Below are 57,192 nucleotides of genomic sequence, written 5' to 3'. Positions count from 1 at the left end.
CGGACGACGAGGCGGGCGTCGCCGCGCTGCTCGCCCGCGACCCGGAGTGCCTGATCGTCGCCACCCCGGCGGAGGACCCGGCGGTCATCCTCGGCACCGTGATCGCGGGCTGGGACGGCTGGCGCTGCCACCTCTACCGCCTCGCCGTCGACCCCGGGCACCGCCGCCGGGGCATCGGCGCCGCCCTGTTGGCCGCCGCCGAGGAGCGTTTCGCCGCGCTCGGCGGGCGCCGCGCCGACGCCATGGTGCTGGACGACAACGCGCTGGGCCACCGCACCTGGCAGTCCGCCGGGTACCACCCCGAACCGCAGTGGAGCCGCTGGGTCAAGCCGCTGCCCGCCTGAGCCCGCCCTCGTCGGGACGGGCCCCGTCTCGGCACGGACGCCGTGCCGGGACGGGCTCCGCCAGCCGCTGGCCGCGCAGGCCGGCCAGCCAGGCCTCGACCTCGTCGGAGCGGCGGGGGAGGGCGGCGGAGAGGTTCTCGTTGCCGTCCTCGGTGACCAGGATGTCGTCCTCGATCCGCACGCCGATGCCGCGGTACTCCTCCGGCACCGTCAGGTCGTTCTGCTGGAAGTAGATGCCCGGCTCGACGGTCAGCACCATGCCCGGCTTCAGCGGGCCGTCCACGTGGAGCTCGGTGAGGGAGTGGGCGCAGTCGTGGACGTCGATGCCCAGCATGTGGCCGGTGCCGGCCAGGGTGAAGCGGCGGTGCAGGCCCAGCTCGTACACCTTGTCGGCGGTCAGATCGCCGAACAGGCCCCAGGCGGTGAGGTGTTCGGCGAGCTCGCGCTGGGCGGCGTGGTGGAAGTCGCGGAAGTCGGCGCCCGGCCTGACCGCGGCGATGCCGGCCTCCTGGGCGGCGAACACGGCGTCGTAGACCTTGCGTTGCAGCTCGGTGAAGCGGCCGCTGACCGGGAGGGTGCGGGTGATGTCGGCGGTGTAGAGCTCGTTGGTCTCCACGCCCGCGTCGAGCAGCAGCAGGTCGCCGGGCTTGGCGTGGCCGTTGTTGCGCACCCAGTGCAGGGTGGTGGCATGCGGGCCGGCCGCGGCGATGGTGCCGTAGCCGACGTCGTTGCCCTCGATCCGGGCCCGGACGAAGAAGGTGCCCTCGATCAGCCGCTCCGGCGTCTCGGAGTCGGTGCCGAGCACGCGCACCACGTCCTCGAAGCCACGGGCGGTGGCGTCACAGGCGAAGCGCAGCTCGGCGATCTCGAACTCGTCCTTGACCAGGCGCAGCCCGGACAGGAAGACCTCGAACTCCGCGTCCCGCTCGGCGTCGGCCCGGCCGTCGAGGGACTGCTCCACGGCCGCGTCGTGGCGGCGCAGCACCCGTACCGGGCCGTCGGCCGCGCGCAGGTCGGCGTGGACGGTGCGGACGTCCCGGCAGGGCAGGCCGAGCAGCCGCTCGCTCTCGGTCAGGCTGTTGCGGCGGCCGTCCCACAGCTCGCCGTGGCCGTCCAGCCAGAACTCGCCGTTGTCGGTCCGGGAGCGGTTGCGCAGGTACAGCACGGCGGTGTGGCCGCTCGCGCCCGTGGGCTCCAGCACCAGGACGGCGTCCTGGGACTGGTCGCCGGTCAGGTAGACGTAGTCGGAGGACGGCCGGAACGGGTAGTCGGTGTCGTTGGCCCGCACCTTGGGGTTGCCGGCCGGGACGACCAGCAGCTCGCCGGGGAAGGCGGCGGACAGTTCGGCCCGGCGGCGGGCGGTGTGCGCGGCCTGCGGGACCGGCTCCAGGGCGGTGCGCTCGGTGTCGGCCCAGCCCTGCTTCATGTTCTCGGCGAGTTCGTCCGTCACGCCGCGGGTGAGGCCGTTCTTCCGGTACGTGATGGTGTCGGCGGGCTCGGTCACTACGGTCTCCTGGTGAGGGTGGTGGGTGCGAGGTGCTTCGCTACGCTGCCCCGTCCGTCGGCATGCGTCCCGTACGGTATATCGAACAGTGCCGGGAGAGAAGAGGTCGAGCGTGAACGACGCCGGGGAATCCGTCCGGGGCGTGGGGGCCGCCGGGGCGGAGGAGTCCGTCCGGGGCGTGCTCGCCGCCAACCTGAAACGGGTTCGGGCCGAGCACGGCCTCTCGCTGTCCGAGCTGTCCCGGCGGGCCGGGATCGGCAAGGCGACGCTCTCCCAGCTGGAGTCCGGCGCTGGCAACCCGACCCTGGAGACCGTGCTCGGCCTCTCCCGGGTGCTCGGCGTGCCGATCTCCGACCTGGTGGAGGGACGGCCCGCCGACGAGGTGACGGTGGTACGGGCGGCCGAGGCCGAGGTGCTGAGCGGCCGGGGCGTCGACCTGCGGCCACTGCGCCGGATCGAGTCCGGGGACACGGTGTTCGAGGTCTACGACCAGCAGGTGCGCACCGACGGCACCCAGATCTCCGCCGGCCACATCGGCACCGAGCACACCATCGTCCAGTCCGGCCGGCTGCGCGTGCGGGCGGGACGCCGCGAGGTCGAACTCGGCCCGGGCGACTACGTGGGCTTCGACGCCGCCCTGCCGCACTCCTACACCGCCCTGGGCGGCGAGACGGTCCGCTCGGTGCTCCTGCTGCAGTACCGGGCGGAGCAGCGGCTGCACCTCACGGGCCCGGCGCGCCCGGACGGCGCTCCGGGCGCCGGGCAGCTCGCGCTGGGGCACGAGCACTGACGCGGTTCGTTCGGTTTACCGAATGGTTGGTGCCGGCCCGGCCCGTCCTGGCCCGTGCGGCGCGTCCTGCCCGGCCGGTCCCTGCCCGTGCGGCGCGTCCCGGCCCGACTGGCGAGCTCCGGCCCCCACTCCCCTCGTGGTGGGGGCCGGAGCGGGCTTGTGTCGCGCCGACCTGAGCGAGCATGCCAAGCGCGGCGGCCGGACGGCCATGCATTAGCCTCTGGGCCTAATAGTCAAGAACGCGCCAGGTCAGGGCGGCTGCGGGGAGCCGGAGGAAGGTTCGTGATCGCACTGAGGTTCGGGGTCGCGGACCTCGCGAACACCCGGTTCGTCATCTCGCCGCTCGACCACCTGATGGCCGGCTCGGCCCGGATCGGCGTGCACCAAAGCGTCGGGTCGCGCAGCGAGCGCTGGTGGCGGGACGTCCGCCGTCACGTGCCCCACCGGGCCAGGCGCTTCCTCGACGTGGTCAACGCGAGCCCGATCGGCGTCCCCGACTTCATGGTGGCGGACCTCGACGCCGTCCGCCGGCAGCTGACCGACGAGCTCGACGCGCTCCTCGCCGTCCCGCAGCAGGCCGTCGAGGAGGACGTCGCGATGTTCGGCAGTGGGGCCGAACTCCCCACCGCCTTCGCCCGGTTGCGCGACGACGGCACCCGGGGCCTGCGCGAGGTCAGCGACGGTGCCTGGGCACTGTTCCGCTCCTGCCTCGCCCCGGACTGGCCCGACATCCGCCGCGCCCTGGAGGCCGACATCGCCGACCGGGCCCGCACCGTCGCCCGCTCCGGGATCGGCGCGATGCTCGACTCGATCCACCCGAAGGCGGTCTGGCGGGACGAGGGAGTGCTGGAGTGCACCCTCGGCGAGCTGGAGGGCTCCTTCGAGCTGGGCGGCCGGGGCCTGGAGCTGCGGCCCAACTACTTCGTCCAGCAGGGCATCAGCCTGCTGGCCGGACCGGACCGCCAGAGCCTGCTGCTGCACCCGCTCGCCGCCCCGGCCGCCGAGTCCCCGTCCCGACCGCCGACCGCCGACGGCCTCGCCGCCGTCCTCGGCCCCGCCCGGGCCCGCGCCCTGCGCGCCATCGCGGGCAGCCCCTGCTCCACCACCGAACTCGCCCGGCAGCTCGGTATCACCCCGCCCTCCGCCTCCGCCCACGCCGCCGCCCTGCGCGGAGCCGGCCTGGTCGTCACCCGGCGCCAGGGCAAGCAGGTCAGCCACGCCCTCACCGACGTCGGCCACGACCTCCTGCTGGACAACCCGGAGCCCCCGCCGACCGCCGCGTAGCGGCCGTGGGGTGCGAGCGGGCCGTCAATCTGGCTCCGCCGATCCCACCCCGTGCACGAACGGTACGGAAACGGGCCGTGAATTGTTCCTCCGCCGGTGTCACCGCCCGATCGGGCGCAGCGACGGCGAGCGTCATGACGGCCGAGTCATGGGAGACGCCGGGCGTCGGCGGGCCGGCACCGGGTTCCACCTGCGTACGGGCGATCCGTGGGCAGGTGTGGCCGACCGTCGGCGGCGGTGCGAACGGCAGGTCGATCGCCCCTCGGCGGATCGAAACCCACTCCGGCGGGTGATCGGGGTAACGCCGGTGACCGGCGCCGGTCCGGGAATCTCCGGGCATCATGGGCCCCGACGGGACGTCGCGGAACGGGCGGAACAGAGGGGTCGACCGATGAGGAGGCCGATGATGGAGTTCGGCTGCGCGAAGTGTTACGGCGAGGACGCGCAAGCGGTGTGGCGGGGGCAGCGGGAGCGGTTCGAGCACGAGACCGAGGTGGTGGACGGCTCGCACTTCTCCGTGGCCGTCCGCCGCTGCCGGGACTGCTCGCAGCGGTTCGTCTGGATCTTCACCGAGTTCATCGACTGGATGGGCGGCGACGACGCCCAGCACGTGACGGTCATGCCGCTCACCGCCGCCGAGGCCACCGGCCTGGTCGCCGGCACCCTGCGACCCCTGGACCTCGGTGCCCTCGGCCGCGACCGCCGCCGCCTGAACCACGACTGGCCCACCGGTGGGCCGGCCGCCCTGCACTGGAACTCCGGCGCGTTCAAGGTGGCAGAGGGCCCGCTGAGGGTCGCTGACGGCCGCTGACGGCCCTTGAGGGCCGTTGAGGGCCGTTGAGATCGGCCGAAGCCAGCAGGAGACCCGGTCTGGCCTGCGGAAATGCCCGTGGGAATAATGGGCCCCCTGAGGAAACCCACGGGGAGCAGGGGGACGGAATGAGCGAAGCGGAAGCGGCCACCGAGTTCGGCTGCGCGCAGTGCTACGGCGAGGACGCGCGGGAGGCGTGGGACCGTCAGGGCGACGGGTTCGAGCGCGAGGCGCGGGTGGTCGACGACTCGCACTTCTCCGTCACCGTGCGGCGTTGCCGGGCCTGCTCGCAGCGGTTCGTCTGGATCTTCACCGAGTTCATCGACTGGCGCGGCGGGGACGACCCCCAGTACGACACGATCATGCCGCTCACCGACACCGAGGCCGCCGAACTGGTCGCCGGCACCCTGAGCCCCCTCGACCTGGGCGCCCTCGGCCGCAACCGCCGCCACCTGGACCACGACTGGCCGAGCGGCGGGCCGGCCCGGCTGAACTGGAAGACCGGCACGTTCAGGGTGGTGGAAGGCGGCTGATACCTCGGCGGACCACGTCGCCGTGGAGGTCGTGGCCGTGGAGGCCGTCCGGGGGAGATCGGGCGGCCTCCACGGCGGGTTCACGAGACCCGCTGGATCACGGCGCCGAGGGGACCAGGTTGCCGTCGTTCTGCATGGTGTTCACACGTGGTTCCTTCCGTCGTCGGCGGTGTGGGTACCTGCTGGTCCGCGCTGAACCCCACGGTCGCCGAGTGCGGTAGACGATCCCTCAACAGGACGTTGAGCCTCCCCGCACGCTCACCGGCCCGACACCGCGAGCAGAGCGTTGATCGGCTGTCTACCGGCACCTGCGAGGGTGCGGGAGCTTGGTCACACGGGAACAAGGAGCGTCAGCAGTGTCTCGAACAGTTGGTGTCCGCGCGGTGGTTGCCGGTACGGCGGTCCTGGCGTCGGTGGTGGGTGCGTCCGCCCTGGGGGTGTTCGCCCTGGGGGCGGGAGATGCCGTACGGCACGGCGCGCCGTCCGAGCCGCCGGCCCGGGTCTGCGGCGGGTCGGACGACGTGCAGTGCCTGTCGGGGAAGATCGTCTGGAACGGGACCGGCCTCGTCGTCGTCAACCCTCACGGGGTGTGACGGCCCGGTCGGCGGCGTCCGGCGTGGTCGGCGCGTCCGGCGTGGTCGGCAGCAGCGTTGCGACGGCGGACTCCGGAGCGCTCAGCCGGCTGAGCAGGAGGTGCGCCTTCGCCTCGTGATCCTGTGCACCACGGTGGTCGCCCCGGGCGGTCATCGTGTTCGCCAACACCAGGTGGGCGAGGGCGCGTTCGCGCTGTCGCCCACCTTTCGTCGCGAGGGCCAGTGCCCACTCCGCCTGCCGCACGGCCTCGTCGACCCGCCCGAGCAGCCGCAGGACGTCGGCCAGGCGGCTCCGGGCGGCCGACTCGCGGTCCAGGTCCCCGGCCGGGCCCGCACAGCCGATGCAGGCCCGCAACTGCGCCGCCGCGTCGTCGAGCCGGCCCAGCACCTGGTAGGCGAGGCCGAGGACGTAGTGCACGTACGCGGTCATGCCGGCGTCGGCGGTTCCGTCGGCCGGTTCGGCGAGGAGCCGCCGACAGGTCTCCGCCGCCCCGGCGGCGTGACCGCTGCGGATCCGGGAGAGCGCCGCGTTCGCGGTGCTCGCCACCTCGCCCGAGTGGTGGCCGAGCCGCCGGGCGAGTGCCGCCGACTCGTCGAAGGCGGCGATCGCCTCTTCGTGCCGGCCCTCGGCCTGGGCGATCAGACCCAGGTCGTTCAGGGCCTGCCGGAGTACGGCCAGGTCACCCGCCTCCTGGCAGGCCTGGGCCGCCAGGCGGGCCTGGACGCCCGCCTCGTCGAGCCGGGCACGCGCCAGCAGGACCGTGCCCAGCAGGAACCGGGAACGGCCCTCCGCGGCACGGTCGTTGCGTGCGACCGCGGCGGCGATGAGGAGGCGGGCCGCCTCCTCCGCCCGGCCGCCGAAGGCGCCGAGGCCGAGCGGGCTGAGGGCGATCAGGAGGTCGATGGCGGAGCGTAGGTCGGTCGTCGGCCCGGCGGAGACGTCCGCTTCGGTTGCGATGGCGGCGGCGAGGGCGATCGCTGCAGGAGTCTCGGTTCTCGCCCACCGGCGGGCCTCGGCCAGGTCCGCGAAGACCGGGCGGGTGGGCAGAGCCCCGCCGAAGACGTCGGCCACCGGGTCGCCGGGGACGACGAGGGCGAAGGCCGTACGGGCCCGGGCGAGCAGGAGGGTCAGGAGCCGTCGGTGGGCGGTGGTTCGTTCGTCGGGGTCGAGCCGCTGTGACGTGCGGCGGGCGAAGGCGCGGACCAGGTCGTGGAAGCGGTAGCGCCCGGGGGCCGTCGACTCCAGGAGGGCCTGGTCCACCAGCGACTCGGCGAAGCGCTCCGCCTGGTCGTCGGGCAGGCCCAGGACTGCGGCCGCCGACGCCAGGCCGATGTCCGGCTCGATCCAGGCGAGCATGCGGAAGGCTGTTGCCAGGGGTGGTTCGAGCAACTGGTAACTGAGGCCGAAGACTTGCTCGATGGCGACGTTGCGGGTACGGAGTGCGGTGATGCCCTCGCGGTCGTCGGCGAGGCGCTGTACGAGGTCGGCGATCGGTTGGTGTGGAGCCGTGACGAGTCGGGCTGCGGCGATCCGTAGGGCGAGGGGGAGCCGGCCGCAGGCCTCGACCAACAGCTCGGCCTGGTCGGGCTGCGCGGACCGGCGTGCCGTGCCGATGACCGAGTCGAGGAGGCTGATCGCTTCGTCCTGGTTGAACACGTCCAAGGCGAGGTGCAGGACGGACGGCACGCTGGTGAGCATCGTGCGGCTGGTGACAAGTACCGCGCAGTCGGGGGAGCCGGGCAGCAGGGGCTGGATCTGGGCGTCATCGCGGGCGTTGTCGAGGAGGATGAGCAGCCGCTTGCCGGCGGTGGCGGTCCGGAACAGTGCGGACCTGCCGGGGAGGTCCTGGGGGACGGCTGTCGGCGGGATGCCCAGTGTGGTCAGGAAGTCCGCGAGGATGTCGGACGCGCTGGCGGGCACCAGGTCGGCGCCGCGCAGGTCCGCGTAGAGGCGGCCGTCCGGGAAGTGCGGGCGAAGGGAGTGGGCGGCCTGTAGGGCGAGAGCCGTCTTTCCGACTCCGGCCATGCCGGTGACGGTCACCAGGCGCAGGCCGGGGCCGGGTTGGCCGGTCAGGGCTTGGCTGATGCCGGCGACGTGGTCGCGTCGGCCGGTGAAGTGCGGGGATGCTGTGGGGAGTTGGTCGGAGTCGTCCAATTCGGCGCGCAGGGCGGCGAGTTCGGGGCCCGGATCGATGCCCAGGTGCTCGACGAGTCGGGAGTGGAGGGCGTCGTAGACCGTGCGGGCCTCGGGGGTGCGGCCCTGGCGGTGCAGGGCGCGGATGAGCAGGCCCTGGAGGCGCTCGCGGAAGGGGTGGTCGGCGGCCAGGGCCTCCAGCTCCGGCAGGTAGTCGGAGGGGGCAGCGAGGGTTACGTCGAGGGCGAGGCGCTCCTCCAGGAGCGTGAGGCGCAGCGTCGACAGACGTTCCCGCTCGCGCTGCATGAGGGGGCCGGGCAGGTCGAGGAGCGGTTCTCCGTGCCAGAGCGAGAGGGCTTCAGCCAGATGCGCGCGGGCTCGCTCCGGCTGCTCGGTCGAGCATCGTCCGGCCAGTTCGTGGAGCTGTTTGACGCGCCACAGGTCGATGTGGTCCGGTTCGACGGCCAGGCGGTACCCACCCGCCTGGGAGAGCAGGACGGTGGGGGTTTCGCGGGCCGGCTCCAGCAGCTTGCGCAGTTGGGAGACGTACGAGCGCAGGGTGACGACGGGCGAGCCGGGCGGTTGCTCGCCCCATAGGTCGGCGATCAGGTCGTCGACCGTCACGACCGCGTCCGGCCGGAGGAGAAGGGCGACCAGGACGGCCCGCTGCCGAGGCGCGCCCAGTTCGATGGCAGTGCCAGCGCGCTGCACCCGCAGCGCGCCGAGTAACGCGAAACAGAGTGGATCCGGACCACCGGCTAATCGCAAGGAGTTGCCTCCTGTTGGGCAGTAGGTGGATCAGATAGTGCCGAACTCACCGGCAGCGGTCGCGGAGACGAAGGCAGCGAAGGCTTCAGGAGAGACGGCGAGGTGGATTCCGGGGGTCTTGGTGTCGCCGATGAGGACGAGGCCGTGGGAGACGAGGAAGCTGGCGGCTACCTGCACGCAGTCGCCCTCGCCCTGAGGATCGCTGTAAGTCGACTTGAACCAGCGGGCGATGGAGGGGTCGGGGGCCGAAGTGTGCGGGCTCATTCTGGGTGATCCTCCGATGCTCTCTGCAGCCACGCCATCGAATCGTCGGGCGTAAGGGCCTCTGCTCGGAGCGTATCGTAGATCAGTGCCATATCGGTCACCTGGTGCGGAGCCTCGATGAGTTGACCAGACTGAACTCCTTCCAGGTAGGCGACCCGAGGGGCGTCGTCGAAGTGGAGGAGGGTGAGCGAGCCGCCCATCGCGCCGTGAGGACGATCAATCGGCAGGATCTGCACCGTGGCGTTCGCGCCCTGGGCGATGTTGATCACGTGCCTGATCTGTTCGCGGGTGATTTCTGGGCTGCCGACATCCCGGCGGACAGCTGCCTCGTCCAGGACGACCCACATGAACGGAGGCGCGGGGCTGTGCAGGATTTGTTGCCGAGCCTGACGTCGGTTCCAGCGTTCTCGGATTTCCTCCTCGGATGCGCGAGGCCGGCCTAGCCGCAGGAAGGCGCGGCCGTAGTTCTCGGTTTGCCACAAGCCTGGAATCGACAGCGAGAACTTCAGGTGCGTGTTCGCGAGGGGTTCGAGTGTCATATAGCGGCGCGACCAGTCCGGAAACGAGTCAGTGCTCACGAGTGGGTAGAACCGGGTGAAGAAGCCGTCGGCAGATGGAAGTGCGGTGTCGAGCAGGGGTGGGAGGTCCGGCGGCGGAGTCCGGTGTGCAGCCTCGATGTTGGCCAGATGGGACTTGCTGTAGCGAACCTGTTCGCCCAGATCGGCGATGGACATGCCCGCGCAGGTTCGATGGTGGCGGATCTCCGACCCGAAGAAGTGCCGGGGAGATCGGTCGGGGGTGAGGTCGCGAGGCTGCGCGGGCATCTGAGGCCTCCGGATGTCTTCAAGAGGGGTGGGGACATGCCGCTTCTTCACAATCCTAGCCCCGAGGCGTGACGCTGGATGCACAAACGGTGACGGCCGAATCCGGCGAACGCCTTAGTGGAGCAGGAAATATGACGAACAATCAATCTGGCGAAAGCCTCATCCTGCGGCGGAACTTCCCGCCCTGTCGGTGCCCGCAGTGCGGTGACGCCGTCCCCGAGGCTCGACTGAGCACCGACGCCATCGCCCCGGCGGCGCCGCCCGTGCGGCGGGTGGCGCCGCCATCCGAGTCCTACCGCCCTTCCGCCATCGGCGAGCGGGTCTTCGACGTCCGTTCCGGGTGCTGGGCCGCCTTCATGGGGTGGCAGCACGGGTTCGCCTTCCTCCGCCCGCTCACCGGCGGCGTGGAGTGGGAGACCGAAGCGCGCTGGATCACGAACACCGAACTGTGAGATGCCCCATGAGCAGCATGATCGACAAGATCACGGCCGAGGACCGTCGCATCGCAGCCGACATCCTCGACGACCTCCAGGCCGTCCTGAGCGCCGCCGACGTCAAACTCCCCTCCCTGGGCATCGACTGGCGCTCGGCGAAGGCCACCGGCGTCCTCCTGATCGACCTCGGGGCCGCCCGGCCGGACGTCATCGAGCGACTGGTCGTCGTCCTCCGCAGAGGTATGCGACCGTAGTTGCCGCCGGCGTCATCGTCGTCGGGGGCCTCGTGATCGCGGGTGCCGTCCTCCTCGCGGTCCCCGAGGGTGTTCCCGCTTCGGCGAGTGCGCTGGCGTTCGTCCTCGCCTTCCTGACGGCCTCGACGGGCGGATTCGCGCTCGCCGCCGGGTGGATGAGGGTGCGGCCATAGCAACAGCGCGGGCTTCGAGGACGCTCGAAGCCCGCGCCCGCCCGCCCGCGATAATGGTCGACATGGAAGAAGTCGAGGTCGTCGTCGCCCATAACGAGCGTGCGACCCTGCGCGTCGGCGACGTGTTCCTGAAGATCGACGCCGACCAACTGCGCACCGACATCGAGGTCGAGGCGATGGCCATGGCGCCGATCCCCACTCCGGAGGTCCTGTGGCGCAAGCCGCCCGTACTCGCACTCGCTGCTCTCCCGGGCACGGCGCTCGGCCGCCTCGGCCAGCCGTCGACCGCCTCGCCGGCGGCGTGGGCGGCGGCAGGTGCCGCCGCACGGAGGCTGCACGACGCGCCGCTGCCGCCGTGGCCCGGTCGGAGCGTTGACGAGCTCGCGTCGGCCCTCGATGCCGAATGCGCCTGGCTCCTCACGAACGAGGTCCTTCCCACCGAGCTGGTCACGCGCAACCGCCGCGTCGCCGAGGCCGCCCTGCGGCCGTGGACACCGGTGTTCGTGCACGGGGACTTTCAGGTCGCCCACGTCTTCGTCGACGGTGACGAGGTCACCGGCGTGGTCGACTGGTCCGAGGCGAGCCGGGGCGATGCCCTGTTCGACCTCGCCGTCCTGACGCTCGGCCACGAGGAGCACCTCGCCGACGTCGTCGCCGGCTACGGCACCGACGTCGACCTCGACGTGATCCGCGCATGGTGGTCGCTGCGCAGCCTGCTGGCGGTCCGCTGGCTGGCCGAGCACGGCTTCGACCCGAACTCGCCAGGCTGCGAGGTCGACGTCCTCAGATCCCAGCTGTGAGGCTGCGCCAGCCCGACGGCTACCAGTAGTCCCAAGCAGTCAGGAGAGCTGATCACGTGGCACGCACCGAGTTCTACGACGATCCCGACGCACCCGAGCCGAACCGGCTGGCCGTGGCAGCGTCCGCCGTGGTCACGGACGACGAAGGGCGAATCCTGCTCCAGCGGCGCACTGACAACGGCCTGTACGCGCTTCCGGGCGGGACGATGGACCTCGGTGAGTCGCTTCCGGGCACGGCCGTTCGGGAAGTCCGCGAGGAGACCGGCCTCGACGTCGAGATCACCGGGCTGGTCGGCACGTACACCGACCCCCGACACGTGATCGCCTACTCGGACGGCGAGGTTCGGCAGCAGTTCAACGTCTGCTTCACCGCGCGCATCACGGGCGGGGAACTGCGGATCTCCGACGAGTCCACCGATCTCCGGTTCGTGGCTCCGGGTGACATCGGGGGGCTGCCGATGCACCACACGCAGCGTCTCCGGCTTCGGCATTTCCTGGAGCACCGGACGACCCCCTACCTCGGCTAGCCACCCCCGATGACGGGCCGCGCTCTGCGGCGGGCGACGATCTCCAGTTCCGGCGGCAACTGCGAGAGGTCTGGTTCCTCGTACGCGATGCGGAAGTTGAGCGCCTGGGCCGAGCCGGTGCCGAAGGGGCCGGTGCCGGTGGCCGCGTAGGCCAGGACGGCGCCGAGGGCGAACACGTCGGTGGCCGGGGTGACGGGCGCGCCGGTGAGCTGCTCGGGGGCCATGAAGCCGGGGGTGCCGACGATCACCCCGGTGCGGGTGAGCGCGGTGGCCTCGGCGGCCACGGAGATGCCGAAGTCGACGACCCGGGGGCCGTCGGGGGCGAGCAGGACGTTCGAGGGCTTGAGGTCCCGGTGGACGAGGTCGGCGGCGTGAACGGCCTCCAGCGCCTCGGCGAGCCCCGCGCCCAGGGCCCGCACGCATTTCACCGGCCAGGGGCCGTGGGTCGCGATCGCCTGGTCCAGGGGCACGCCGGGGACCTAGGCGGTGGCGAGCCACGGGGTCGCGCCCTCGGGGTCGGCGTCGACCACGGCGGCCCGCAGGCGCAGCCCGTTGCCGGGCGGACGAGGGGACATGCACAACAGCGCGGGCTTCGGCGGGGGTTGTCGAAGCCCGCGCCGAAGTGCGCGGTGTTCAGACGCCGTTGAGGGCGTAGCTGCGGAAGGTCGCGAGGAGCGGCAGGACTTCGGTTCTGCTCGGGTCCTCGGTGACGGCCCTCATCGCGTCGATCACGGTGTGGGCGATGATCTTGGTGACGCCGAAGTCGTCCGGGGCGGCGAGGGTGCCCCAGGCCTTGAGGGTCTGGGTGAGCAGCGCGCTCATCCTCGCGCCGATGTTGGAGCTGACCGCGTCGGAGATCTCGGCGATCTCCTCGTCGCTCATGCTGGAGCGCAGGCCGAAGGCGAGCGCCATCAGGGTGTCCATCGCGTGCTCGCCGTACGCGGCGACCAGCGCCGGCAACGGCTGTTCACCGGTGCTGCCCGCCGCAAGGGCGGACAGCGCCTCGTCGTCGTCCTTCCACGCCGCCTCCAGGGCGGCCAAGGCCCGCAGGGCCTCGTCCACGGTCAGCCCGTCTGTCATGGAAGGAACGGTATTCAGCCAGTACCCACCACACCCATGGTTCGGGCGTGGAGATCACACCTTCGAGCGAAGCCGGGCCTATTCGGCTCGATGGGCGTCCGCGAAGTGCTGCGCGTTCCACGTTCCGCCCAGCTCAGGGGCCAGGGAGGCGGCCGCGAGGGCGGCGAAGTCCGCTGCCGTGCCCGCCCGTTCCGGCAGGGCGCCGAGCAGCGGGGCGCCGGCCGAGCGCGGCAGGTCGGCCAGGTTGCAGCGTTCGGCGAGGCCGGGGGCCGCGGGCCAGGAGCCGACCACGACGCCGGTGAGGGGGAGACGTCGTGCCGCCAGGGCCTCTGCCGTGAGGGAGACGATGTTGAGCGTGCCGAGCCCGGCCGAGGCAATGAGCAGGACCTCGGCCGGCAGTCCGGCGTCGAGGACGGCCCGGGCCTGGTCGGCGAGCGTGCGGCCCTGGTCGTCGTAGCGGACCAGCAGGCCGCCCGCGCCCTCGACCAGCACCAGGTCGTGGCCGGCGGCGAGTTCGGCGACCTCGGCCGCCACCTCGGCGGGGGAGAGGTACGGCAGGCCGGAGCGCCGGGCGGCGGTGTCGGGGGCGAGCGGCTCGGGGTAGCGGGCCAGTTCACGGATCGTCAGCTGACGGTCAGTCGGTTCCCCTGCAAGGCGCCGGACTTCGGCCGCGTCGCCGGGCTCGCCGGGGGTCACACCGGTCTGCCCCGGCTTGAGGACGGCGACCTTGCGCCCGCCCCGCAGCGCCGCCGAGGCGAGGGCCGCGGTGGCGACGGTCTTGCCGACGTCGGTGTTCGTCCCCGTCACGAAGAGGATGCGCGCGCTCATCCCGCCACCGCCGCGGCGGTCACGGCGGCGGCGATCCGCGCCACGTCCTGGTCCTCCGTCACATAGGGGGGCATGGTGTAGATCAGGTCCCGGAAGGGGCGCAGCCAGACGCCCGCGCGGGCGGCGGCCTCGGTCGCCGCCGGGACGTTCACCGGGTGGTCCAACTGGACGACGCCGATGGCGCCTTGGACCCGTACGTCGTGCACGCCCGGCAGGCCCGCGGCGGCCGCGAGGCCGTCGCGCAGACCGCCCTCGATCCGCTTGACCTCCACCGCCCAGTCCTGTCCGAGCAGCAGGTCCAGCGAGGCGTTCGCGGCGGCGCAGGCCAGCGGGTTGCCCATGAACGTCGGCCCGTGGGCGAGCACCGGCATCTCGCCGCGGCTGATCCCCTCGGCGATCTCGCCGGTGCACAGCGCGGCGGCGAGGGTCAGGTAGCCGCCGGTGAGGGCCTTGCCGAGGCACATCACGTCCGGTGAGACGCCCGCGTGGTCGGCGGCGAACAGTGCGCCGCTGCGCCCGAATCCGGTGGCGATCTCGTCGAAGACCAGCAACACGCCGTAGCGGTCGCAGAGTTCGCGCAGCATCCGCAGGTACGCGGGGGAGTGGAACTGCATCCCGCCCGCGCCCTGGACCACCGGTTCGACGATGACGGCGGCCAGATCGCCGGCGTGACGGGCCATCAACTCCTCGAACTGCGCCGCGTATTCGGCGTCGAGCGGGGCGTCGAACCCGGCCGGTGGCTGCGGCGCGAAGAGCTGCCCGGGCAGCACCCCGCCCCACAGGTGGTGCATCCCGCCGTCGGGGTCGCAGACCGACATCGGGTGGAAGGTGTCGCCGTGGTAGCCGCCGCGCCAGGTCAGCAGCCGGCGCTTCTGCGGCCGTCCGGTGGACTGCCAGTACTGCAGGCACATCTTCATCGCGACCTCGACCGAGACGGAGCCCGAGTCGGCGAGGAAGACGTGCTGCAGCGGCTCCGGGGTGATCTCGACCAGCCTGGCCGCCAGCCGGACGGCGGGCTCGTGGGTGAGCCCGCCGAACATCACGTGGCTCATCCGCCCCAGCTGCTCGCGCACGGCCTCGTCGAGCGCCGGGTGCCGGTAGCCGTGGATCGCCGCCCACCAGGACGACATCCCGTCGACCAGCTCGCGCTGTCCGCCCGCGACGGGCTCGGCCAGGCGCAGCCGGACGCCCGAGGCGGACTCGACCACGTACGGGGTGACGGTGCCGGGCATCGGCCCGTACGGGTGCCAGACGTGGGCGCGGTCGAGGGTGAGCAGCGTGTCCGTGGACAGCTGGGGCATGGTGAGTCTCTCCGAGATGTGCCGAAGCGTGCCGAAGTGTCAGGCGTTGGGGGCGAGTTCGGTGCCGGCGCCGCGGCGGCGGACCTTGACCAGGTCGCTGCGCAGCTCCTCGCCCTCCTCGGACGCCTCGGACTCCCCGACCGACGCGGCCGTCGCGACCGGCGCCGCCTCCGGGTGGGCGTGCCCGCCGCAGGGCCCGCAGCCGCCGCCGCTGCCGCAGGCCGAGGCCGCGGTGCCGCAGCCGCCGGCATGAGCGGCCTGAGCCGCCTGGGCGGCCTCGGCGAGGTCGGAGCGGTGGCGCGGCAGGGTGGCCTCGCCGGCGCCCTCGACCTCGAAGCCGGCGTCCTTGATCATGTCGAGGTCGGCCTGGCCGGCCTGGCCCTCGCTGGTCAGGTAGTCGCCGAGGAAGATGGAGTTGGCGATGTGCAGGCCGAGCGGCTGCATCGAGCGCAGGTGCACCTCGCGCCCGCCGGCGATCCGCACCTCGGTGTCCGGGTTGACGAAGCGGACCATCGCGAGGATGCGCAGGCAGCGCTGCGGGGTGAGGTTCCACTCCTTGGCGAGCGGGGTGCCCTCGAAGGGGATCAGGAAGTTGACCGGGACGGAGTCCGAGCCCAGCTCGCGCAGCGCGAACACCACGTCGACGAGGTCCTCGTCGCTCTCGCCCATGCCGGCGATCAGGCCGGAGCAGGCGGACAGGCCCGCGCCGTGCGCCTTCTGCACGGTGTCCACCCGGTCCGCGTAGGTGTGGGTCTTGGTGATGGTCCCGTAGGTGTTCTCGGAGGTGTTGAGGTTGTGGTTGTAGGCGTCGGCGCCGGCCGCCTTGAGCCGCTCCGCCTGGTTGTCGGAGAGCAGGCCGAGGCAGACGCAGATCTCGACCTCGGGGTCGGCCTCCTTGATGGCGGCCATGGTGTCGGTGACCCGGTCGATGTCGCGGTCCGTCGGGCCGCGGCCGCTGGCCACCAGGCAGACCCGTTTGGCGCCGCCGGCCACGCCGGCGCGGGCCGCGTCGGCGGCCTGGTCCGGCTTGAGCCAGGTGTACTTGAGGATCTCGGCCTTGGACCCGAGCCGCTGCGAACAGTACGAGCAGTCCTCCGGGCAGAGCCCGCTCTTCAGGTTCACCAGGTAGTTGAGCTTGACCCGGCGGCCGAACCAGCGGCGGCGCACCTTGCCGGCCGCGGCGACCACGTCGAGCAGCTCGTCGTCGGTGGTGGCGAGGACGGCCAGGGCCTCCTCGCGGGTCGGGACTTCGCCGCGCAGGCCCTTGGCCGTGAGGGTATCGAGCAGATCCATGGGCTGATCCTGCCTGCTGGTGATCGAGCGGCGCCAGAGCAAACCCGCCAGAAGATCGGTGTGAGGATGTGCCGATTGCCACAGTGTCGAAGGTCACGGCGTCGGCGCTGGTCACGCGCTTGACGGCGGCCCGGGGAGGCGGTTACCGGCGGGTAGGTAAGTCCTCGGCCCGAGGGGACGCGGGGGGAAGATCGACAACCCCCGACCCCGTGATCCACGCCACCCCGGCGGTGCTTAGAATCTGCGCCATGACCACGCAGGGGGAGCGCACCCCGACTCCGGGAGAGGGCCAGGAAGGCCAGGCAGGACAGCGGACCGGCGGGGGCGCCGACACCGGCGGGACGGCCCCCGGCCGCAGGCGGGGCCGACGGCTGACGGGCCGCCGGGCGGCGGGCTGGATCGTCATGGTCGGCGTGGTCGCGGCCGGCGGATGGATCATCACCCGCCCGACGCCCGGCGACTACATACCCGGGCTCGGCCCGTCCACCAAGGACTCCGCCAAGACGCCGCCGGTGGTGGGCTCCGCGCCGCCGCGCACCGACCCCGAGAGCCTCAACGTCGACAACTTCTTCCCCGCCCAGCGGCCGGTCGAGGTCGGCGCCTTCAAGGCCCGGCGCAACGGCGTCCGGCAGGGCGAGAACTGCGCCGAAGTGCTGCAGGACCGCACGCAGGACCCGTTGAAGGACGCCGGCTGTCAGGCCTACCTGACCGTCAGCTTCACCGGCCAGGACCGCCCCGTCCTCAGCAGCGTCACCCTGCTGCGCTTCCCCGACCAGGCCTCCGCCGCCAAGGCCGCCGACGCCCTGCGGGCCAAGCCCGGCTCGGTCGCCTTCATGCTCGCGGACACCTCCATCGCCCCCGCCCAGCCCGCCGGCGCCGCCAAGACGGGCGGCGAGGCGCGGGTCGAGGCGGTCGGGCACTACGTGACGGTCGCCAGCTCCCGGACCGGAGACGGCCGCCCGGCAGCCACCGCCCCGACCGGTGCGGGAACGCCCGCCGCGACCGGCCCTGCGCCCACCGCCACGGCGCCCACCACCGAGCAGATGCTGGACGAGGCCACCCGCGCACTCTCCTACGCGGCCGGCTCGCCGTTCGTCTGGATGTGAGACCCCGAGGGTGAAAGCCCGAAGGTGAACACCCGAACGTGAAAGCCCGAGGGGGCCCGGCAACGCCGAGCCCCCTCGCGGTAGTTGACGAACCGTCAGTCGGGTCCGAACCGTCAGCCGCCGAGCCGGTCCACCGCGGTCACCCGCAGCACCGCCCGGCCCTCCTCGTCCGAGCCGTACAGGTCGACCTCGGCGCTGATGCCCCAGTCGTGGTCGCCCTCCGGGTCGTCGAAGATCTGCCGGACCTTCCAGGCGGAGTCCTCCTCCTCGATGATCAGCATCTTCGGGCCGCGCGCATCCGGGCCGGTGCCGAGGTCGTCGTACTCGTCCCAGTAGCCGTCCATGGCGTCCGCCCAGCGGTCCGCGTCCCAGCCGTACTCGCCGTCCAGTTCGCCGAGCACGTTCCACTGCTCCAGCGCGCACAGCTCCACGCGGCGGAACATCTCGTTGCGCACCAGCACCCGGAAGGCCCGCGCGTTGGCGGTGACCGGCGCGGCCTTGTCCTCCAGCGTCACCTCGGCGGTGGCGGCCTCGGTCGGGTTGGCCAGCTGCTCCCACTCGTCCAGCAGGCTGGAGTCGACCTGGCGGACCAGCTCGCCGAGCCAGGCGATGACGTCCTTGAGGTCGTCCGTCTTCACGTCCTCGGGGACGGTCTGCTCCAGGGCCTTGAACGCGCCGGCCAGGTAGCGCAGCACGATGCCCTCGGTGCGGGCCAGCTCGTAGAAGCCGACGTAGTCCGAGAAGGTCATCGCCCGCTCGTACAGGTCGCGGACCACCGACTTCGGCTGCAGCTGGTGGTCGCCGATCCACGGGTGCGCCCGCTGGTACACCTCGTAGGCGTGGGTGAGCAGTTCCTCCAGCGGCTTCGGGTAGGTGATCTCCTGGAGCCGCTCCATCCGCTCCTCGTACTCGATGCCGTCGCGCTTCATCTCGCCGACGGCCTCCCCGCGCGCCTTGTTCTGCTGCGCGGCGAGGATCTGGCGCGGGTCGTCGAGGGTCGCCTCGACGACGGAGATCACGTCCATCGCGTACGAGGGCGAGGTCGGGTCGAGGAGTTCGAAGGAGGCCAGCGCGAAGGTGGACAGCGGCTGGTTGAGCGCGAAGTTCTCCTGGAGGTCCAGGGTGAGCCGGACGATACGGCCCTCGGAGTCCGGCTCCGGCAGCCGCTCCACCACGCCGCCCTCCAACAGCGAACGGTAGATGGCGATGGCCGTGCGGATGTGCCGGCGCTGCGCGGCCTTGTCCTCGTGGTTGTCGGTGAGCAGCTTGCGCATCGCGTCGAAGGCGTTGCCCGGGCGGCCGATCACCGACAGCAGCATCGCGTGGCTGACCTTGAACCGGGAGACCAGCGGCTCCGGGTCGGCGGCGATCAGCCGCTCGAAGGTCTCCTCGGTCCAGCCGACGAAGCCCTCCGGCGCCTTCTTGCGCACCACCTTGCGCTTCTTCTTCGGGTCGTCCCCGGCCTTGGCGATCGCCTTGTCGTTCTCGATCACGTGCTCCGGCGCCTGCGCGACCACCTGGCCGACGGTGTCGAAGCCGGCCCGGCCGGCCCGGCCGGCGATCTGGTGGAACTCGCGGGCACGCAGGATGCGCACGCGCTGTCCGTCGTACTTCGACAGCGCCGTGAACAGCACCGTACGGATCGGCACGTTGACGCCCACGCCGAGCGTGTCCGTCCCGCAGATCACCTTCAACAGGCCCGCCTGGGCGAGGCGTTCGACCAGCCGGCGGTACTTCGGCAGCATGCCCGCGTGGTGCACGCCGATGCCGTGGCGCACGAAACGGGACAGGTTGCGGCCGAACTTGGTGGTGAAGCGGAAGTTGCCGATCAGGGCGGCGATGGCCTCCTTCTCCGCCTTCGAGCACATGTTGATGCTCATCAGCGACTGCGCCCGCTCCACCGCCTCCTTCTGGGTGAAGTGCACGACGTAGACCGGCGCCTGGCCGGTCGTCAGCAGCTCCTCCAGCGTGTCGTGCATCGTGGTGCGGCGGTAGTCGTAGAAGAGCGGCACCGGGCGGGTCGCGTTGCGCACCACGGTCGTCGGACGGCCGGTCCGGCGGGTCAGGTCCTCCTCGAACCGGCGCACGTCGCCGAGCGTCGCCGACATCAGCAGGAACTGGGCCTGCGGCAGCTCCAGCAGCGGGACCTGCCAGGCCCAGCCGCGGTCCGGCTCGGCGTAGAAGTGGAACTCGTCCATGACCACCTGGCCGATGTCCGCCCGCGCCCCGTCGCGCAGCGCGATCTGGGCCAGCACCTCGGCGGTGCAGCAGATGATCGGCGCGGTCGGGTTCACGCTCGCGTCGCCGGTCATCATGCCGACCTGCTCGGTGCCGAACATCTTGACCAGGTCGAAGAACTTCTCCGACACCAGCGCCTTGATCGGCGCGGTGTAGAAGGTCCGCTGCCCCTCCGCCAGCGCGGCGAAGTGCGCGCCCGCGGCCACCAGGCTCTTGCCCGAGCCGGTCGGCGTCGCCAGGATCACGTTGTTCCCCGAGACCAGCTCGATCAGCGCCTCCTCCTGCGCCGGGTACAGCGTGATCCCGCGCTCCTCCGCCCAGGCGGCGAACGTCTCGTACAGCGCGTCGGGCGTGGCGGGCTTCGGCATCAGATCAAGGAGGGTCACCCGGCTATCTTGCCTGCTCGCCGCCACCCCGGGCAAAGCCCGGGGTGGCGGTCGGACATTCGGAGGAGCGCGACGGCCGGCTCAGCTCTTGGTGAGGTCCGGGACGGCGGGCGCGGTGGCGGGCAGTTGCACCTGGTTGGTGCACCGGTACTCCGTGGCGGCGACCCGCGCGATCTTCAACGCGATGTCGGCGTGCGCCTGACGGGCCTTGGCCGACGAGGCGCCGTCGATCGCGTTGCCGCCGACGTCGATGCGGAAGTACTGCGCGGCCTTGCCACCGGGGGGCGCCTTGAAGTCGCAGCGCACGTAGAGCAGGACGCGGCGACTCGGTTCGGTGGTGGCCAGTCCCGCCGCGCCGGGGCCGAAGTCCAGTGCGGCGACCGGGCGGCCCCCTGCGGACTCCTTGGTGCGGTCGGCCTCGATCCCGTCCAAGGCGGGAGCGACCAGCACCGAGAGGAGAGTGCGACTGCCGTCGCCCCCGTCCGGGAACCAGTCGAGCAGGCAGGTGGTGCTGCGGTTCGCGGGATCGTCCGGTTCGGCGGGCGTCTGGATCCGCGCCGCGCCCTGCTGGGTCACCTTCCCGTACTTTCCGGCCAGCGGCTTCAGGTCGTCCTTGGAGAGCGCCGACCAGCACGCGCTCTGCGGGAGTTCCTGCGAGCGCCACGGCTTCCAGATCCACAGCCCGCCGCCCACGACGACGGCCAGGGCGAGGACGCCCGCCAGCCAGGGCAGGGCCCGCCGCCACCGCGCGGGTGGCGGCGGGTCCTCGGGCGAGCGCGGGGTGGTGTGTGCGATGTCGACCATGGTTCAGTCCACCTTCGAGGCCATCGTCGGGTCGTAGAGGTTGTGGCCGGCGGACCAGCCCTGGGTGATGGTCTGCTTGGCGCGAGTGGCCAGGTCGTCCACCCGGTTCTGATCGAGTCCGGCCTGGCGGCCGGCGTCCTCGACGGCGTTGACGACCGCCTGCTGCGAGCCTTGGACCGTCGCGCCGGTGGTCTTGTGCGCCTCGTCCCGGCCCTGGTTGGTGGTGTCCACGTGGTAGCTGTCGGCGACCTGGGTCATGATGTCGCCGATCTGGTCGTTGATGAAGCTGCCGGCCTTGGGGATCTTGTCCACCAGGATGCCGCCGCTGTTGTCCCAGACCGTCTTGGCGATGTCCTTCTTGGAGTCGATCGCGTCGTTGATCGCCTTGTCGGATATCGCGTGGTTCTGCTGGATCTCGTCCGACATCGCGTGGGTGATCAGGCCGGCGACCTGGCCGCCCGGCATGGTCACGTTCTCGATCGCCGTGGCCATGTCCGGGTGCAGTTCCGGGTGGAGCATGACCTGCTGGATCTGGGCCGACTGGTACGCCTGCTGCGCGGTGGCGATCGTGGCGTACGCGTCCGTGTTCCGGCCGACCGTGGAGAGCAGCACGGCGGTGTTGTCGTGGTTGAGGGAGCCGGGGACGCCGTTCACGGACAGGCGCGCGTTCGGGCCGCCGCTGTTCGGGCCGGGCCCGTCCAGGGCGTTCTCGATGTCGCCGATGTGGTTGGCGGCCATGTTGCCGATGCTGCCGTTGAGGTTGGCGAGCGGCCCGCCGCGCAGCATGTTCGGCCCGTCCTCGGTGCCGAAGCGGTCGACGACCTTGCTCATCACGTCGTTCATCTCCGCCGTGTGCGGCGGGTACTTGCCGGTCGTGTCGTCCCAGGCCCGGCCGGTGGCGGCGGCCTCCAGGGCGTGGCCGAGCGACAGGACGTTGGCCGGGTCGGGCTTGGTCTCCATCGGGCGCAGCGGGTAACTCATGTCGTTGAGCAGCGAGTTGTCCCCGCCGGCGGTGAACAGCTTGACGTAGTTGTTCTCGCCGCCGGTGCTCTTGACGGTGCCGTCCGGGTTGTATGTCGTCGTCGGGTCGTGGAAGAACTTGGTGGCCGCCTCGGGGCTGTGGCCGAAGGCGTCCAGGATGCCGGACAGCGGGTTGAGGCCCTGGACGTGGCCGTCCTTGTCGACCTGCCCGATGAACTTCAGTTCGTCGAACGGGTAGCTGTTCTTGTAGGCCACGGCCTGCCAGCGGCCGGGGTTCTCCTCGGTGAGCTGGGTGACGTGCTCGGCGATCGGGTTGAGGAAGTGGGCGTCGTACTTCCCGTTGCGCAGCAGGTTCGACATGATCTGGTAGCCGTACGGGCTGTGCGCCGGGTCGGCGCCCGGCGGGACGGGGATCTGCTTGGCGCCCGCGGCGCGGAACCTGGTCTCCCAGTCGTCCGAGACGTGCAGCGGCTGCTTGGTGTCGGTCGCGGTGGCCAGGGTGAGGCCGAGGTCCTTCTGGATGCCCTTGATGGCGGCGCTGCGGGCCGTGCTGTTCGCGTAGTCCCCGCTCTGCGCCATGGCGCCGTACTTGGCCATGAAGTCGGCCGGGTCCTGGCCGCCGTAGAAGGCGGTGGCGAACCGGGGGTCCTGGTTGTGGTGGTCCAGGATGTCCTGGAGGTGCTTGAGCTGCTGGTCGGAGGCTTGGCCGCCGAGGCTCATGATGTAGGTCGCGGTCTTGGCCTCCTCCTCCGCGATGCCGCCGACCGGGTTGGCGTTGAACGCGGTCCCGTCGCTGCCGGTGTCGTCGCCGAGGGCCCTGGAGGCGTCCTGGTCGGCCTCGGTGGCGCGGTCGAGGGCGTCGCCGATGGCCTTGGCCGCGGTCTCGGCCTTGGCCTGCCAGCTCTTGGCGTACTCGGCGTCCCGCTTGTCCTCCTGGGTCGTGGGCGGGGGCCAGTGCACCGCGCCCTCGCCGTCGACGGTGAGGCCGGCGGTGGTGGCGTCCCGCACGGCGGTGTCGAGGTCCGTCTTCGCGGCCGTGAGCTCGTGGTGGGCGTCGCGGAGGGTCTTGGCGATGGCCGACGCCTCCTCGAAGGCGGCGTGGATCTGGTCGCGGGCCCAGGTGAGTTTGGCGGTGGCGAGGCCGGCCGTGTCGCCGTGCCAGCCGGACTGCTGGACGGTGCCGATGACCTCGTTCTGCATCCGCTGGGTGAGGTCCCACGTGCGGACCAGGTTCTCGAAGTCGCCCGCCGCCGAGTCGAGGCTGCCGAGATCGACCTGCTTGAGCTGACTGAACGTCACCATGATCGTCGTTGCTTCCCTGCTCGCGCGGTTGTCAGGACTTGGCGCTCGGCTGCGCGAACCCGGCGTGGACGTCCTTCTCGGTCTGCGCGTAGCCCTGGGCGGTGGTCTGGAGGTTGGTGCCGATGTCGCCGACGGTGCCCTGCAGGCCGTTGGACTGGCTGGTCCACGTCCCCCAGAACGCCGGGAGCACCGTGCCGAGGGCCCAGCCCTTGAGCGCGCCGGCCGCAGCGTTGACGTGGTCCCCCGGCTGACCGCACTCGGTCTTGACGGCGTCCCGCAGGGCGAAGGCGTTCTGTGCGGCCTGCTGGAGCACTCCCGGATTCACCGCGACGGTTTTGCCGCCGCCCGGCGTGTTCAGCGAGACCGGGGCGTTGTTGGCTCCCGCCAGGTCGGGGAACTGCTTCTTCGCCTCTTCGGTCAGGTTGCCGTTGCCGTCGAAGAGCCACGGATTCATCCGGCGCTCGAATTCCAGGTCAGCCATGTACATCCCCCGTGTTCGTGACGATGGGGAGGGTAATAGGGATCGAACACAGATGGGAAATCTAATGAACTGATGGAAATATTGAGATGAAGTCCAGGTAAACAAGGGATTTCCGGCACCGATGAACGTGTGCCGAGCCGCACATTGCCCCCGCCTCGCCCCCCATGCCAGAGTGCCGAACATGGTCCACCCCCTCGCCTCCAAGCCCCACCCCGCCCAGGCGCACGTCTTCGACTGGCTCGACGAGACCGCCGCGCTGCGCGCCGACGCCGGACTCACCCGCACCCTGCGCAGCCGGGCCTCGGACGACCCGGTGCTGGACCTCGCCGGGAACGACTACCTGGGCCTCACCCGCCACCCCGCCGTCACCCGCGCCGCCGCCGACGCCGCGCTGCGCTGGGGCGGTGGGTCGACGGGCTCCCGGCTGGTGACCGGCACGACCGCGCTGCACACCGAACTGGAGCAGGAGCTGGCCGAGTTCTGCGGGGTGGAAGCCGCGCTGGTGTTCTCCTCCGGGTACACGGCGAACCTCGCCGCGCTCACCGCGCTCACCGACTCGGACACCCTGATCGTCTCCGACGCCTACAACCACGCCTCGCTGATCGACGGCTGCCGGCTCTCCCGCGCCGACGTCCACCGCGCCCCGCACAGCGACCCGGCGGCCGTCGCCGACGTGCTGGCCGGGCGGGAGCAGCGGCGGGCGCTGGTGGTGAGCGACTCGGTGTTCTCGGTGGACGGGGACGCGGCGCCGCTGCGCGGGCTGTCCGAGGGGGCCCGGGCGCACGGGGCCGCGCTGCTGGTGGACGACGCGCACGGGCTGGGCGTGCTCGGCCCCGGCGGGCGCGGTGCGCTGGCGGCGGCCGGGCTGGCCGGGGCGCCGGACACCGTCGCCACCGTGACCCTGTCGAAGTCGCTCGGCTCGCAGGGCGGCGCGGTGCTCGGCCCGCGCCGGGTGATCCGGCACCTGACGGAGACGGCCCGCACCTTCATCTTCGACACCGGCCTCGCCCCGGCCGCCGTCGGCGCCGCCCTGGCCGCGCTGCGCCTGCTGCGGGCCGAACCGGAGCGCGCCGACCGGGCCCGCGAGGTCGCCCGTACGCTCTCCGCCCGGCTGACCGCCGAGGGGCTGCACGCCTGCGAGCCGGACGCGGCCGTGGTCTCGGTCCGCGCCCCGGGCCCGGAGGCTGCCGTCGCCTGGGCTGCCGACTGCCGGCGGGCAGGCCTCGCGGTGGGCTGCTTCCGCCCGCCGTCCGTCCCGGACGGCATCTCCCGGCTGCGGCTGACGGCCCGCGGCGACCTCACGGACACCCAGATCGCGGACGCCGTCCGGATCATCGCCGAGCTGGCCCCGGCGGGCGCCCGGCACGCCTAAGACCTGTCCGGCGGGAATCGTCAGAGACGCCCCGGCACCAGCAGCACCTCCGCGCCGACCGGGCGGTAGCCGGCGGCCTGGAAGGCGCGGACGCTGGGGGCGTTGCCGGGGGCCTGCTGGGCCCAGACGGACTCGCCCCCGGGCAGCAGGTGGCGGGCGGCGGTGGCCAGGGCGCGGCCGAGGCCACGGCCGGCGGCCTGCGGGTCGACCTCGATGGCGCACTCCCAGCGGCCGGCCACCCCGCGCCCGAGCACCAGGGTGGCGCCGTCGGTGGTGAACACCCGGACGTCCTCGCGGTAGCGCAGGGCACGGACCACCCGGGGGTGTGCGCGGTCCTCGACCTCGGCCAGCGGCAGCGGCGGCCCGCCCGGCAGACGGCCGGCGACCGACAGCAGGTCGATGTTGTTGACCACCCGCCCGGTGCGGTCGGCGAAGGCGCTCAGGAACGGCGGGCAGAGCGGCGCGGACAGCGGGTCGCCGGGGTCGGCCGCGAGGGTCCGGCGCACCCAGTCCGGGTCCTCGTCGGTGAAGACGACCGCGTGCGCCGCGAAGGACACCACCCCGGCGTCGCGCGGCGACGTCTGCGGCACCACCGTCACCGACCCGTCCGGCGGCGGGAACAGCCCGCCCGCCGCGTCCGTCAGGATCTCCGCCAGCCCCCGCGCGCTCATCCGAGCCCTCCCCTGCCCGTCGAACGTCCGTCGTCCGTCGGAGGGATCAGCCTAGGGCGTGTCTGACAATTCCCGCCGGGCGCACGCGAATTGTCAGACACGCCCTACGTCTTCTTCGCCCGGCTCGGCTGGACCCTGGTCGGCTCGCCCGCCGCCTTGGGGTGGTCGGGCGGGTAGGGGAGCTCGCCGAGGCCCTCGTCGTGCACCTGCTTCTCGTAGAGCTCCAGCAGGCCTTCGAGGCGGTATTCCCGGCCGTCCATCTCCGCGTTCAGGTCGCCGAGTTCGGCGAAGCGGGCGGGGACGGTGCGCAGGTCGAAGTCCTCCGGGGCGGCGTCGTCCAGCTCCTCCCAGCGCAGCGGGGCGGAGGCGGTGGCGCGGGGGCGGGCGCGCAGCGAGTAGGCGGAGGCGATGGTGCGGTCGCGGGCCATCTGGTTGTAGTCGACGAAGATCCGCTCGCCGCGTTCCTCCTTCCACCACGCGGTGGTGACCTTCCCCGGCATCCGCTGCTCCAGGACCCGGCCGAGGGCGATCACCGCGTGCCGTCCGTCGGTGAAGGTCCATTCGGGTGCCAGCGGCACGTAGACGTGCAGGCCGCGCCCGCCGGAGGACTTGGGCCAGCCGCGCAGCCCGTACTCCTCCAGGAGGGCGCGCAGCTCGTGGGCGGCGCGGACGGCGTCGTGGAAGTCGGTGCCGGGCTGCGGGTCGAGGTCGATGCGCAGTTCGTCGACGTGGTCGGTGTCGGTGCGCCGTACCGGCCAGGGGTGGAAGGTGAGGCAGCCGAGGTTGGCCGCCCACAGGACGGCGGCCGGTTCGGTCGGGCAGATCTCGTCGGCGGAGCGGCCGCTGGGGAAGTTGATGCGCGCGGTGGGCAGCCAGTCCGGCAGGCCCTTGGGGGCGCGCTTCTGGTAGAAGAACTCGCCGTCCACGCCGTCCGGGAAGCGCTGCAGCGTGGTGGGCCGGTCGCGCAGGCCGCGCAGCACGCCGTCGGCGACGGCCAGGTAGTACTGCGCGACGTCCAGCTTGGTGAAGCCGCGCTCGGGGTAGTACACCTTGTCCGGGTTCGACAGCCGGACGGTGCGCCCGGCGACTTCCAGTTCCACGGCTGAGCCCATGCCCCTCACGCTAAGCGCCGTACGGCCGCCGCGCGCCCCGAGGCGAACCGCGCGAGGCTGGACCGCATGGACCTGCCCGTGATGCCGCCGGTGGCGCCGATGCTCGCCAAGTCGGTGGCCAAGATCCCGCCCGGGATGCAGTACGAGGCCAAGTGGGACGGCTTCCGCACCATCGTGTTCCGCGACGGCGGCGAGGTGGAGCTCGGCAGCCGCACCGGCAAGCCGTTGACCAGGTACTTCCCCGAACTGGTCGAGGCCCTGCGGCGGGAGCTGCCGCCGCGCTGCGTGCTGGACGGCGAGGTGGTGATCGCCCGGGACGGCCGGCTGCGCTTCGAGGAACTGCTGGAGCGCATCCACCCGGCCGCGAGCCGGGTGAAGCTGCTCGCGGAGCGGACGCCGGCCTCCTTCGTCGCCTTCGACCTGCTCGCCCTCGGGGAGGACTCCCTGCTGGACGAGCCGTTGTCGGTGCGCCGCCCGGCCCTGGAGGCCGCGCTGGCGGGCGCCGTCGACCCGGTGTTCACCGCCCCCGCCTCCACCGATCCCGCCCTGGCGCGGACCTGGTTCGCCGAGTACGAGGGTGCCGGGCTGGACGGGGTGGTGGCCAAGCCGCTGGACCAGCCGTACCGGCCGGGGGAGCGGACCATGTTCAAGATCAAGCACGAGCGCACCGCCGACTGCGTGGTGGCCGGCTACCGCGAGCACAAGAGCGGCCCGGTCGTCGGCTCGCTGCTGCTGGGCATCTACGACGACCAACGGAAGCTCCAGCACGTCGGCGTGTGCGCCGCCTTCTCCATGGCCCGCCGCCGCGAACTGGTCGAGGAGCTGGCCCCGCTCAGGACGGACGACCTCGCCCAACACCCGTGGGGCGGCTGGGCGGAGGAGGCCGCGCACGCCGAGGGCCGGCTGCCGGGCGCGGTCAGCCGCTGGACCGGCGGCAAGGACCTCTCGTGGATCGCGCTGCGCCCCGAGCGGGTGGTGGAGGTGGCGTACGACCACATGGAGGGCACCCGTTTCCGGCACACCGCGCAGTTCCGCCGCTGGCGGCCGGACCGCACGCCGGAGAGCTGCAGCTACGAGCAGTTGGAGGAGCCGGTCTCCTACGACCTGGCGCGGGTGCTGGGTATCTGACGTAGTGTCAGGGCCCCGATCCGGTCGACCGGATCGGGGCCCTTGGCGTCGGGGGCAGTGGTCAGGTCCGCACGGTGGACGGCGCGCTGCCGCCCGGGGCGGTGGAGGGCCCGCCCGCCGAGGCGGCCCCGGAGGCGCCCCGGGAAGCCTCGCCGTACGGCGAGCCCGAGCCCGGGGCCGACGGCGCGGCGGTCGCCGGCGGGATCGAGTAGAGGTTCTTCGGCGAGATGATCTTGGTGATGGCGTTCGCGAACAGCGAGGACGGCTCCGAACCCTGGTACAGCACATCGGTGTTGAGCAGCAGCGTCAGCGTGCTCTGGGCCTCCGGCAGGTACACCGCCACGCTCTCGTAACCCGGCATCGAGCCGTTGTGCCCGATCCAGCCGTGGTTGTCGAACAGCCCGAAGCCGTAGGTGACGCCCGGGTCCCCGGTCGGCAGGGTCTTCAGGCGCTCGGCCTGGGTGGCCGGGTTGACGATGGCGCCGGTGGCCATGGTCTTCGCCCAGCTCTCCAGGTCGGCGAGGGTGGTGATGACGGCCCCGGCGGTCCAGGCCCAGGACGGGTTCCAGTTGGTGGCGTCCTCGACCGCGCCGGTGGGCGTCTGGTTGGTGTAGCCGTGGGAGTGCGGGTCGGGGATGGCCGAGTCGACGGGGAAGCTCGTCTTGGCCAGCGAGGCCGGCGTGAACACCTGGTCCTTGAGGAATCCGCCGGCGGTCTGGCCGCTGAGCTTCTCGATCAGCTTGCCGAGGATGATGTAGTTGCTGTTGTTGTACTGGAACTGCGTCCCGGGCGGGGACACGGCGGGGTGCTTGTACCCGTAGGCGAGCAACTGGTCGGGGGTGAACACGTGGTTCGGGTCGCCGATCAGCGTCTTCACGAAGTCCGGGTCGGAGCTGTACGGGAACAGGCCGCTGCGCATCTCGCCCAGCTCGCGGACGGTGATCCCGTTGCCGCCGGGCACGCCGTCCACGTACTTGGAGATCGGGTCGTCCAGGCCGACCTTGCCCTGGTCCACCAGTCGCAGGACGGCGGTCGCGGTGAAGGTCTTGGACTCGCTGCCGATCCGCGAGTAGAGCCCGGGGTCCATCGCCGCCCCGGTGGTTTTGTCGGCGACGCCGAAGGACTTCTGGTACGTCCCGCTCGGCGTGATGATCCCGACCGAGATGCCGGGCACCGAGGTCTGGGCCATCACCTGCTGGATCGTCGAGTCCAGCCGGGAGGTGACGTCGGGGGTCAGCGGCACCACCGCGCCCGAGGACACGTTCGCCGAGGCGGTCGCGGACGGGCTGAGCGCGGCCGGTTCGGCGTTGACGCCCGCGCCGCCGGCCTGCTGCGCGGGCTTGGAGTCGCCGGAGCAGGCCGCGGTGGCGAGCAGGCCGGTCAGGGCCAGGGCGGCGGCGGTCGCGCGACCGGCGGAACGGCCGGTGGAACGGCCGGCGGAGCGGGCGGTGGCCGGACGGGGGGCGGCCGGGCGGGGCCGTCGGGTCTTGGTCATGTGCGGAGAGCGCCTCTCTGGGGCGGACGGCCCCTTGGCGAAGGGCCCCGGAGCGGTGCTCGACAGGGCCGGAGCGCTGCTCCACGGGGCCGTGGGGGAGCGTCGCCACCGTAAGCACCGTGGTCGCCGGGCCGCGCGCGGGCCGTCTTCCGGCTGATCCGAACGGGCCCGCCGTCAGCCGAGTGCCCCAACCCGACTGGCGGCGCGGGCGCCCGTAGCCGGCACCCGCCCGTCGTCAACGGCTCCGCGGCGCTGTCAAGTACCGCCGCCCACCCGCCGGTTGGTGTCGGGAAAGCCGCCCGCGCTCGGCCGACCGGGTGAGCACCGGCACGCCGCACCCGCCCCCGGCCGCTGCTCGGGCACGATCGTTTAGCCCAGCTGTGGCCGCCCTTAAGAATTCCTCGATGGACCGCACCCGCCCCCACCAGGCAGATTTCTGCCTGCCCGGAGTGCGCCCGCCAGGAGCGGCCGAACCGGGCCACCTCGGCCTGCCCGACCCTCGAAGGCCGTCCCACCCGCACGTCAGGAGCCGTCGCCCGTGAAGGCACTCGTCAAGCAGAAGGCCGAGCCCGGCCTCTGGATGATCGACGTCCCGAAGCCCGAGATCGGCCCCGGCGAGGTGCTGATCAAGGTGCTGCGGACCGGCATCTGCGGCACCGACCTGCACATCCGCAAGTGGGACGGCTGGGCACAGCAGACCATCAGGACGCCGATGACGATCGGCCACGAGTTCGTCGGCGAGGTCGCCGAGCTCGGCGCCGGCGTCACGGACATCGCGATCGGCGACCTGGTCAGCGGCGAGGGCCACCTGGTCTGCGGCAAGTGCCGCAACTGCCTGGCCGGCCGCCGCCACCTGTGCCGCAACACCGTCGGCCTGGGCGTCAACCGGGACGGCGCCTTCGCCGAGTACGTGGCCCTGCCCGCCTCCAACGTCTGGGTGCACCGGGTGCCGGTCGACCTGGACGTGGCCGCGATCTTCGACCCCTTCGGCAACGCCGTGCACACCGCGCTGTCCTTCCCGCTGGTCGGCGAGGACGTGCTGGTCACCGGCGCCGGCCCGATCGGCATCATGGCCGCCGCCGTCGCCAAGCACGCCGGCGCCCGCAACGTGATGATCACCGACGTCTCCCCGTACCGCCTCGACCTGGCCCGCGAGGTCGGCGTGACGCTGGCGCTCAACGTCGCCGAGCACACCATCGAGGAGGGCCAGCAGAAGCTGGGCCTGCGCGAGGGCTTCGACGTCGGCCTGGAGATGTCCGGCCGCCCCGAGGCGATGCAGTCGATGATCGCCAACATGACCCACGGCGGGAAGATCGCCATGCTCGGCCTGCCGGCCGACGACTTCGCCGTCGACTGGGCGCGCATCGTCACCTCGATGATCACCATCAAGGGCATCTACGGCCGCGAGATGTTCGAGACCTGGTACGCGATGTCCGTCCTGCTGGAGGGCGGCCTGGACCTCAGCCCGGTCATCACCGGCCGCTACGCCGCCACCGACTTCGAGGCCGCCTTCGACGACGCCGCGAGCGGCAACTGCGGCAAGATCATCCTCGACTGGACCGCCTGAGCCACCCCGCCGACGCAAAAGGAGCCTGTTGTGTTCGACAACGTGCGCGCCGACATCGCCACCACCCTCGACGAGATCCGCGAGGCCGGCCTGTTCAAGCCCGAGCGGGTCATCGGGACCCCGCAGAGCGCCGCCGTCACCGTCACCGGCGGCGGCAAGCCCGGCGAGGTGCTGAACTTCTGCGCCAACAACTACCTCGGCCTGGCCGACCACCCCGAGGTGCTGGCCGCGGCCAAGGACGCCCTGGACCGCTGGGGCTACGGCATGGCCTCGGTCCGCTTCATCTGCGGCACCCAGGACGTCCACAAGGAGCTGGAGGACCGCCTCTCGGCCTTCCTCGGCCAGGAGGACACGATCCTCTACTCCTCCTGCTTCGACGCCAACGGCGGTGTCTTCGAGACCCTGCTGGACGACCGGGACGCCGTCATCTCCGACGCGCTCAACCACGCCAGCATCATCGACGGCATCCGGCTCAGCAAGGCCCGCCGCCACCGCTACGCCAACCGCGACATGGCCGACCTGGAGAAGCAGCTCCAGGACACCCAGGACGCCCGCCGCCGCCTGATCGTCACCGACGGCGTCTTCTCCATGGACGGCTACGTCGCCCCGCTGCCGGAGATCTGCGACCTGGCCGAGCGCTACGGCGCGATGGTCATGGTCGACGACTCGCACGCCGTCGGCTTCGTCGGCGCGAACGGCCGCGGCACCCCCGAACTGCACGGCGTGATGGACCGCGTGGACATCATCACCGGCACCCTCGGCAAGGCCCTCGGCGGCGCCTCCGGCGGCTACGTCGCCGCCCGCCGGGAGATCGTCGCGCTGCTGCGCCAGCGCTCCCGCCCGTACCTGTTCTCCAACTCGCTGGCCCCGGTCATCGCGGCCGCCTCGCTGAAGGTGCTCGACCTGGTCGAGCGCTCCACCGAGCTGCGCGAGAAGCTGGCGGCCAACACCGCGCTGTTCCGGACGAAGATGACCGAGGCCGGGTTCGAGATCCTGCCCGGCGACCACCCGATCGCCCCGGTCATGATCGGCGACGCGGCCGAGGCCGGCCGGCTCGCCGAACTGCTGCTGGAGCGCGGCGTGTACGTGATCGGTTTCTCCTACCCGGTGGTCCCGCTCGGCCAGGCCCGGATCCGGGTGCAGCTGTCCGCGGCGCACTCCACCGAGGACGTCGAGCGCGCCGTCGCCGCCTTCGTGGACGCCCGCGCCGCGCTGTAGCACCCGCTTCGGGCCCGGCAGGGGCCCGCACCGACTGCCCGTGGGCCGGACCGCTCGGAACCGGACCGGCCCACGGGCTCACGAACGCCGTGCGGCCCGGGCACTTCGATGCGCCCGCGCCGCACGGCCCACCAACCACCTGCCCCACCCTCCCGCTTCGGGGGCGGGACGCCGGCCCGGCCGACGTCCCGCCCCCGTTCGCGGTTCCCGGGGCCGGCCCGATCAGTCCAAGCGGAGCCCGACGGAACTTCGTCCCGCCCGGTCCGCTCCCGCGCGCTGGCAGAATTGGCCTGTGATCGACGCACGACGGCTGCGGACCCTGCGGGCCGTGGCGGACCACCGCACCGTGACCGCCGCGGCGGCCGCCCTCTACCTGACCCCCTCCGCGGTCTCCCAGCAGCTGGCCGCCCTGGAGCAGGAGACCGGGCACCACCTGCTCGCCCGCGAGGGCCGGGGCGTGCGGCTGACCGCCGCCGGGGAGATCCTGCTCGGCCACGCCGACGTCGTGCTCGCCCAGCTGGAGCGCGCCGAGGCCGACCTGGCCGCGTACCGGGCGGGCGTCTCCGGCGAGGTCACGGTCGCCTCCTTCGCCACCGGCATCGCGCTCGTGCTCGCCCCCGCCATCGGGCTGCTCGCCGAGCGTGCGCCCGGGGTGCGGCTCAAGGTGCTGGACGCCGAGGGCGACGCCAGCCTGCCGATGGTCCTGGAGAGCCGGGCCGACCTCGCGGTGGCCGTCGAGTACCGCGGCGCCCCGCGCGCCGACGACGCCCGCCTGACCCGGGTGCCGCTGTACGCCGAGCCCTTCGAGGCCGTCCTGCCGCTGGGCCACCGGCTGGCCGCCGAGGACGGTCCGCTCGCGGTCGCCGAACTCGCCGACGAGCCGTGGATCGGGCCCTACCCGGGCAACCCCTGCCACGACGTGGTCCTGCTGGCCTGCGAGCACGCCGGGTTCCAGCCGCGCCTGCTGCACTCCTCGGACGACTTCCGGGCGGTCGTCGCGCTCGCCTCGGCGGGCGCCGGGGTCGCCCTGGTGCCGCGCTCGGCGCTGCGCGGCGTGGACCTCTCCCGGGTGGCGGTGCGCCCGGTCGACAGCGAGCTGGCCACCCGCCGGGTCTTCGCCGCCGTCCGGGCCGGCGCCGACGGTCACCCGCTGATCCGTCCGGTCCTGGACGCCCTCGCCGACGCGGCGGCCGCGAGCGCGTAGCGAGGCGCGGCGCGCCCGGAAACGGTTTTGCGGCTGCACGGCCGCCCGGGCCGGGACGCCCCGCGACGTACGCCCCACCACGCCCGGGCGGCGGCCTGGCGGGGGCGTCACCGGCCCCCGGAGGCGCCCGCCGGCCGCCGTGACCAGGACCATAGGATGGCCCGGACGTGACGGACCGACCTTCCGGCGGCAGGAGACTCCATGACGACGACCGATGGTTCCGCGGCCGGCCTCCCGGCCAGGCTGCCGGTCGGGGTGATCGGCCTCGGCGACATCGCGCAGAAGGCCTACCTGCCCGTGCTCACCGCGCTGCCCGGGCTCGACCTGCGGCTGATGACCAGGGACGGCGCCAAGCTCGACCGGATCGGCGAGGCCCACCGGATCGCGCCCGGGAGCCGCTTCACCGACCTCGGCGCGCTGATCGACAGCGGCATCCGCGCCGCCTTCGTGCATGCCGCCACCGACCAGCACGTGCCGATCGTGGAGCAGTTGCTGACGGCGGGTGTGGACGTCTACGTGGACAAGCCGCTGGACCAGACCCTGGACGGCGCCCGCCGCCTGGTCGACCTGGCCGACCGGACGGGCCGTTCGCTGATGGTCGGCTTCAACCGCCGCCACGCGCCCGGCTACGTGCAGGCCAAGGAGCGCCCGCGGGACCTGATCGTGCTGCAGAAGAACCGCGAGGGCCTGCCCGAGGCCGCCCGCACCCTGGTCTACGACGACTTCATCCACGTCGTGGACACGCTGCGCTTCCTCGTGCCCGGCGAGATCGAGCACGTGGACGTCCGGGCCCGTACCCGAGGCGGCCTGGTGGAGCACGTGGTGCTGACCCTCGGCGGGGCGGGGTTCACCGCGCTGGGCATCATGAACCGGGTGTCGGGTTCGGCCGAGGAGGTCCTGGAGGTCTCCGGCGGGGACTCCAAGCGCGAGGTGCACAACCTGGCCGAGGTGATCGACCACCGGGGACAGCCCACCGTCCGCCGGCGCGGCGACTGGGTGCCGGTCGCCCGTCAGCGCGGGATCGAGCAGTGCGTCCTCGCCTTCCTGGACGCCGTCCGCGCCGGGCGGACCCTCGACGCCCACGACGCGCTGCGCACCCACGAGCTGTGCGAGCTGGTCGTGGAGCGGATCGGGGCTTCCTGGGAGTCCGCTGGGAGCGGGCTGTGAGCAGGCTGGACTGACCGCCCGTCAAGTCATCGGTACGGAACCGACAGTTCACTGACGAGGTCTTGTCGGGGCATTTTCTACGCGCGTATCTTGAGGGGCGCCGCGGGGGGCGGGTGCCGTCCCCCGCTCTTTCTCCACGCGAGTAGCGCGCGCTCGAAGCGCGCCTCCGCCCGGACCGCCGTGCCACGACCGTGCCGCACGGCGGAGCTAGGAGTCCTGCCCCGGTGACCACCGCTTCCGCTCCCCGCCCCCGCAGAGCCCTGCTGCGCGCCGCCCTGATCCCGGCCTCGCTGGCCGCCTCGCTGGTGCTCGTCCCGCTTCCGGTGGCGAACGCCGCCGGTGCCGCGACCCCCGCCCCGACCGAGGCCGGTCCGCTGCGGATCCACGACATCCAGGGCACCACCCGGATATCCCCGCAGGCCGGCAAGCCCGTCACCGGCGTGCCCGGCATCGTCACCGGCGTTCGCGCGTACGGCAGTTCCAAGGGCTTCTGGCTGCAGGACCCGAACCCGGACGCCGACCCGGCCACCAGCGAGGGCGTCTTCGTCTTCACCGGCGGCAACCCGACCGTGAAGACCGGCGACTCGGTGCTGGTCAGCGGCAAGGTCACCGAGTACTACCCGAGCTACTCCGGCGGCTCGCAGTCCGTCACCGAGCTCTCCGCCCCGGCCGTCACGGTCCTCTCCTCCGGCAACCCGCTGCCCGCCCCGGTCGTCGTGGACACCCGCAACATCCCCGGCACCTACACCCCGCCGGCCGGCGCGGACGGCACCATCGACGCCGGGAAGCTCGACCCGGAGAAGTACGCCCTGGACTTCTACGAGTCCCTGGAGGGCATGCTCGTCCAGGTCAAGGACGTCCGGGTGGTCCAGGCGACCGACAAGTACAACGAGCTGTGGGTCGCCGCCGACCGCCAGGACCAGCGCAGCAAGCGCGGCGGCCTGCTCTACGAGTCCTACCGCGAGCCCAACGTGGGCCGCCTGATGGTGCAGCAGCAGGCGCCGGCCTCCCAGCAGCCGTTCCCGGTGGCCAATGTCGGCGACGAGCTGACCGGCACCACCACCGGCCCGCTGGACTACAACCAGTTCGGCGGCTACACCCTCGTCGCCGGCACCGTGGGCACGCTGAAGGACAACCACCTCCAGCGCGAGGTCACCGCCCAGCCGGGCGAGCGCGAACTCACCCTCGCCACCTACAACGTGGAGAACCTCGCCCCGAACAACCCGGACAGCAAGTTCGCCGAGCTGGCCCAGGGCGTCGTCACCAACCTGCGCTCGCCCGACATCGTCGCCCTGGAGGAGATACAGGACGACAACGGCGCCAAGAACGACGGCACGGTCGACGCGAGCCAGACCGTCGCCAAGTTCATCGCCGCCGTCAAGGCGGCCGGCGGCCCGGCCTACGACTGGCGCTCCATCGCCCCGCAGGACGGCAAGGACGGCGGCGAGCCCGGCGGCAACATCCGCCAGGTCCTCCTGTTCAACCCGCAGCGGGTCTCCTTCACCGACATCGCGGGCGGCGACGCCACCACCGCCGTCGGCGTGACCGGCACCGGCGCCGCCACCGCCCTGACGGCCTCGCCCGGCCGGATCGAGCCGAACGACGAGGCGTGGACCAACAGCCGCAAGCCCCTGGTCGGCCAGTTCGCCTTCCGCGGCAAGAAGGTCTTCGTCATCGCCAACCACTTCAACAGCAAGGGCGGCGACCAGGGCATCGACAGCCGCTTCCAGGCCCCGACCCGCAGCTCCGAGGTGCAGCGGACCAAGCAGGCCACCGTCGAGCAGGCCTTCGTCGCCAAGCTGCTGGCCGCCGACAAGGAGGCGAAGGTCGTCTCGCTCGGCGACTTCAACGACTACCAGTTCTCGCCCGCGCTGGCCGCGCTCACCAAGGACGGCGTGCTGCGCGACCTGGTGAACGAACTGCCGGAGACCGAGCAGTACTCGTACGTCTACCAGGGCAACTCCCAGGTGCTGGACCACATCCTGGTCAGCCCCGAGGTCGGCTACGCCAAGTACGACGTGGTGCACATCAACTCCGAGTTCGCCCAGCAGGCGAGCGACCACGACCCGCAGGTGGTCCGCATCAAGCCGTGACGCCGGTCCGCACCGAACCCTGACCTGAGCTGCGGTTATCCTGCCTCCGCCACCGGTGATCACCGGCGGCGGAGGCAGTGCCGTGTGACGGCTCGTGTGACGGCTCGTGTGACGGCTCGTGTGACGGGGGAGACGATGGAGTACCGGATCGAGCGGATCGGCCGCGAGGACTGGCAGCAGCTGCGGAAGGTGCGGCTGGCCCAACTCCTCGACACGCCACTGGCGTTCGGCGAGACCCACGAGTACGCCAGCCACCAGGGCGAGGGCAACTGGCGGGCCCGGACGAACTGGGTCAACGAGCCCGACAAGATCGGCCTGGTCGCGGTGGACGCCGAGGGGGAGTGGGTCGGCACGATGCTGTCCGTCCCGAACAAGGAGCACGCCGACGCCGTCGACCTGATCGGCGTCTGGGTCGCCCCCGCGCACCGGGGCCGCGAACGCGGCGTCGCGGACGCCATGCTGGACGCGGTGCTCGCCTGGGCCCGCGGCCGGGGCGCCGAGCGGATGCTCCTCGGCGTGCACGAGGCGAACCCCCGCGCCGCCGCCTTCTACCTGCGGCGCGGGTTCGCGTACACCGGGGGCGGGACGCCGTACGTGCTGGACACCTCGGCGCGGATCCTGGAGATGGCCCGCCCGCTGGGCTGACGATCCCCTGCCCGGACGCTCCGCGGGAAGCTCAGCCGACGTACTCCGCCAGGGCCTCGCCGGTCGGCGTGGAGCGGGCGGCGACCAGCTCGGCCGGGGTGCCCTCGAAGACCACCCGCCCGCCGTCGTGGCCGGCGCCCGGGCCGAGGTCGATGATCCAGTCGGCGTGCGCCATCACCGCCGGGTGGTGCTCGATCACGACGACCGACTTGCCGGACTCGACGAGCCGGTCCAGCAGCCCGAGCAGCTGCTCGACGTCGGCCAGGTGCAGGCCGGTGGTCGGCTCGTCCAGCACGTAGACGCCGCCCTTGTCCGCCATGTGGGTGGCCAGCTTGAGCCGCTGCCGCTCGCCGCCGGAGAGCGTGGTGAGCGGCTGGCCGAGGCTGACGTAGCCGAGCCCGACGTCCGCCAGCCGCTCCAGGATCCGGTGCGCGGCCGGCAGCCTGGCCTCGCCCGAGCCGAAGAACTCCTCCGCCTCGCGCACCGACATCGCCAGCACCTCGGCGATGTCCCGGCCGCCCAGCCGGTACTCCAGCACCGCGGGCTGGTACCGCTTGCCCTCGCAGTCCTCGCAGGTGGTGGCCACCCCGGCCATCATCGCCAGGTCGGTGTAGACCACGCCGGCGCCGTTGCAGGTCGGGCAGGCGCCCTCCGAGTTGGCGCTGAACAGGGCCGGCTTGACGTCGTTGGCCTTGGCGAAGGCCTTGCGGATCGGGTCGAGCAGCCCGGTGTAGGTGGCCGGGTTGCTGCGCCGCGAGCCCTTGATCGCGCCCTGGTCGACGGAGACCACGCCCTCGCCGAGCGCCCCCGACCGTCGACCCAGCGAACCGTGGATCAGCGAGCTCTTGCCGGAGCCGGCCACCCCGGTCACCACCGTGAGCACCCCGAGCGGGACGTCCACGTCCACGTCCCGCAGGTTGTGGGTGTTCGCGCCCCGGATCTCCAGCGCCCCGGTGGGCTTGCGCACCTCCTCCCGCAGCGGCGCCCGGTCGGCCAGGTGGCGCCCGGTGACGGTGCCGCTGCCGCGCAGCCCCTCGACCCTGCCCTCGTAGCAGACCGTGCCGCCCGCCGTACCGGCGCCGGGGCCGAGGTCGACCACGTGGTCGGCGATCGCGATGGTCTGCGGCTTGTGCTCGACCACCAGCACGGTGTTGCCCTTGTCCCGCAGGCGCAGCAGCAGCTTGTTCATCCGGTCGATGTCGTGCGGGTGCAGGCCGGTGGTGGGCTCGTCGAAGACGTACGTGGTGTCGGTGAGGGAGGAGCCGAGGTGGCGGATCATCTTGACCCGCTGCGCCTCGCCGCCGGAGAGCGTGCCGGAGGGGCGGTCCAGCGAGAGGTAGCCGAGGCCGATCTCCACGAAGGAGTCGAGGGTCTGCCGCAGGGTGGTGAGCAGCGGTGTCACCGAGGGCTCGTCGAGCTCGCGGACCCAGGCGGCGAGGTCGCTGATCTGCATCGCGCAGGCGTCGGCGATGCTGATGCCCGCGATCTTGGAGGAGCGGGCGGCCTCGCTGAGCCGGGTGCCCGCGCAGTCGGGGCAGGCGGTGAAGGTGACGGCCCGCTCCACGAAGGCCCGGATGTGCGGCTGCAGCGCGTCCTTGTCCTTGGCGAGCATCGACTTCTGGATCTTGGGGACCAGGCCCTCGTAGGTGAGGTTGACGCCGTTGACCTTGACCTTGGTCGGCTCCCGGTACAGGAAGTCCTGCAGCTCCTTCCCGGTGTACTTGCGGATCGGCTTGTCCGGGTCGAGGAAGCCGGAGTTGGCGTAGATGCCGACCGTCCACCAGCTGTCGGTCTTCCAGCCGGGGATGGTGATCGCGCCCTCGGAGATCGACTTGCTGTCGTCGTAGAGCTGGGTGAGGTCGATGTCGGAGACGCTGCCGCGGCCCTCGCAGCGCGGGCACATGCCGCCGGTGATGCTGAAGCTGCGCCGCTCCTTGACGGTCTTGCCGCCGCGTTCGACGGTGACGGCGCCGGCGCCGCTGATCGAGGGGACGTTGAAGGAGAAGGCCTTGGGGGAGCCGATGTGCGGGGTGCCGAGACGGCTGAAGAGGATGCGCAGCATCGCGTTGGCGTCGGTCGCGGTGCCGACGGTGGAGCGCGGGTCGGCGCCCATCCGCTGCTGGTCGACGATGATCGCGGTGGTCAGGCCTTCGAGGACGTCCACCTCGGGGCGGGCCAGGGTGGGCATGAAGCCCTGGACGAAGGCGCTGTAGGTCTCGTTGATCAGCCGCTGGGACTCGGCGGCGATGGTGTCGAAGACCAGCGAGCTCTTGCCCGAGCCGGACACGCCGGTGAACACCGTCAGCCGGCGCTTGGGGATGTCGACGCTGACGTCCTTGAGGTTGTTCTCGCGCGCGCCGTGCACGCGGATCAGGTCGTGGCTGTCGGCGGCGTGCGGCACGGGCGGGTGCGCGTCCGTCCTCTTGGGCATGGTCTGGTCTCTCCCTGTCGATCGGGCGGGCCCGTCCCCGCGGTCACGGTCGGCGGTGACTCCCCTCGATCCAAGCAGAATCGAACGGGTTCCGGTCCGGCCGGTGCCGCGGGGGCGGGCCCGTCGGGCTACGGCTGCTACGGCTGGCGAAGGGGCTGCCGGGGCGGCTCAGCGCACCTCGTTGAAGCGGATCAGGTTGCCCGCGGGGTCGCGGAAGGCGCAGTCGCGCAGGCCCCAGGGCTGGGTGGTCGGCTCCTGCACCAGCTCGGCGCCGCCGGACTTCAGCCGGTCGAAGAGGCCGTCCAGGTCGGGGGTGCCGAGGACGAGCCGGGCGTAGGTGCCCTTGGCCATCATGTCGGTGATCGTCCTGCGCTCGTCCTCGGTGATCCCCGGGTCGGCGGCCGGCGGCTCCAGCACGAGGGAGACGTCGGGCTGGTCGGCGGGGCCGACGGTGATCCAGCGCATCGGGCCGCCGCCGACGTCGTTGCGGACCTCGAAGCCGAGCAGATCGCGGTAGAAGGCGAGGGAGGCCTCGGGGTCGGTGTGCGGGAGGAAGGTCCAGTGAATGGTGATGTCGCTCATGACTGCAACGCTAGGCGCGGGGCAGGGCCGGGCGCTTCTCGAATCCTGATCGGTCTCTTCCGGCTCTTCCGGCTCTTCCGACCGTAGGACGACAGGCGCCCGGCGCGGCGGTGCGGGCGCTCAGGCTCGGACGAGTGCGTTCCACTGCGCCCGGGTCGGGCCGTCGTGCCGGGGCTCGAAGTCCGGGCGGGCGGCCAGCCAGGCGGTGACGTGCTGGTCCACCTCCTCGGTGCCGTAGGCGGCGTCGGCGGGCCGCACGAGGTGGCGGACCTGGGCCCGGGCCCGCATGACGACCGGGTCGTCGAAGGCGCAGGCGGCCAGGGCGGCGGCCCGCCGGTCCGGGAGCGGCGAACTCTCGGTGAGGCGTTGCTCGTTGGCGCGGTCGGCCGCCACCTGCGCGTCGAACAGCGGGCGGAGGGCCCGGGCCGTCCAGGCGTGGTAGCCGGCCGGGTCCGCGGCGATCCGGTCGACGTGGGCGGCGAGGTGCTGGGCGGCGAGCAGGCCGAGGGCCACGCCGTGGCCCAGGGTGGGGTTGGTGTGGACGAGGCTGTCCCCGGCGTTGACCAGGCCGGTGACGACGGGCCCTTCGTCGTCGGCGAGGGAGGTCCAGCGGTTGTCCAGGCCGGCCATCGCCAGGACGGGCGACCGCGGTTCGGGGGCCAGGGAGAGCCAGGCCGCGGTGGCGGGGAAGCGGCGGGCGGCGGCCTCGAACACGGTGGGGTCGGTGAGCGCGCCGCGGGTCGGGTCCGCGGTGGAGAGCACCAGGTTGACGGCGAAGGTGTCGTTGTCGGACGGGAAGACGCCGGCCAGCGCGAACGGTCCGGCCGAGCCGTTCTGCACCCGTCCGGGGTCACGCGGGCCGTCGGCGCGCAGGCGGTACCAGCGGCACAGGTAGGCGATCCCGGCGCGGTGGCTCTCGACCACGGGCGGGCGGCAGCCGGCCTCGACCAGCCAGCCGGGGACGGGCGAGCGACGGCCGGACGCGTCGACGACGAGGTCCGCCCGGTGCGTCTGCTCGCCGACCCGCACGCCGGTGACCCGGGCGGGGCGGCCCTCCCCGAAGGTGAGCGCGCGCACCCGACAGCCGCGCCGTACCTCGACGGTGGGTTCCCGCCGTACGGCGGTGGTCAGGGCGGCCTCCAGCACGATGCGGCGGGTGCGCAGGGTCACCAGGTCCTCGTCGCCGGCCCGGTGCGGCGGATGCTCGCCGAACCAGTCGAAGTCGTGGTACTCCCGGGCGCCGAGCGCCAGCAGGTCCGCGTAGACGTCGGGGGCCTCGGCGCGCAGCACGGCGCGCACGGGCGCGAGGAACGAGTGGGGCTGGACGGCCTGCGGGACTCGGGGCCTGTTCCAGTGGAAGAAGTCCCGGTTCAGGTCCTCCCCGGCCTGCCGCGTCTCCTGCTCGAACAACGTGACCGCATGGCCCCGTCTGCCGAGCATGACGGCCGTCGCCAACCCGCTGATACCCGCACCGATCACCGCAACCCGCGCCACTGAGCTCCCCTTCGCTTCGCGTCGTGTTGCGAGATGATCTTACTGCTCGGTGATCTCCGGCCGTGAACCGGGGCCCGGCCGCCGCGAATCGGTCGCGGCGGGGGCTGACCGAAAAACAAGCAGGCATGATTGCTTTTTTCTCCGGGCGGTGCCACGCTGCTGCCCGACGGCGCCCGTGCGGGGCCGTCGCCAACTCACCGGCAGGGGAGGCGCATTGGTGCGCGAAAGCGCGGTACTGCGGATCGGCAACGCCTCGGGGTTCTACGGGGACCGCTTCGCGGCGGTGCGGGAGATGCTCACCGGCGGGCCGCTGGACGTGCTCACCGGGGACTACCTGGCCGAGTTGACGATGCTGATCCTGGCGCGTGACCGGCTGAAGGACCCGTCGCTCGGCTACGCCCGGACCTTCCTGCGGCAGATGGAGGAGTGCCTCGGCCTGGCCCGCGAGCGCGGCGTGCGGATCGTGGTGAACGCGGGCGGCCTCAACCCGGCCCGGCTCGCCGACGAGCTGCGCGAACTGGCCCGGAGCCTGGGCGTGGAGGCGGCCGTCGCGCACGTCGAGGGTGACGACCTGCTGCCGCGCCGAGAGGAACTCGGCTTGCCCGAGGGCCTGTTGGCCGCCAACGCCTACCTCGGCGGCTTCGGCATCGCGGCCTGCCTGGCCGAGGGCGCGGACGTGGTGGTCACCGGCCGGGTGACGGATGCGGCGCTGGTCGCCGGGCCCGGGATCGCCCGCTTCGGCTGGACGCCCGACGCCCTCGACGCCCTCGCCGGGGCGGTGGTCGCCGGTCACGTCCTGGAGTGCGGTGCCCAGGCGACCGGCGGCAACTACGCCTTCTTCCGCGAGCACGACGTGACCCGCCCCGGCTTCCCGATCGCCGAGCTGCACGCCGACGGCTCCAGCGTGATCACCAAGCACCCGGGCACCGGCGGCGCCGTCACCATCGGCACCGTCACCGCCCAACTCCTGTACGAGACCGGCGGATCGCACTACCTCGGCCCGGACGTCACCGCCCGGCTGGACACCGTCCGGCTCGCCGCGGACGGCCCCGACCGGGTCCGGATCGACGGCGTCCGGGGGGAGGCCCCGCCGCCCACGCTGAAGGTCGGCCTCAACCGGCTCGGCGGCCACCACAACGAGGTGGTCTTCGTCCTCACCGGCCTGGACATCGAGGCCAAGGCCGCGCTGGTACGGCGGCAGTTCGCCGAGGCCCTGCCGGCCGCGGCCCGCCCCGCCGAACTGCGCTGGACGCTCGCCCGGACCGACCACCCGGACGCCCCGGACGAGGAGGCCGCCTCCGCCCTCCTGCGGCTGACCGCCCGGGACCGGGATCCGGCCAAGGTCGGCCGTGAACTCGGCAAGGCCGCAGTGGAGTTGGGGCTCGCCGGCTATCCCGGCTTCCACCTCACCGCCCCGCCCGGGCCGGGCGCGCCGTACGGGGTGTTCACCGCCGTGTCCGTCGACGCCAAGGCCGTCGAGCACACCGCCGTCCTGCCGGACGGCCGCCGGATCGCCGTCCCACCGGCGCCAGTCACCGGCCAATCCTTCGCCACCGAACCACAGCTGCCCGACCCGCTGCCGCCCGGCCCCACCCGCCGCGCCCCGCTCGGCCTGGTGGTCGGCGCCCGCAGCGGTGACAAGGGCGGCGACGCCGACCTCGGCGTCTGGGCCCGCACCGACGACGGCTGGCGCTGGCTCGCACACGCCCTCACGGTGCAGCGGCTGCGCGAACTGCTCCCCGAAACCGCCGAGTTGACCGTCACCCGGCACCTCCTGCCGAACCTGCGCGCGGTCAACTTCACGATCGCCGGCCTGCTCGGCGAGGGCGTCGCCGCCCGGCACCGCTTCGATCCGCAGGCCAAGGCCCTCGGCGAGTGGCTGCGCTCGCGCCACCTCGACCTCCCGACCGCGCTCCTCGACAGCCCGGAGACACCGCTGTGACCGTCCTGCCCACCCGCGTCGACCCGGCCGGGCCCGAGTACGCCGAGCACCGTGCCGCGATGCTCGCCAAGCTCGCCGACCTGGACACCGAGCACGCCAAGGCGCTGGCCGGCGGCGGCCCCACGTACCTGGAACGCCACCGCAAGCGCGGCAAGCTGCCGGCCCGCGAGCGGATCGAGCTGCTGGTCGATCCGGACTCGCCGTTCCTGGAGCTGTCCCCGCTGGCCGCCTGGGGCAGCGACTACCCGGTGGGCGCCGCGCTGGTCACCGGGATCGGCGTGATCGAGGGCGTCGAGTGCGTGATCACCGCCAACGACCCGACCGTGCGGGGCGGCGCCAGCAACCCCTGGACGCTGCGCAAGGCCCTGCGCGCCAACGAGATCGCGCTGCACAACCGCCTCCCGCTGGTGAACCTGGTGGAGTCGGGCGGCGCCGATCTGCCCAGCCAGAAGGAGATCTTCATCCCCGGCGGCGCCCTGTTCCGCGACCTCACCCGGCTGTCCGCCGCCGGCATCCCCACCGTGGCCGTGGTGTTCGGCAACTCGACGGCCGGCGGCGCGTACGTGCCCGGCATGTCGGACCACACCGTGCTGGTCAAGGAGCGCGCCAAGGTGTTCCTCGGCGGCCCGCCGCTGGTGAAGATGGCCACCGGCGAGGAGTCCGACGACGAGTCGCTCGGCGGCGCCGAGATGCACGCCCGTACCTCCGGCCTGGCCGACCACTTCGCGGTGGACGAGGCGGACGCGCTGCGGATCGCCCGCCGGATCGTCGCCCGGCTGGACCACCGCAAGCCGGGGCCGTCACCGGACCGGTTCGCCGAGCCGCCGAAGTACGACGAGGAGGAGCTGCTGGGCATCGTCCCCGGCGACCTCAAGGTGCCCTTCGACCCGCGCGAGGTGATCGCCCGGATCGTCGACGGATCCGACCTCGACGAGTTCAAGCCGCTGTACGGCACCAGCCTGGCCACCGGCTGGGCCCGGCTGCACGGCTACCCGGTCGGCATCCTGGCCAACGCCCAGGGCGTGCTGTTCAGCCAGGAGTCCCAGAAGGCCGCCCAGTTCATCCAGTTGGCGAACCAGCGGAACACCCCGCTGCTGTTCCTGCACAACACCACCGGCTACATGGTCGGCAAGGACTACGAGCAGGGCGGCATCATCAAGCACGGCGCGATGATGATCAACGCCGTCGCCAACTCGAAGGTCCCGCACCTGTCCGTGCTGATGGGCGCCTCCTACGGCGCCGGCCACTACGGCATGTGCGGCCGGGCGTACGAGCCGCGCTTCCTGTTCTCCTGGCCGAGCGCCAAGTCCGCGGTGATGGGCCCGCAGCAGCTCGCCGGAGTGCTCTCGATCGTCGCCCGGCAGTCGGCCGCCGCGAAGGGCCGGCCGTACGACGAGGACGCGGACGCGGCGATCCGGGCCATGGTCGAGCAGCAGATCGAGGCCGAGTCATTGCCGGTGTTCCTGTCCGGCCGGCTCTACGACGACGGCGTGATCGACCCGCGCGACACCCGTACGGTGCTCGGCCTGTGCCTGTCCGCGATCCACAACGCGCCGGTCGAGGGCGCGCGTGGCTACGGCGTCTTCCGGATGTGAGCCGGCCCCTGTGACGGAGCGAGGAATGACTTCCAAGACATCGATCGGCAACCTGCTGGTCGCCAACCGGGGCGAGATCGCCCGCCGGGTCTTCCGGACCTGCCGGGAGCTCGGCATCGCGACCACCGCCGTCCACTCCGACCCGGACGCCGGCGCCCCGCACGTGCGCGAGGCCGACGCGGCCGTGCGGCTGCCCGGCGCCGCGCCCGCCGACACCTACCTGCGCGTCGACCTGATCGTCCGCGCCGCGCTCGCGGCCGGGGCCGATGCCGTCCACCCCGGGTACGGATTCCTGTCCGAGAGCGCCGAGTTCGCGCAGGCCGTGCTGGACGCGGGCCTGGTCTGGGTCGGGCCGCCGCCGGCCGCGATCGCCGCGATGGGCTCCAAGACCGCCGCCAAGCGCCTGATGGCCGAGGCCGGGGTGCCCGTCCTCGGCGCGCTCGCCGAGCCGACCGAGGCCGACCTGCCGGTGCTGGTGAAGGCCGCGGCGGGCGGCGGCGGCCGGGGCATGCGGGTCGTCCGCAGCCTCGCGGAGCTGCCCGGCGAACTGGCCGCCGCCCGCGCCGAGGCGGCCAAGGCCTTCGGCTCGGACGAGGTGTTCTGCGAGCGCTACCTGCCCACCGGGCGGCACGTCGAGGTCCAGTTGCTGGCCGACGCGCACGGTACGGTCTGGGCGGTCGGCGACCGCGACTGCTCGCTGCAGCGGCGCCACCAGAAGGTGATCGAGGAGGCGCCCGCCCCCGGCGTCCCGGCGCAGGTGCGGGCCGCGCTGCACGCCGCGGCGGTGAGCGCGGCCCGGGCGATCGGCTACGTGGGCGCGGGCACCGCCGAGTTCCTGCTCGCCGAGGACGGCGGATTCTGGTTCCTGGAGATGAACACCCGTCTGCAGGTCGAGCACCCGGTCACCGAGGCGGTCACCGGACTTGACCTGGTGGCACTCCAACTCGCCGTCGCCGAGGGGGAGATGCTGCCGCCGCAGCCCCCCGCGAGCCACGGCCACGCGATCGAGGCCCGGCTGTACGCGGAGGACCCGGCCAAGGACTGGCAGCCCGCCACCGGCACCCTGCACCGGCTCGAACTCACCGTCCTCCACGAGGAGTTCACCGGGAGGGGCATCCGCCTGGACTCCGGCACCGGGCCCGGCAGCGAGATCACCCCGCACTACGACGCGATGCTCGCCAAGGTGACCGCCTGGGCCCCGACCCGCGCCGCCGCCGCCCGCCGGCTGGCCGACGCGCTGGCCCGCGCCCGCATCCACGGGCCCGCCACCAACCGGGAGTTGCTGGTCCGCGCGCTGCGGCACCCGGCCTTCCTGGCCGAGCGCCTGCACACCGGCTTCCTGGCCGAGCACGCGGCCGTGCTCCTGGCGCCCGACACCAAGGGCGCCGTCGACCGCGCCGCCCTGGCCGCCGCCCTCGCCGACGCCGCCGCCCGGCGCACCGCACTCCCGTCCGGTTGGCGGAACCTGCCCTCGCAGCCGCAGCTCAAGCGCTACCGGGCCGCCGACGGCACCGAGTTCGAGGTCCGCTATCGTCTCACGCGCACCGGACTGCGAGCCGAGGACCACCCGGACGTCGAACTCGTGAGCGCCACCCCCGACCTGGTCGCCCTGCGCGAGGGCGGAGTCCGGCGCCCCTACCGCGTCGCCCGCCACGGGGACGAGGTGTACGTCGACACCCCGTTCGGCAGCACCGCGCTCACCGCCCTCCCACGCTTCCCCGACCCCACCGTCCGCACCGCCCCCGGCGCACTGCTCGCCCCGATGCCCGGCACCGTGGTGCGCACCACCGCCGCCGTCGGCGACACCGTCACCGCCGGCCAGCCGCTGCTCGTGCTGGAGGCGATGAAGATGGAGCACCGCGTCACCGCCCCCGCCGACGGCGTCCTGGTCGAACTCCGCGCCACCCCCGGCCGGCAGGTCGAGCTCGGTGCCCTGTTGGCCGTCGTCCGATCCCCCCGAGAGTTCCCCCGAGAGCCCTGAGGAAGGACCCCGCATGTCCGCCATCGGCAGTCAGCTCCTCGAAACCCCCGAGCGCCGCGCCCTGCGCCAGGCCGTCGGCGACCTCGGCCGCCGCTACGGCTCCGCCTACTACCTCGCCAAGGCGCGGGCCGGCGAGCCCGCCGACGAACTGTGGGCGGAGGCCGGCAAGGCCGGCTACCTCGGCGTCAACCTGCCCGTCGAGTACGGCGGCGGGGGCGGCGGCATCACCGACCTCGCCATCGTGCTCGAAGAACTCGGCACCGCCGGCTGCCCGTTGCTGCTGCTGATCGTCTCCCCGGCGATCTGCGGCACCGTGATCGCCCGCTACGGCACCGAGGAGCAGAAGCAGCGCTGGCTGCCCGGGCTCGCCGACGGCAGCCGCACGATGGCCTTCGGCATCACCGAGCCCGACGCCGGCTCCAACTCCCACCGGATATCCACCGTCGCCCGCCGCGACGGCGAGGACTGGCTGCTGACCGGCCGCAAGGTGTTCGTCTCCGGCATCGACCACTCCGACGCCGTCCTGTTCGTGGCCCGCACCGAGGACGCACGGACCGGGAAGCTCAAGCCCTGCCTGTTCGTCGTCCCGCGCGACACCCCCGGCTTCGAGTACCGGCCGATCCCGATGGAACTCGTCGCCCCCGAGAAGCAGTTCCAGGTCTTCCTGGACGATGTCCGGCTGCCCGCCGACGCCCTGGTCGGCGACGAGAACGCGGGCCTGCTCCAGTTGTTCGCGGGCCTCAACCCCGAGCGGATCCTCACCGCCGCCTTCTCGCTCGGCCTCGCCCGGCAGGCCCTCGGCAAGGCCGTCGAGTACGCGAAGACCCGCACCGTCTGGTCCACCCCGATCGGCGCCCACCAGGGGCTGGCCCACCCGCTGGCCCAGTGCGCCGTGGAGATCGAGCTGGCCCGGCTGATGACCCAGAAGGCCGGGCTGCTCTACGACGCGGGCGAGGACGTCGCCGCCGGGGAGGCCGCCAACATGGCCAAGTACGCCGCCGGGGAGGCCGCCGCCCGGACGGTCGACCAGGCGGTGCAGACCCTCGGCGGCAACGGCCTCACCCAGGAGTACGGGCTGGGCGCGCTGCTGGCGGCCACCCGGGTCGGCCGGGTCGCCCCGGTCAGCCGCGAGATGGTGCTCAACTACGTCGCCCAGCACACCCTCGGCCTGCCGAAGTCGTACTGAGCCGGGCCGCACCGTACCGGGCCGCACCGTAACGCGCCGCACTGCACGGGGGCCGCACCGCACGGGCCCGTACCGGGCCGTGGCGGCGTTCAGCGGCTCGCGGACAGGTGGGCGAACACCACGGTGTTGGACTCGTACCCGGTCTTCCGGTCGAACTTCCCGCCGCAGGTGATCAGTCGCAGCTCGGCCCGGCCGGGGGTGCCCGCGCCGTACACCAGGGCGTCCGGGAAGTCCGCCTTCGGGAAGACCCGGACGGAGTCCACGGTGAACACCGCGGTGTGGCGGTCCTTGCGGGCCACCTCGACGGTGTCGCCCGGGCGCAGCAGCCCGAGCCGGTAGAAGACCGCCGGTCCGCTGCGGTTGTCGGCGTGCCCGGTGACGATGGCGTTCCCGGCGGCCCCGGGCGCGGCGCCGTCCCGGTACCAGCCGGTGAGGTTGCGCTGCTCCATCGGCGGGGTGGCCAGCTGCCGAGCGGCGGTCAGGCCGAGCCCGGTCACCGGGGCGTCGACCTTGATCGCGGGGATCCGGATCCTGGTCGGCGCCGAGGCCGGCAGCGGCGGGGCGGCGGGCACCGGGGGCGGCGTGGGCGTGGCGGCCGGTGCCGACACCGGGGACGGTGCGGCGGCTGCCGAGGGCGCGGGCGGCAGCGGCGGCCCGTGCCGGTCGACGGTGCCGTCGTGGACCAGCCAGACGCCGCACAGCGCGAGCGCCAGCGCGGCGACCCCCGCCCGCCAGGGGAGGGGGCCGCCGTACGGCGCGCGGTGCGGACGGTCAGGATTCGGCATTGCGTCCGGGACGGCGCCGCATCGCGCGGATGGCGATCCCGCCCGCGCCGACGACCAGCGCCAGGCCGCCCACGACCTGGGCGGCATCGGTGCCGGAGGTGCCGCCGCCGCCGGTGCCCACCCCGCCGTGCGGGCCACCGTGCGGGCCGCCGTGCGGGCCACCGCTCGGCGAGGCGCTGTGGGAGTGCGAGTGCGAGGGCGAGGTGCTGGGCGATCCGCTCGGCGACGGGGAGGGCGAGGAGGACGGCGAGGGCGAGGGCGACGAGGTGGCGCAGGCGACGTCGAACACCTTCTGCTTCGCGGCGCCGTTCTCACCCGCGAACGTCCATTCGAGCTTGTAGTGCCCGTCCGGCAGGGTGAGGTTGGTGGTGTTCCCGGTGCCGTTCACCAGCGTGATCAATCCGGCCATCACCTGGGCGGTGCCCGTCGGCGGCTGCTGCGAGATCGTCCAGCTGACCTGCTGGATGGTGTCGAAGTTGAAGGCGTCCAGGTAGAAGACGCAGACCTTGGGCTGGTCGCTCTGATCGGTGACCGGTGTGGTGCTCTCGTGGATCTTGACGTCGCCGTTGTCGCCCGGCGCGGCCAGCGCGGCCGGGGCCGCGCCGAGGGTGAGCGCGAGGGCGGCGCCGGTGGCGGCGAGCAGCCGCCGGGCCGGTGGCAGGGGAGGGGAGACGGGTTTCACGGTGGGTGCTCCAGGGTCGGCGGGCCGCCCCGGGGGCGGGCGGCCGTGGTGCTTCACCGTCCGGTCGGGCGCCCCCCTGAGCAACTGTGCCACGCGTGCGCCGCCTCCGGTTCCCCACAATGGCCCAGCCTCGCCCCTGACTGTCCGTATGCTCCTGAACGCGCCTCGAATCGATCCACCGCCGGTTTTGTTGCCGCGTCAACTTCCTTACTGGAGGCTTACCTTGGTGTTCCGAAGCGAATTCCCGGACGTCCCCGTGGTCGACCTGCCGGTCCACGAGGCGGTGCTCGGCGCCGCGGCCCGCTACGGCGACCGGCCGGCCCTGATCGACGGCCTCACCGGCGAGCAGGTCAGCTACGTGCAGCTCGCCGCCGCCGTCGAGCGGGTCGCCGCCGGGCTGGCCGAGTCAGGCGTGCGCCGGGGCGAGGTCATCGCCCTCTTCAGCCCCAACTCGATCACCTACCCGATGGCCTACTACGGCGCGACCCGGGCCGGCGCCACCGTGACGACCGTCTCCTCGCTGGCCACGCCCACCGAACTGGCCGGCCAGCTGCGCGACAGCGGCGCCCGCCGGCTGATCACCGTCTCCCCGTTCCTGCCCGCCGCCCGGACCGCCGCCGACCTGCTCGCCGAGCAGGGCCACCTGCTGACCGAGATCCTCGTCCTGGACGGCGCCGAGGGCCACCGCTCGCTCGCCGACCTGCTCGCCACCCCCGGCCCCGCCCCCGAGGTCGCCATCGACCCCGGCGAGGACGTCGCCGTGCTGCCCTACTCCAGCGGCACCACCGGCCTGCCCAAGGGCGTGATGCTCACCCACCGCTCGATCGCCACCAACCTCGCCCAGTGCGACGCCCTCTACCGCCCCACCGAGGGCGAGCGGGTGCTCGCCGTCCTGCCGTTCTTCCACATCTACGGCCTGGCCGCGCTGCTCAACCAGCCGCTGCGCTGCGGCGCCACCGTGGTCGTGCTGCCCCGCTTCGACCTGGAGCAGTTCTGCCGCGCCGTCGAGGAGCACCGGGTGCAGGCCCTGTTCGTGGCCCCGCCGATCGCGCTCGCCCTGGCCAAGCACCCGGTCGTGGACCGCTTCGACCTCTCCTCCGTCAAGTACCTGCTGTGCGCCGCCGCCCCGCTCGACCACGCGCTCGCCGACGCCTGCGCCCGGCGCCTCGGCCTGCCGCACCTGCTCCAGGGCTACGGCATGACCGAGCTCTCCCCGGTCACCCACGTGGTCTCCCCGCGGGAGAGTGACCCCTCGCGCGGCTCGGTCGGCCGGATGGTCCCCTCCACCGAGCTGCGGATCGCCGCCCTGGACGGCTCCGCCGACGACCTCGGGCCCGGCGAGCGCGGCGAGCTGCTGATCCGCGGCCCCCAGGTGATGAAGGGCTACCTCGGCCGCCCCTCCGAGACCGCGGCCGTGATCGACGCCGAGGGCTGGCTGCACACCGGCGACGTCGGCTACGTGGACGAGCGCGGCTACCTGCACATCGTCGACCGGGTCAAGGAGCTGATCAAGTACAAGGGCTACCAGGTCGCCCCCGCCGAGCTGGAGGCCGTCCTGCTCGGCCACCCGCAGATCGCCGACGCCGCCGTGATCGGCGTCCCGGACGCCGAGGGCGGCGAGTGTCCCAAGGCCTTCGTGGTCCGCGCCCCGGGCAGCGGGCTGACCGCGGAGGAGGTCACCGGGTACGTCGCCGGGCTGGTCGCCCCCTACAAGAAGGTCCGCGCGGTGGAGTTCGTCGACACCGTCCCCAAGTCCGCGGCCGGAAAGATCCTCCGCCGCGAACTGCGCGCCCGCGAGGCCCGGCGCGCCCCCGTCGACTGAGCACGCCCCCGACGGGCGGGGACCGGTACCCGTCTGTGAGGATCGACCCGCCGCAGGGACCGACCCGCCGAAGGGGACCGATCCACCACACGGGATCGCGCCGCCGCAGGGGACCGACCCGCCTCGCCCGCACCGGAACAGGAGCCGCCAGCAGCCATGACCAGCCACCCCGCCGCCCGCACCCCCCGGCAGGACCGCAGCCGCGCGACCAGGGCCCGGCTGCTCGCGGCGGCCGTGGACTGCCTGGCCGAACTCGGCTGGAACGGCTCCACCGTCACCGTGGTCGCCGAGCGCGCCGGCGTCTCCCGGGGCGCCGCCCAGCACCACTTCCCGACCCGCGAGGACCTGTTCACCGCGGCCGTCGAGCACGTCACCGCCGAGCGGCTGGCAGCCGTCCGCGCCCACGCGGACGAGCTGCCGGCCGCCGGCCCCGACCGCACCCGGGCCGTGGTCGACATGATCGTGCGCCTCTACACCGGCCCGCTGTTCCGCGCCGCCCTGCACCTGTGGACCGCCGCCGCCACCGAGGAGGCGCTGCGCGAGCGGATCGTCGCCCTGGAGGGCCACGTCGGCCGGGAGGCCCACCGGGCCGCCGTGGAGTTCCTGGACGCCGACGAGAGCCACCCGGGCGTGCGGGAATCCGTGCAGGCCACCCTGGACCTCGCCCGCGGACTCGGCCTGGCCAACCTGCTCACCGACGACAGCCTCCGACGATCCGGAGTGATCCGGCAGTGGGCGGGCGTTCTGGAGAGTACGCTGCGGCCGGTACGCCCATGACGCCCGTACACAAGGAGCGGCCGGACAACCCCTGACCAAGGGGTCGCCGGGCGGCCGATGTCCGTGCAGTCTGGAGAAGAACCCCGGCCGACACGGACCGCGAGGCCCACCCGGCCGGGCACGAGCCGAACCGGGGTGCTGCCTGATCATGCACGGACACGAGTGGGACGCGACCGCCGCCGCCGGCCCGGCACGGGGCGGCCCTTCGGCCCGTCCCGAGGGCGGACGCCCCGAAGGCCACCGGCTCGTCCCGCTCGCGACAGCCCTGCTTCAGCACGACGGACTGATCCTGCACTGGAGCGAGGACGCCGAGGCCCTGCTCGGCTACACCGCCGAGGAGGCCGTCGGCAGCTTCGCCGCCCAGCTGTTCACCGACGGCGGCGACCGCACCGAGGTGCTCGACCTCCTCGAACGGATCATGGGCGGCACCGGCTGGTCCGGCGTCTTCCCGGTCCGCCACCGCGACGGCCACAAGGTCGACCTGGAGTTCCGCACCTACCCGATCGCCGGCCCGGCCGACACCCTGCTGCTGCTCGCCACCGCCTCCGACACCCGCGCCCTGCATGCCGTCGAGGCCGACCTGGCGGTGCTGGACGGCATCTTCGGCCGCTCGCCGATAGGCATGGCGGTCTACGACACCGACCTGCGCTACGTCCGGATCAACGAGGCGCTCGCCCGGATGAACGGCGTGCCGGCCGCCGCCCACCTCGGCCGCCGGATATCCGCCGTGCTGCCCGGCATCAACGGCGCCGAGATCGAACAGACCATGAGACAGGTGCTGAAGACCGGGAAGCCGGTGGTGGACGCCCGCTCGCACGGCCGCGTCCCCGGCGATCCGAGGCGGGACCGCGCGTGGTCCGCCTCCTACTTCCGGCTGGAGGACTCCACCGGCCGCGTGTTCGGCGTCTGTTCCTCGATCATCGACGTCACCGAACGCTTCCAGGCCGAGGCCCGCGCCGCCCGGGCCCAGGAACGCCTCGCCACCATCGCCGAGGCGACGGCGCGGATCGGTACCACCCTCGACCTCCAGCGCACCGCCGAGGAACTGATCGAGGCCGTCGTCCCCCGGTTCGCGGACTTCGCCACCGTCGACCTGCTGGAGCCGGTGCTGCGCGGCGCCGAGCCCACCGAGATCCCCACCGACCGGACCGTCACCCTGCGCGCCGTCGCCGTCGGGGAGTCCTACGAGAGCGGCCTCGTGCACGCCGTCGACGTCGTCGGCGAGACCTCCGAGTACGCCCCCGACCGCAGCTACACCCAGTGCCTGCGCAGCGGGAAGCCGCTGCTGCGGGCCCACGTGGACGAGGAGGTGCTGCGCGGGCTGGTCTCCAGCGAGGACCGGGTGGCCCCCGGGATCGCGGCGGGCATCCACTCCTACCTGATGGTGCCGATCACCGCCCGGGGCATGGTGCTCGGCGGATCCGAGTTCATCAGGATGCGCAACCCCGAGCCGTTCAGCGCCGCCGACGTCGCCCTCGCCGAGGAACTGGTCGCCCGCACCGCGCTGGCGCTGGACAACGCCCGGCTCTACCGGCGCGAGCGGGAGACCGCGCTGACCCTCCAGCGCAGCCTGCTGCCGCAGGAGGTGCACCGCACCCTCGGCCTGGAGATCGCCCACCGCTACCTGCCCAGCAGCGTGGTCAGCGAGGTCGGCGGCGACTGGTTCGACGTCGTTCCGCTGTCCTGCGGGCGGGTCGCCCTGGTGGTCGGGGACGTGATGGGCCACGGCATCCGCGCCGCCGCCACGATGGGCCAGCTGCGCACCGTCGCCCGCACCCTCGCCACCCTCGACATGCCGCCCGAGCAGGTCCTCACCCGGCTGGACGAGACCGCCTCGGGTATCGGCGAGGGCCAGTTCGCGACCTGCATCTGCGCGGTCTACGACCCGCTGGAGCGCACCGTCCAGGTCGCCTCGGCTGGACACCTGCCGCCGGTGCGGGTCGCCCCCGACGGCAATGCCGAGCGGGTCGAGGTGCCGCCCGGCGTGCCGCTGGGCGTCGGCGGGGTCGCCTTCGAGTCGATCGAGTTCACCATCCCCGAGGGCGGCATGGTCGCGCTCTACACCGACGGCCTGGTCGAGCGGCGCGGCCAGGACCTGGACGCCGGGATCGACCTGCTCGCCCGCACCCTCGCCGGGCCCGGCCGGACCCTGGAGGAGAGCTGCGACGCCGTCCTCGGGGCGCTGGTCACCGACGGCACCGAGGACGACATCGCGATGATCATGGCGCGGGTGCTGCCGCTGCCCGCCGACCGGATCGCCACCCTCCCGCTCAGCGGCGGCGGGAAGCTGCCCGGCAGGGCCCGCCGGTTCACCCGCGCCACCCTGGAGGCCTGGGGCCTGTCCGCGCTCACCGACTACGCCGAGCTGCTGGTCAGCGAGCTGGTCACGAACGCGCTGCTGCACGCCGACGCCCCGCGCCGGCTGCGGCTGTTCCGCGACCGGGTGCTCACCGTCGAGGTCTCCGACGCCGGCGGCCAGACCCCGCAGCTGCGCCCGTTCGCCGAGCAGGACGAGGGCGGGCGCGGGATGTTCCTGGTCAGCGAGCTGGCCCAGCGCTGGGGCAGCCGGCTCACCCGGGACGGCAAGGTGGTCTGGGCCGAGCTGGAGCTGCCCTTCGCGGCGAAGTAGGCAATGTAGGCGGAGTAGGCGGAGTAGGCGGAACGGCGGCGGCCCGATACGCCGGAACGGCCGTTCTCGCCAGGAGAACGGCCGTTCCGGCTGGGAGGCCTTACGAGGAGGGCCGGGGGGAGCGGGTCACACGTGGACCTTCTCCGACACCGCCGCGGGCTCCTCGGCGGCCGCAGCCGGCCCGGACAGCCCGCGCAGCAGCAGCCAGGCCGTCACCGCCGCGCCGACCAGCAGGACGGCGGCCAGCAGCCCGGCGCTGTTCATGCCGCTGACGAAGCCCGCCTTCGCGCTCGCCAGCAGCGGCTGCGCCAGCTCCGGCGCCAGCCCCTGCGCCGCCTCGACGGCCGAGCCCAGCGACTCGCCGGCCCGGGCGGCCAGCGCCGGGTCCGTCCCGGCCGGGACGGCCAGCCCGTTCGCGTAGATCGAGCCGACCACCGAACCGACCAGGGCGATGCCGAGCGCGGTGCCCAGCTCGTACGCCGTCTCCGAGACCGCGGAGGCGGCCCCGGCCTTCTCGGCGGGCGCGGCGCTCAGCACCAGGTCGGCGCCGAGCGTGTAGACCACGCCCTCGGCCGTCCCGACCAGCAGGAAGGAGGCGGCCAGCAGCAGGTAGGTGGTGTCCTGCTCCAGCCAGCCGAGCACGCCTATGCCCAGGCCCATCGCCAGCAGACAGGCCGTCAGCGCCGTGCGCGCGCCGAAGCGCCGGGCCACCCGGGCGGTCAGCAGACCGCCGACCACCGAGCCCGCGAAGGCCGGCAGCTCGGCCAGGCCCGCCTGCAGCGGCTGGTAGCCGCGGACCAGCTGCAGGTACTGCGAGACCACGAAGATCACGCCGGAGAGGCCGACCAGGGAGACCAGCGAGGCCGAGACCGCCGCGGTGAACCGCCGGTCGCGGAACAGCCGGACGTCGAGCAGCGGGGTCTCCAGCCGCAGCTGGCGGCGGACGAAGACGGTCAGCGCGGCGGCGCCCAGCACGAACGAGACCGGGACGTCCCAGCGGCCGACGCCGTGCGCGGCGGCCTCCTTGACCGCGTACACCACGCCGATCACCCCGGCCATCGACAGGACGACGCTCAGCACGTCCCAGCGGCCCGGCTTCGGGTCCTTGGACTCGGGCAGCAGCCAGGCGCCGAAGCCCAGCAGCAGGAGCAGCACCGGGATGTTCATCAGGAACACCGAACCCCACCAGAAGCGCTCCAGCAGTGCCCCGCCGACCACCGGCCCGAGCGCGGCCCCGGCGGTGGCGGCCGCGCCCCAGATGCCGATCGCGGTGGCCCGCTCCCGGTCGTCCGGGAAGAGGCCGCGGATCAGCGACAGGGTGGACGGCATGATCGTCGCCCCGGCCACGCCGAGCAGCGCGCGGGCCAGGATCAGCCAGCCCGGGCCCGGCGCGTAGGCGGCCAGCAGCGAGGCGGCGCCGAAGGCGGCCGAGCCGACCAGCAGCAGCCGCTTGCGGCCGATCCGGTCGCTCAGTGCGCCCATGCTGACCAGCAGGCCGGCGAGCACGAAGGAGTAGGAGTCGCCGATCCAGAGCAGCTGGGTGCCGCTGGGGCGCAGCGTCTCGCTGATCGACGGGATGGCGAGGGAGAGGACGGTCGCGTCGAGGGCGACCACGGTCACGGCCAGGACGAGGACGGCGAGGCCGGTCCAGCGCTGGCGGGCGGTCAGGGTGCTCATGGTTTATCGGTGTCCTGGCTGTGGGCCGAGGTGCTGGGGGCCGAAGGGCTGTGGGTGGCGGCTGTCTCTTATACACATCTGACGCTGCCGACCAGCGACC

Annotated in this window: 48 protein-coding genes (1 of these 48 only partly in view); 26 read left to right on the top strand and 22 right to left on the bottom strand. The window is 72.9% G+C overall.

Annotated elements, in window-relative coordinates:
* Positions 1 to 344, top strand: the 3' portion of a protein-coding gene (locus OP86_RS11885; RefSeq protein ID WP_030058005.1) for a GNAT family N-acetyltransferase. It extends 112 nt beyond the left edge of the window; 344 of the gene's 456 nt are visible here — the last part of the coding sequence; its start codon lies beyond the left edge, outside the window; it ends in the stop codon at positions 342 to 344.
* Here the strand turns inward: OP86_RS11885 and OP86_RS11880 are convergent.
* Positions 325 to 1,848 carry an aminopeptidase P family protein gene (locus tag OP86_RS11880; RefSeq protein WP_245231780.1) on the bottom strand — a complete coding sequence of 508 codons (1,524 nt, stop codon included), beginning with the start codon at positions 1,846 to 1,848 and terminating at the stop codon, positions 325 to 327. The two genes, OP86_RS11885 and OP86_RS11880, sit on opposite strands and share 20 nt — an antisense overlap.
* Before the next feature lie 112 nt (positions 1,849 to 1,960).
* On the opposite strand from OP86_RS11880, the gene OP86_RS11875 reads away from it, so the two are divergent.
* The 5 genes from OP86_RS11875 to OP86_RS11855 all read left to right on the top strand — a co-directional run bounded on the left by OP86_RS11875 (position 1,961) and on the right by OP86_RS11855 (position 5,859).
* Positions 1,961 to 2,638 (top strand): helix-turn-helix domain-containing protein, encoded by a 678-nt coding sequence (locus OP86_RS11875; RefSeq protein ID WP_245231779.1) that lies wholly within the window; start codon positions 1,961 to 1,963, stop codon positions 2,636 to 2,638.
* A gap of 282 nt (positions 2,639 to 2,920) precedes the next feature.
* On the top strand, positions 2,921 to 3,922 hold the full coding sequence (locus tag OP86_RS11870; RefSeq protein ID WP_030056648.1) for a helix-turn-helix domain-containing protein: 1,002 nt from the start codon (positions 2,921 to 2,923) through the stop codon (positions 3,920 to 3,922).
* 391 nt (positions 3,923 to 4,313) lie between these two features.
* Positions 4,314 to 4,733 (top strand): hypothetical protein, encoded by a 420-nt coding sequence (locus tag OP86_RS11865; RefSeq protein WP_209440341.1) that lies wholly within the window; start codon positions 4,314 to 4,316, stop codon positions 4,731 to 4,733.
* A gap of 128 nt (positions 4,734 to 4,861) precedes the next feature.
* Positions 4,862 to 5,266: a hypothetical protein gene (locus OP86_RS11860; RefSeq protein WP_030056650.1), complete on the top strand. Its 405-nt coding sequence runs from the start codon at positions 4,862 to 4,864 to the stop codon at positions 5,264 to 5,266.
* Between the two features lie 356 nt (positions 5,267 to 5,622).
* The gene (locus tag OP86_RS11855; protein WP_157849719.1) at positions 5,623 to 5,859 is read left to right on the top strand and encodes a hypothetical protein; all 237 of its coding nucleotides are present in this window, start codon (positions 5,623 to 5,625) and stop codon (positions 5,857 to 5,859) included.
* Here OP86_RS11855 and OP86_RS38745 read toward each other — a convergent pair.
* From OP86_RS38745 to OP86_RS11840, 3 genes are all read right to left on the bottom strand, one after another.
* Positions 5,840 to 8,704 (bottom strand): AfsR/SARP family transcriptional regulator, encoded by a 2,865-nt coding sequence (locus OP86_RS38745; protein ID WP_051829982.1) that lies wholly within the window; start codon positions 8,702 to 8,704, stop codon positions 5,840 to 5,842. The genes OP86_RS11855 and OP86_RS38745 overlap by 20 nt on opposite strands.
* 87 nt (positions 8,705 to 8,791) lie before the next feature.
* Complete coding sequence (locus tag OP86_RS11845) at positions 8,792 to 9,025, bottom strand: DUF397 domain-containing protein (protein ID WP_051829981.1); 234 nt, start codon at positions 9,023 to 9,025, stop codon at positions 8,792 to 8,794.
* Complete coding sequence (locus OP86_RS11840) at positions 9,022 to 9,849, bottom strand: Scr1 family TA system antitoxin-like transcriptional regulator (protein ID WP_030056657.1); 828 nt, start codon at positions 9,847 to 9,849, stop codon at positions 9,022 to 9,024. The genes OP86_RS11845 and OP86_RS11840 overlap by 4 nt, the downstream gene beginning before the upstream one ends.
* A 68-nt stretch (positions 9,850 to 9,917) precedes the next feature.
* Here OP86_RS11840 and OP86_RS36535 point away from each other — a divergent pair, with 68 nt between their 5' ends.
* The 4 genes from OP86_RS36535 (at position 9,918) to OP86_RS11820 (ending at position 12,037) form a co-directional block, all read left to right on the top strand.
* Positions 9,918 to 10,301, top strand: coding sequence for a hypothetical protein (locus OP86_RS36535; protein ID WP_157849717.1), 384 nt, complete (start codon positions 9,918 to 9,920; stop codon positions 10,299 to 10,301).
* 8 nt (positions 10,302 to 10,309) lie between these two features.
* Positions 10,310 to 10,537 carry a hypothetical protein gene (locus tag OP86_RS11830; protein WP_030056658.1) on the top strand — a complete coding sequence of 76 codons (228 nt, stop codon included), beginning with the start codon at positions 10,310 to 10,312 and terminating at the stop codon, positions 10,535 to 10,537.
* A gap of 235 nt (positions 10,538 to 10,772) precedes the next feature.
* Positions 10,773 to 11,510, top strand: a complete 738-nt coding sequence (locus OP86_RS11825) for a phosphotransferase family protein (protein ID WP_033331675.1) — start codon at positions 10,773 to 10,775, stop codon at positions 11,508 to 11,510.
* A 56-nt stretch (positions 11,511 to 11,566) separates the two neighbouring features.
* On the top strand, positions 11,567 to 12,037 hold the full coding sequence (locus OP86_RS11820) for an NUDIX domain-containing protein (RefSeq protein WP_030056661.1): 471 nt from the start codon (positions 11,567 to 11,569) through the stop codon (positions 12,035 to 12,037).
* On the opposite strand, the gene OP86_RS11815 is transcribed toward OP86_RS11820, so the two are convergent.
* From OP86_RS11815 to bioB, 5 genes are all read right to left on the bottom strand, one after another.
* Positions 12,034 to 12,507: a serine/threonine-protein kinase gene (locus tag OP86_RS11815; protein WP_030056662.1), complete on the bottom strand. Its 474-nt coding sequence runs from the start codon at positions 12,505 to 12,507 to the stop codon at positions 12,034 to 12,036. The genes OP86_RS11820 and OP86_RS11815 overlap by 4 nt on opposite strands.
* A 163-nt stretch (positions 12,508 to 12,670) precedes the next feature.
* Complete coding sequence (locus OP86_RS11810; protein WP_030056663.1) at positions 12,671 to 13,117, bottom strand: hypothetical protein; 447 nt, start codon at positions 13,115 to 13,117, stop codon at positions 12,671 to 12,673.
* Positions 13,118 to 13,195: 78 nt separating this feature from the next.
* Positions 13,196 to 13,945, bottom strand: a complete 750-nt coding sequence (bioD, locus tag OP86_RS11805; protein ID WP_030056664.1) for a dethiobiotin synthase — start codon at positions 13,943 to 13,945, stop codon at positions 13,196 to 13,198.
* Positions 13,942 to 15,246, bottom strand: coding sequence for an adenosylmethionine--8-amino-7-oxononanoate transaminase (locus OP86_RS11800; RefSeq protein WP_033331663.1), 1,305 nt, complete (start codon positions 15,244 to 15,246; stop codon positions 13,942 to 13,944). Before OP86_RS11800 ends, bioD begins: the two co-directional genes overlap by 4 nt.
* 39 nt (positions 15,247 to 15,285) lie before the next feature.
* Positions 15,286 to 16,539, bottom strand: coding sequence for a biotin synthase BioB (bioB, locus tag OP86_RS11795; RefSeq protein ID WP_033331662.1), 1,254 nt, complete (start codon positions 16,537 to 16,539; stop codon positions 15,286 to 15,288).
* Between the two features lie 248 nt (positions 16,540 to 16,787).
* On the opposite strand from bioB, the gene OP86_RS11790 reads away from it, so the two are divergent.
* Entirely contained in the window at positions 16,788 to 17,645 is an 858-nt protein-coding gene (locus OP86_RS11790; protein WP_157849716.1) for a hypothetical protein, read from the top strand.
* A gap of 113 nt (positions 17,646 to 17,758) precedes the next feature.
* Here the strand turns inward: OP86_RS11790 and OP86_RS11785 are convergent, their stop codons facing one another.
* The 4 genes from OP86_RS11785 to OP86_RS11770 all read right to left on the bottom strand — a co-directional run bounded on the left by OP86_RS11785 (position 17,759) and on the right by OP86_RS11770 (position 23,837).
* The gene (locus tag OP86_RS11785; protein ID WP_425337756.1) at positions 17,759 to 20,251 is read right to left on the bottom strand and encodes a DEAD/DEAH box helicase; all 2,493 of its coding nucleotides are present in this window, start codon (positions 20,249 to 20,251) and stop codon (positions 17,759 to 17,761) included.
* Between the two features lie 99 nt (positions 20,252 to 20,350).
* Positions 20,351 to 21,073, bottom strand: a complete 723-nt coding sequence (locus tag OP86_RS11780) for a hypothetical protein (RefSeq protein WP_030056670.1) — start codon at positions 21,071 to 21,073, stop codon at positions 20,351 to 20,353.
* A gap of 3 nt (positions 21,074 to 21,076) precedes the next feature.
* A complete protein-coding gene (locus OP86_RS11775; protein ID WP_030056671.1) occupies positions 21,077 to 23,356 on the bottom strand; it encodes a CHAD domain-containing protein in 2,280 nt (759 codons plus the stop codon).
* Positions 23,357 to 23,387: 31 nt separating this feature from the next.
* Positions 23,388 to 23,837, bottom strand: coding sequence for a WXG100 family type VII secretion target (locus OP86_RS11770; RefSeq protein WP_157849715.1), 450 nt, complete (start codon positions 23,835 to 23,837; stop codon positions 23,388 to 23,390).
* Between the two features lie 181 nt (positions 23,838 to 24,018).
* On the opposite strand from OP86_RS11770, the gene OP86_RS11765 reads away from it, so the two are divergent.
* Complete coding sequence (locus OP86_RS11765; RefSeq protein WP_033331661.1) at positions 24,019 to 25,209, top strand: 8-amino-7-oxononanoate synthase; 1,191 nt, start codon at positions 24,019 to 24,021, stop codon at positions 25,207 to 25,209.
* A 20-nt stretch (positions 25,210 to 25,229) separates the two neighbouring features.
* Here OP86_RS11765 and OP86_RS11760 read toward each other — a convergent pair whose 3' ends face one another.
* Together OP86_RS11760 and ligD are read right to left on the bottom strand one after the other, a co-directional pair.
* Positions 25,230 to 25,880 (bottom strand): GNAT family N-acetyltransferase, encoded by a 651-nt coding sequence (locus tag OP86_RS11760; protein WP_030056674.1) that lies wholly within the window; start codon positions 25,878 to 25,880, stop codon positions 25,230 to 25,232.
* A 104-nt stretch (positions 25,881 to 25,984) separates the two neighbouring features.
* Positions 25,985 to 26,992: a non-homologous end-joining DNA ligase gene (gene ligD / locus OP86_RS11755; protein WP_209440340.1), complete on the bottom strand. Its 1,008-nt coding sequence runs from the start codon at positions 26,990 to 26,992 to the stop codon at positions 25,985 to 25,987.
* Positions 26,993 to 27,058: 66 nt separating this feature from the next.
* On the opposite strand from ligD, the gene OP86_RS11750 reads away from it, so the two are divergent.
* Entirely contained in the window at positions 27,059 to 28,120 is a 1,062-nt protein-coding gene (locus OP86_RS11750; RefSeq protein WP_030056676.1) for an ATP-dependent DNA ligase, read from the top strand.
* A gap of 61 nt (positions 28,121 to 28,181) precedes the next feature.
* Here the strand turns inward: OP86_RS11750 and OP86_RS11745 are convergent, their stop codons facing one another.
* Positions 28,182 to 29,615, bottom strand: coding sequence for a serine hydrolase domain-containing protein (locus tag OP86_RS11745; protein WP_063832352.1), 1,434 nt, complete (start codon positions 29,613 to 29,615; stop codon positions 28,182 to 28,184).
* 538 nt (positions 29,616 to 30,153) lie between these two features.
* Between OP86_RS11745 and tdh the strand changes: the two genes are divergently transcribed.
* From tdh to OP86_RS11715, 6 genes are all read left to right on the top strand, one after another.
* On the top strand, positions 30,154 to 31,182 hold the full coding sequence (gene tdh, locus OP86_RS11740; RefSeq protein WP_030056678.1) for an L-threonine 3-dehydrogenase: 1,029 nt from the start codon (positions 30,154 to 30,156) through the stop codon (positions 31,180 to 31,182).
* Positions 31,183 to 31,212: 30 nt separating this feature from the next.
* A complete protein-coding gene (locus tag OP86_RS11735) occupies positions 31,213 to 32,400 on the top strand; it encodes a glycine C-acetyltransferase (protein WP_030056679.1) in 1,188 nt (395 codons plus the stop codon).
* A 292-nt stretch (positions 32,401 to 32,692) separates the two neighbouring features.
* A complete protein-coding gene (locus tag OP86_RS11730) occupies positions 32,693 to 33,604 on the top strand; it encodes a LysR family transcriptional regulator (RefSeq protein ID WP_033331660.1) in 912 nt (303 codons plus the stop codon).
* 243 nt (positions 33,605 to 33,847) lie between these two features.
* On the top strand, positions 33,848 to 34,771 hold the full coding sequence (locus tag OP86_RS11725; protein ID WP_030257068.1) for a Gfo/Idh/MocA family protein: 924 nt from the start codon (positions 33,848 to 33,850) through the stop codon (positions 34,769 to 34,771).
* 224 nt (positions 34,772 to 34,995) lie between these two features.
* Entirely contained in the window at positions 34,996 to 36,864 is a 1,869-nt protein-coding gene (locus OP86_RS11720) for an endonuclease/exonuclease/phosphatase family protein (RefSeq protein WP_078588641.1), read from the top strand.
* A 135-nt stretch (positions 36,865 to 36,999) separates the two neighbouring features.
* Positions 37,000 to 37,509, top strand: a complete 510-nt coding sequence (locus tag OP86_RS11715; protein WP_030056685.1) for a GNAT family N-acetyltransferase — start codon at positions 37,000 to 37,002, stop codon at positions 37,507 to 37,509.
* 31 nt (positions 37,510 to 37,540) lie between these two features.
* Here the strand turns inward: OP86_RS11715 and OP86_RS11710 are convergent, their stop codons facing one another.
* The 3 genes from OP86_RS11710 to OP86_RS11700 form a co-directional block, all read right to left on the bottom strand.
* Positions 37,541 to 39,940: an ATP-binding cassette domain-containing protein gene (locus OP86_RS11710; RefSeq protein ID WP_030257070.1), complete on the bottom strand. Its 2,400-nt coding sequence runs from the start codon at positions 39,938 to 39,940 to the stop codon at positions 37,541 to 37,543.
* 168 nt (positions 39,941 to 40,108) lie between these two features.
* Positions 40,109 to 40,522 (bottom strand): VOC family protein, encoded by a 414-nt coding sequence (locus OP86_RS11705; protein WP_030056688.1) that lies wholly within the window; start codon positions 40,520 to 40,522, stop codon positions 40,109 to 40,111.
* Positions 40,523 to 40,642: 120 nt separating this feature from the next.
* Positions 40,643 to 42,016 carry an FAD-dependent oxidoreductase gene (locus tag OP86_RS11700; RefSeq protein WP_030257074.1) on the bottom strand — a complete coding sequence of 458 codons (1,374 nt, stop codon included), beginning with the start codon at positions 42,014 to 42,016 and terminating at the stop codon, positions 40,643 to 40,645.
* A gap of 217 nt (positions 42,017 to 42,233) precedes the next feature.
* Here OP86_RS11700 and OP86_RS11695 point away from each other — a divergent pair, with 217 nt between their 5' ends.
* Genes OP86_RS11695 through OP86_RS11680 form a run of 4 tightly spaced genes read left to right on the top strand, consistent with a single transcriptional unit; the run spans position 42,234 to position 48,720 of the window.
* Complete coding sequence (locus OP86_RS11695; protein ID WP_030257080.1) at positions 42,234 to 43,958, top strand: acyclic terpene utilization AtuA family protein; 1,725 nt, start codon at positions 42,234 to 42,236, stop codon at positions 43,956 to 43,958.
* Positions 43,955 to 45,553 carry an acyl-CoA carboxylase subunit beta gene (locus OP86_RS11690; protein WP_030257082.1) on the top strand — a complete coding sequence of 533 codons (1,599 nt, stop codon included), beginning with the start codon at positions 43,955 to 43,957 and terminating at the stop codon, positions 45,551 to 45,553. Before OP86_RS11695 ends, OP86_RS11690 begins: the two co-directional genes overlap by 4 nt.
* A gap of 25 nt (positions 45,554 to 45,578) precedes the next feature.
* Positions 45,579 to 47,534, top strand: coding sequence for an acetyl/propionyl/methylcrotonyl-CoA carboxylase subunit alpha (locus tag OP86_RS11685; RefSeq protein WP_030257084.1), 1,956 nt, complete (start codon positions 45,579 to 45,581; stop codon positions 47,532 to 47,534).
* Positions 47,535 to 47,547: 13 nt separating this feature from the next.
* The gene (locus OP86_RS11680) at positions 47,548 to 48,720 is read left to right on the top strand and encodes an acyl-CoA dehydrogenase family protein (RefSeq protein WP_030257087.1); all 1,173 of its coding nucleotides are present in this window, start codon (positions 47,548 to 47,550) and stop codon (positions 48,718 to 48,720) included.
* Positions 48,721 to 48,809: 89 nt separating this feature from the next.
* On the opposite strand, the gene OP86_RS11675 is transcribed toward OP86_RS11680, so the two are convergent.
* Both OP86_RS11675 and OP86_RS11670 read right to left on the bottom strand, forming a co-directional pair.
* On the bottom strand, positions 48,810 to 49,505 hold the full coding sequence (locus OP86_RS11675; protein WP_051829978.1) for a class F sortase: 696 nt from the start codon (positions 49,503 to 49,505) through the stop codon (positions 48,810 to 48,812).
* On the bottom strand, positions 49,492 to 50,187 hold the full coding sequence (locus OP86_RS11670) for a hypothetical protein (RefSeq protein ID WP_234434913.1): 696 nt from the start codon (positions 50,185 to 50,187) through the stop codon (positions 49,492 to 49,494). The genes OP86_RS11675 and OP86_RS11670 overlap by 14 nt, the downstream gene beginning before the upstream one ends.
* A gap of 223 nt (positions 50,188 to 50,410) precedes the next feature.
* Between OP86_RS11670 and OP86_RS11665 the strand changes: the two genes are divergently transcribed.
* The 3 genes from OP86_RS11665 (at position 50,411) to OP86_RS11655 (ending at position 55,415) form a co-directional block, all read left to right on the top strand.
* The gene (locus tag OP86_RS11665; RefSeq protein ID WP_199815176.1) at positions 50,411 to 52,009 is read left to right on the top strand and encodes a 4-coumarate--CoA ligase family protein; all 1,599 of its coding nucleotides are present in this window, start codon (positions 50,411 to 50,413) and stop codon (positions 52,007 to 52,009) included.
* 156 nt (positions 52,010 to 52,165) lie between these two features.
* A complete protein-coding gene (locus tag OP86_RS11660) occupies positions 52,166 to 52,786 on the top strand; it encodes a TetR/AcrR family transcriptional regulator (protein ID WP_030257092.1) in 621 nt (206 codons plus the stop codon).
* Between the two features lie 148 nt (positions 52,787 to 52,934).
* Positions 52,935 to 55,415 (top strand): SpoIIE family protein phosphatase, encoded by a 2,481-nt coding sequence (locus OP86_RS11655; protein ID WP_063832351.1) that lies wholly within the window; start codon positions 52,935 to 52,937, stop codon positions 55,413 to 55,415.
* A 126-nt stretch (positions 55,416 to 55,541) separates the two neighbouring features.
* Here OP86_RS11655 and OP86_RS11650 read toward each other — a convergent pair whose 3' ends face one another.
* Entirely contained in the window at positions 55,542 to 57,092 is a 1,551-nt protein-coding gene (locus OP86_RS11650) for an MFS transporter (RefSeq protein WP_063832350.1), read from the bottom strand.
* Between the last annotated feature and the right edge of the window lie 100 nt (positions 57,093 to 57,192).

Origin of the sequence: Streptomyces novaecaesareae (assembly GCF_000716875.1) — a bacterium.
Classification (GTDB): Bacteria; Actinomycetota; Actinomycetes; order Streptomycetales; family Streptomycetaceae; genus Kitasatospora; species Kitasatospora novaecaesareae.
Note: the sequence above shows the minus strand (reverse complement) of the source record. Positions and strands in the feature narration are given on the sequence as shown.

Bases quoted from the DNA above. Each gene is read 5' to 3' on its own strand.
- OP86_RS11685 (WP_030257084.1), top strand. From the start codon at position 45,579: ATGACTTCCAAGACATCGATCGGCAACCTGCTGGTCGCCAACCGGGGC.
- OP86_RS11705 (WP_030056688.1), bottom strand. From the start codon at position 40,522: ATGAGCGACATCACCATTCACTGGACCTTCCTCCCGCACACCGACCCC.
- OP86_RS11785 (WP_425337756.1), bottom strand. From the start codon at position 20,251: ATGCCGAAGCCCGCCACGCCCGACGCGCTGTACGAGACGTTCGCCGCC.
- OP86_RS11650 (WP_063832350.1), bottom strand. From the start codon at position 57,092: ATGAGCACCCTGACCGCCCGCCAGCGCTGGACCGGCCTCGCCGTCCTC.
- OP86_RS11845 (WP_051829981.1), bottom strand. From the start codon at position 9,025: ATGAGCCCGCACACTTCGGCCCCCGACCCCTCCATCGCCCGCTGGTTC.
- OP86_RS11865 (WP_209440341.1), top strand. From the start codon at position 4,314: ATGAGGAGGCCGATGATGGAGTTCGGCTGCGCGAAGTGTTACGGCGAG.
- OP86_RS11750 (WP_030056676.1), top strand. From the start codon at position 27,059: ATGGACCTGCCCGTGATGCCGCCGGTGGCGCCGATGCTCGCCAAGTCG.
- OP86_RS11770 (WP_157849715.1), bottom strand. From the start codon at position 23,837: ATGGCTGACCTGGAATTCGAGCGCCGGATGAATCCGTGGCTCTTCGAC.
- OP86_RS11775 (WP_030056671.1), bottom strand. From the start codon at position 23,356: ATGGTGACGTTCAGTCAGCTCAAGCAGGTCGATCTCGGCAGCCTCGAC.
- OP86_RS11830 (WP_030056658.1), top strand. From the start codon at position 10,310: ATGAGCAGCATGATCGACAAGATCACGGCCGAGGACCGTCGCATCGCA.
- OP86_RS11680 (WP_030257087.1), top strand. From the start codon at position 47,548: ATGTCCGCCATCGGCAGTCAGCTCCTCGAAACCCCCGAGCGCCGCGCC.
- OP86_RS11715 (WP_030056685.1), top strand. From the start codon at position 37,000: ATGGAGTACCGGATCGAGCGGATCGGCCGCGAGGACTGGCAGCAGCTG.
- OP86_RS11745 (WP_063832352.1), bottom strand. From the start codon at position 29,615: ATGACCAAGACCCGACGGCCCCGCCCGGCCGCCCCCCGTCCGGCCACC.
- OP86_RS11790 (WP_157849716.1), top strand. From the start codon at position 16,788: ATGACCACGCAGGGGGAGCGCACCCCGACTCCGGGAGAGGGCCAGGAA.
- ligD (WP_209440340.1), bottom strand. From the start codon at position 26,992: ATGGGCTCAGCCGTGGAACTGGAAGTCGCCGGGCGCACCGTCCGGCTG.
- OP86_RS11675 (WP_051829978.1), bottom strand. From the start codon at position 49,505: ATGCCGAATCCTGACCGTCCGCACCGCGCGCCGTACGGCGGCCCCCTC.
- bioD (WP_030056664.1), bottom strand. From the start codon at position 13,945: ATGAGCGCGCGCATCCTCTTCGTGACGGGGACGAACACCGACGTCGGC.
- OP86_RS11810 (WP_030056663.1), bottom strand. From the start codon at position 13,117: ATGACAGACGGGCTGACCGTGGACGAGGCCCTGCGGGCCTTGGCCGCC.
- OP86_RS11760 (WP_030056674.1), bottom strand. From the start codon at position 25,880: ATGAGCGCGCGGGGGCTGGCGGAGATCCTGACGGACGCGGCGGGCGGG.
- bioB (WP_033331662.1), bottom strand. From the start codon at position 16,539: ATGGATCTGCTCGATACCCTCACGGCCAAGGGCCTGCGCGGCGAAGTC.
- OP86_RS11660 (WP_030257092.1), top strand. From the start codon at position 52,166: ATGACCAGCCACCCCGCCGCCCGCACCCCCCGGCAGGACCGCAGCCGC.
- OP86_RS11780 (WP_030056670.1), bottom strand. From the start codon at position 21,073: ATGGTCGACATCGCACACACCACCCCGCGCTCGCCCGAGGACCCGCCG.
- OP86_RS11765 (WP_033331661.1), top strand. From the start codon at position 24,019: ATGGTCCACCCCCTCGCCTCCAAGCCCCACCCCGCCCAGGCGCACGTC.
- OP86_RS11825 (WP_033331675.1), top strand. From the start codon at position 10,773: ATGGAAGAAGTCGAGGTCGTCGTCGCCCATAACGAGCGTGCGACCCTG.
- OP86_RS11710 (WP_030257070.1), bottom strand. From the start codon at position 39,940: ATGCCCAAGAGGACGGACGCGCACCCGCCCGTGCCGCACGCCGCCGAC.
- OP86_RS11860 (WP_030056650.1), top strand. From the start codon at position 4,862: ATGAGCGAAGCGGAAGCGGCCACCGAGTTCGGCTGCGCGCAGTGCTAC.
- OP86_RS11655 (WP_063832351.1), top strand. From the start codon at position 52,935: ATGCACGGACACGAGTGGGACGCGACCGCCGCCGCCGGCCCGGCACGG.
- OP86_RS11840 (WP_030056657.1), bottom strand. From the start codon at position 9,849: ATGCCCGCGCAGCCTCGCGACCTCACCCCCGACCGATCTCCCCGGCAC.
- OP86_RS11800 (WP_033331663.1), bottom strand. From the start codon at position 15,246: ATGCCCCAGCTGTCCACGGACACGCTGCTCACCCTCGACCGCGCCCAC.